Genomic DNA, 56,136 nt, shown 5'->3' on the forward strand with positions numbered 1-56,136 from the left:
AGGCAGGTCGCCACCCATGACGGATGACCGGACCGCCCGGCGATGCGCCCGGCCACGCCCGAGGCGCGGCAGGCCCTGGAGACGGCGGCGCGGCAGCCGCAGTCCGGAACCGCTGCCGGCCGCACGACGGTCGCCATCACCACCCGCGACCGGCGGGCGTAGCTGCCGCACACCCTGAACCGGTCGGCCGAACGCCCGAGTCGCCGCCCGTGCTCGTCACCTGACAGCGGACCGGACCGGGGACGCACGGGCGGCCGACCATCGGCACACCGGCAGCGATGCCGCCTACCTGGTGGCCCCGCGCCGCACGCCGTAGGCCGCGGCGCCCAGGGCCAGCACCGCCGCGCCGGAGACCACCGAGGAGACGGGCAGGGCGAAGGCCGGCAGCAGTCAGCCGGCCAGGCCGAGCCCCGGCACGATCCGCGGTGGGCGGCCCTCGGCCGGGGTGAGGGTCCATGCGGAGGCGTTGGCGACGGCGTATAGGCCAGCACCCCGAACGAGGAGAACCCGATCGCACCGCGCGGATCCGCCGTCACCGCCACGACCGCCACCACCGCGCCCACGGCCAGTTCGGCGCGGTGCGGCACCGCGAACCGGGGGTGCACGGCGGCCAGCGCGGGCGGAAGGTGCCGGTCACAGGCCATGGCCAGGGTGATCCGGGAAACGCCCAGGACCAGCGCGAGCAGCGACCCGAGCGCGGCCACCGCCGCGCCCGCCCGCACCACCGGCGCCAGCCACGCGAGCCCGGCGGCACGTACGGCCTCGGCCGGCGGGGCGCCCGCGGCGGCCAACCCGCCGCTGCCCAGCACGGTCAGTACTCGCGGAGGTGGAGGACAGCGGAGCCACCGCCGTCGCCGTCCTCGCCATCGCCGCCCCGTCGCCGTCCTCGCCATCGCCGCTCCGCTGCGCGCCGGGGCCGCCGAAGCCGTCGCCGCGCTGGGCCGGCTCACCGGCACGCCACCGGTGTTGCTGACCGGCGACAACAAGCGTGCCGCCGCCCGGCTGGGCGAGGAGGTCGGCATCGCCGACGTACGGGCCGGGCTGCTGCCGCAGGACAAGGTGGTCACCGTACGGGGGTGGGAGGACGCCGGGGAGCGGGTGCTGATGGTCGGCGACGGGGTCAACGACGCCCCGGCGCTGGCGGCCGCGCACACCGGTGTCGCCATGGGGCGGGCGGGTTCCGCGCTGACGCTGGAGACCACCGACGCCGTCGTCGTCCGCGACGAACTGGCCGCCGTGCCCTCGCTCGTGACCCTGTCGCGGCGCGCCCGCCGCCTGGTGGCGCAGAACCTGGTCATCGCGTGTGTGTGCATCGGCGCGCTGGTGGTGTGGGATCTGTTCGGCCATCTGCCGCTGCCGCTCGGCGTGGCGGGCCATGAGGGCTCCACCGTCCTGGTGGGCCTCAACGGTCTGCGGCTGCTGCGCGCCTCCGCCTGGCCGGGGGCGGCGCGGGCCCACCGCCGGGCCGCCGGGAGCTGAGGGCCGTGCGGGCCGAGCGGGGTCTCCTCTCGGCCCGCCGCTCTACGATGGGGACATGCCGGTCAGCGAACCCTCCTCAACTGCGACCCGTTCGCATGCGCATCACAGCGGCGCGGCGCAGTTCTCCACGGCCGCCAATGTCTTCTCGCTGCTCTCCGACCCGACCCGGCTGCATCTGGTGTGGTCCCTCGCCCGGGGCGAGGCCGATGTCAACACCCTCACCGAGGCCAGCGGGGCGGCCCGCCCGGCGGTGAGCCAGCATCTGGCCAAGCTCCGGCTGGCCGGACTGGTCCAGGTGCGCAAGGAGGGCCGCCGCTCGGTGTACTCCCTCCACGACGGCCATCTGCGCCGACTGGTCACCGAGGCCGTCAATCACGCGGACCACATGGTCACCGGGGCCCCGCCGCACGACTGAGCGCCGGGGTCGCGGTGGAGGCCGATCGCACCGGCTCCCCGGCGCCGCCGGATCTCCTCACACGCTGTGATGGGCCAGCAGGTGATGCGGGTCCTGCGCGCCCGGTCCAGGGGCCGGATCGGTGTGCACCAGGGCGGCAGTCAGCCGGGGCACCGTATGGAGGAGGGCGTGTTCGGCCTCGACCGCCACCTGGTGCGCCGCGCGCAGATCCAGGCCGCCGTCCACCTCGACCGTGACCTCGGCGCGCAGCCGGTGGCCGATCCAGCGCATCCGGAGTTCGGTCACGCTCAGCACTCCGGGGACCGCGCGCAGGGCGGCCTCGCCCGCGTCGACCACCGCCGGGTCGACGGAGTCCATCAGCCGCCGGAACACCTCGCGGGCCGCGTCCTTGAGGACGAGCAGGATCGCGGCGGTGATGGCCAGGCCGACGAGCGGGTCGGCCTGCTGCCAGCCGAGCGCCACACCGCCCGCGCCCACCAGCACGGCCAGCGAGGTGAAGCCGTCGGTGCGGGCGTGCAGTCCGTCGGCGACCAGGGCCGCCGAGCCGATCCGCCGCCCGACCCGGATCCGGTGGCGGGCCACCCATTCGTTGCCGAGGAAGCCGAGGACCGCCGCGACCGCGACGACGCCCGGATGGGAGATGTCGCGCGGGTGCAGCAGCCGGTCCACGGCCTCGTAGGCGGCCAGGGCCGCCGAGGCGGCGATGGTCAGGACGATGACGATCCCGGCCAGGTCCTCGGCCCGGCCGTAGCCGTAGGTGAACCGGCGATTCGCCGCGCGGCGCCCCAGGATGAACGCCACGCCGAGCGGCACCGCGGTCAGCGCGTCGGCGGCGTTGTGGACGGTATCGCCCAGCAGCGCCACCGAGCCGGACAGCAGGACGACCCCGGCCTGGAGCACCGCCGTGGCGCCCAGGACGGCGAGGGAGAGCCACAGGGCTCGCATGCCCTCGGCCGATGACTCCAGCGCGGAGTCGACCTTCTGCGCCGACTCGTGGGAGTGCGGTTTCAGCAGATGCGCGAGCTGGTGCCGACGATGGGACCAGCGTCCGTGATGACGGGACTCCATGACGCCATTATGTGCATACACGCGCACGCATGCACCCGTCGGGTCACGGAAGGCCCTCGATCACAGCAGGCTTCCGTGCCGAGCGGCCTTGCCAATGTTTTGGCAAGCATTGACAAGTTTGCGCAACGGTGATGACCATGCAACATGCCGTTCATCCACCCCACTTCGTCGCACCGGTAGCGGGCTGCCATGGCCCCCACCCTGACCGACGTCGCCAAGGGCGCCAATGTCGCGCTGTCCACGGCGTCCCGGGCGTTCAGCGACCCCGGCCGGCTCGGCCCCCAAACCTTGCGCAAGGTGCTGACCGTCGCGCAAGAGCTGGGGTACGAACCACCCGTGGCGCGTGCCACCGAGACCGCCACCGGCACCGGAGCCGAGACCGCCACCGTCGCGCTCGTCGTCCCCGATATCGCCAACCCCGTCTTCGGGGCCTTCGTCAAGGCCGCCCAGGGCGAGTGCCGGCACCGCAAGCAGACCGTCGTCCTCGCCGACACCGACCTCGACCCGGACCGTGAGCGCGAGGTCATCGCACAGATGAAGGAGCGGGCGGACGGCCTGGTCGTGTGCTCTCCCCGGCTCGACGCGGACGATGTGCTCGCCATCTGCGGCCGCACCCCCACCGTCCTGGTAAACCGCGAAACGGCCGGCACCGACTGTGTGATCGCCGACGCCGCCCACGGGATGCGCCAGGCCGTGGAATACCTGGCCGCCCTCGGGCACCGGCGGATCGCCTACGTCCAGGGCATGCGGCGCTCCTGGTCCAACGCCCACCGCGTCGACCTCATCCGTACCGAGGCGGAACGAGCCGGGCTGGACCTGGAGTTGCTGGGATGGCAGTCCGAGACGGTGGCGGGCGGCACCGCCGCCGCCGCGAGCGTCATGGCCTCGGGCGCCTCCGCCGTCATCACCCACAACGACCTGATGGCGTTCGGCGTGCTGACCGGCGCCCGGGCGCTGGGGCTGAGCGTGCCCGAGGACCTCAGCGTCATCGGAGTCGACGACATCCCCTTCACCGAGGTATCGCAGCCGTCCCTGACGAGCATCTCCGTGCCGATGGCCCGCGCCGGGGCGCTCAGCCTGCAGATGCTGGGACAGGTCCTCGCGGGCGAACGGCAGATCCCCCGTACCCACCGGCTGCCCACCCAGCTCATCGTGCGCGACTCCACCGGCCCCGCGACCACCCGCATCCCCCGGCACCAGCCCGCCACACCCGCCACACCCGTCATGCCTGCCACGCCCGCCACGCCCGCCACACCCGCCACGCCCGCCACGCCCGCCACGCCCGCCACGAAGGACGCCTCATGACCACCGCCCCCCTGACCGTGGTGGTCGCCGACCCCAATCTCACCCCGCTGCGCGCCGAGTTCGAGGCCGCCCTCCCCCACGGCACGGTCGTCCACTGGCCCGACCCCCGGCATACCGAGGCGGTCGAAGCCGCCATGAAAAGCGCCGACGTCCTGGTGTCGGGCCAGTGCACCGCCACCATGGCCGCGGCCGCCACCCGGCTCCGGCTGGTCCACGCCGCCGGAGCCGGGACGGACAACATCGGTATCGCCGCGCTGCCGCCGGGCACCCAAGTGGCCAACACCTTCCACCACGAGAACGCCATCGCCGAATACGCGGTGTCCGCCACGATCCTGATGCGCCGCGGCTTCCTGCGCCAGCACACCGCACTACGCCGCGAGGCGCACTGGGACACCCCCGCCCATGACCCACGGGCCCCCTGGGCCGAGGACCTGACCACCGCCACCGTCGGGTTCATCGGCTTCGGGCACATCGGAGCCCGCTGCTGGCGGCTGTTCCAGACGTTCGGCGCGCGGGGCATCGCCGTCACCCGCGGCGGGGACGTGGACGCGGCCGCCCACGGACTGCTGTGGTCCGGGGCCGTTGAGAACCTCGGCAGCCTGCTGGAAAGCTCCGACGCCGTGGTGGTGTCCGTGCCGCTCACCGACGACACCACCGGGCTGATCGGAGCGGCCGAACTGTCCCGGATGCGCCCGGGCGCCGTCCTCGTCAACGTCGGCCGTGGCCCCGTCGTGGACGAGGACGCGCTCTACCAGGCGCTGAGCGACCGCGCCATCGGCGGCGCCGCGATCGACGTCTGGTATCGGTACCCGGCCGACGGGCACACCGGCGCCCCCAGCAAGCACCCCTTCGACACGCTGGACAACGTCTTGATGACCCCTCACTCCTCGGGCCTCACCCGCCAGACCTTCGCCCACCGCACCGCCGACATCACCGCCAACATCCGCCGGCTCGCCGCGGGCGAACCGCTCCACAACGTGGTGGCGGTGGCCCCGTGAAGACCGACACCATCACCGCCGTCGATGTGCTGATCACCAGCCCCGGCCGCAACTTCGTCCTCCTCAAGATCACCACCGCCGACGGGGTCACCGGCTGGGGCGACGCCACCCTCAACGGGCGCGAACTCGCCGTCGCCTCCTATCTGCGCGACCACCTCGCCCCCCTCCTCATCGGCCGCGACCCCGCCCGGATCGAGGACACCTGGCAGTACCTCTACCGAGGCGCCTACTGGCGGCGCGGACCGGTGACCATGACCGCCATCGGCGCGGTGGACATCGCGCTGTGGGACATCAAGGGCCGGACCACCGGACAGCCCGTCTACCAGCTGCTCGGCGGCGCGGTCCGCGACCGGATCCTCACCTACACCCACGCCACCGGCTGGGACCTCCCCCAGCTGCTGGACTCCATCGAGGAGCGCCGGGACCGCGGCTTTTGCGCCGTACGGGCCCAAAGCGGCGTCCCCGGACTGGAGATGGTCTACGGGGTCAGCCGAAGCGGCACCGGATACGAACCGGCCGGCCGGGGCGCCGCCCCCGTCGAAGAGACCTGGGACACCGACGCCTACCTCCGCCACGCCCCCCGCGTCCTCACGGCGGTCCGCGAACACGTGGGCCCCGAGCTGAAGCTGCTCCACGACGCGCACCACCGGCTCACCCCCGGCCAGGCCGCCCGGCTCGGCCGCGCCCTGGAACCGGCGGACCTCTTCTGGCTGGAGGACGTCACCCCCGCCGAGAACCAGGAGGTGCTGCGGCACGTCCGGCACCACACCACCATCCCGCTGGCGATCGGCGAGGTGTTCAACACCGTCTGGGAGTGCCAGACGCTGATCACCGAGCAGCTGATCGACTTCATCCGGACCTGTGTGAGCCACGCGGGCGGCATCAGCCATCTGCGGCGCATCGCCACCCTCGCCGACCTCTGGCAGGTGCGGCTCGGACCGCACGGCCCCTCGGACATCTCCCCCGTCGCCCTGGGCGCCTCACTCCACCTGGGCCTGGCCACCCCCAACTTCGCCATCCAGGAGTACATGGGCTACGAACCCCTGGTCCACGAGGTGTTCCGGCACGCCTGGTCCTACGCCGACGGACACCTCCACCCCGGCGACGCACCCGGAATCGGCGTCGAGATCGACGAGGAGCTCGCCGCCCGCCACCCCTACGAACCCGCCTATCTGCCGGTCGCGCGACGACTCGACGGCTCGATGACGGACTGGTGACACCGATGCCGCACAGCCTCCCCCGCCTCCGCCGCGCCACCGCCACCGCGGCCGCCCTCACCCTCCCGCACCCGCCCGCCGAGACCGGCATCGTGCACCTGGGCCTCGGCAACTTCCACCGCGCCCACCAGGCCGTCCACACCGCGGCGGCATTGCGCCACACCGACGGCCCCTGGGGCATCCTCGGAGTCGCCAGCCGCTCCGCCACCGTGGTGCGGGCGATGCGCGACCAGGAGATGGCCTACGCGGTCGTGGAGATCTCCCCCGACGACACCCGCGTCACCGTCCCCGCCGTGCACACCGGCGCCCTGCTGGCCGCCGAACAGCCCGACGATGTCCTCGACGCCCTCGCGGCACCCGCCACGGCCGTCATCACCCTGACCGTCACCGAACACGGCTACACCTTCTCCCCGCGCACCGGGGGCCTCGACCTCGATGCCCCCGCCGTCCGGGCCGACCTGCGGGGCGACGCGCCACCACGGACCACCATCGGACAGATCGTCCGCGGCCTCCAGCGCCGCATGCTGGCCCACGCCCGGCCCGTCACCGTGCTCAGCTGCGACAACCTCGTGGGCAACGGAGCACAGACCAGGCGGCTGGTCCACGAGTTCACCCAGGCCCTCCCGGCGGCCGAACGCGACGACCTCGCGCCCTGGCTGGAGTCCGCGGTGACCTTCCCCAACTCCATGGTCGACCGGATCGTCCCCGCCACCACCGACACCTACCGCGAGGCCGTCGCCGCCCACCTCGGCGTACAGGACACCGTCCCAGTACCGGCCGAACCCTTCAGCATGTGGGTGATGGAGGACCGCTTCGCCGCCGGGCGCCCGCGCTGGGAGACGGGCGGGGCACTCTTCACCGACGACGTCGAACCCTACGAACTGCTGAAGCTGCGCCTGCTCAACGGCACCCACTCCCTCATCGCCTACCTCGGCGCGCTGGACGGACAGGAGACCATCCCGGACGCGACCGCACAGCCATTCATCGCCGAAGCCGCCCGCGCGGTGCTCCACGACGAGTATCTGCCGACCCTCACCGTGCCCGCCGACATCGGCCTCGACCACTACACAGGGCAGCTCTTCGAGCGCTGGGCCAACACCGCCCTGGGCCACCGCACCCGGCAGGTCGGCTCGGACGGCTCGGTCAAACTGCGCCAACGGGTCCCCGAACCCGCCCTGTTCCACCTGCGAGCCGGCCGCATGCCCCACCAACTGGCGCTCACCGTCGCCGCCTATCTGTGCTGCGTTGCACCGCGCCCCGGCTTCTCCCCCGGTCCCCACGCCACCGCGATGGCGGACCCCGCCCGTGAGACCCTCGCCACGATCGCCGGCCGCGGCGCCACCTCATCCGGGCCGTCCTTCGTCGAAGCCGTCCTGGACAGCGGGCTGCTCGGCGACGGGCTGACGGACCACCCGGACTTCGCCGCCCGGGTCTCCGAGCTGATCGACCTCATCGTCCGCCACGGGCCGGCCGCCGCGGCCGCCGACGCCGCCGGGACCCGCCGGGCCCCCGCACACCGCTGACCCTCCCCGGACACCGGCCCCGTACGCCCCTGCCCCCGTCCCCCTTCTCCCCCTTCTCCCCCTTCTCCCCGTTCCCCCGTCCCCTTCGCTCCCCTCCACCGCTCCGCTGCATCGATCCGTTCAAGGAGGCATGGATCATGGACAGCAGTCCCACCCCCGCCACAACGCGTCCCCCGTCGCCCGCCACCTCCCCCTCCGAACCACCCGCCGACCCCCGCGCGGTGCGCCGCGCCGCCTGGGCCGGTCTCATCGGCACCGCGCTCGAGCAGTACGACTTCGTCATCTACGGCACTGCCTCGGCACTGATCTTCAGCGATCTGTTCTTTCCCAACGCCTCACCGTCCGTGGGCATCCTGGCCAGCTTCAGCACCTACGCGGTGGGCTTCGCCGCCCGCCCGCTCGGCGGGCTCTTCTTCTCCCGTTACGGCGACCGCCTGGGCCGCAAGTGGGTGCTGGTCGCGACCCTGCTGCTGATGGGCGGCTCCACCCTCGCCATCGGACTGCTGCCGACCTACAACGAGGTGGGGCTGCTCGCCCCGATCCTGCTGCTGATCTGCCGTATGGGGCAGGGCTTCGGGGCCGGGGCCGAGCAGTCCGGCGGCGCCACCCTGCTCACCGAGACGGCCGCCACCGGACGCCGCGGCAGACTGTCCTCCCTCGTCATGGCGGGCGCGGCGCTGGGCACCGCCCTGGGCGCGGTGGCCTGGATCCTCGCCCAACGCCTGCCCGAGGATGCCCTGATGAGCTGGGGCTGGCGACTGATCTTCGGCAGCAGCCTCTTCGTGACCGTGATCGCCATGGTCCTGCGCCGCAAGCTGCACGAGAGCCCGGTCTTCACCGAGCTCAAGGAACAGCGGGAGCGGCCCACATCACCGGTCAAGGAGGTCTTCCAGCACGGCCGGAGGCCCATGCTCCTGGTGCTGTTCATGAACTTCGGCATCAGCACCCAGTCCTACACCTACCAGGTCTTCATGGCCTCCTATCTCGTGTCCAGCGTCGGCGTCGACAAGGACTTCGTCCCCCAGGTGCTGCTGATCGGAGCCCTTTGCGGCGGTCTCGCGGCCATCTGCTTCGGCACGCTCTCCGACCGCCTCGGGCGGCGCCCGGTGTACTCCACGATCGCCGCCGCGCTGGTGCTACTGCCGGCCCCGACCTTCATCGCGCTGAACACCGGATCCCATGTGGCGATCACCGTGGCCATCGTCGTCGGCTTCATCCTGGCCTGCCATGGCTCGGTCGGCGTCCAGATGAGCTACTTCCCCGAGCTGTTCGGCAAGCGCTACCGCTACGCGGGCGTCACGCTGGGCCGGGAGTTCTCCTCGGTGATCGGAGGCGGGGTCGCGCCACTGATCTGCAGCGCGCTCGTCACCGCGTTCTCCGGCTCCTGGATACCGGTCGCCATCTACATGACCGTGGTCACGGCGGTCAGCCTCGTCGCCACCCGGATGGCCCCGGAGACCCTCGACCGCGATCTGAACACCGCGGCCGACAGCACCGCGCCGGTGAACCGGTGAGGTCCTAACGCGACCCGTAAGGCAGCAGCGCCATCTCCCGCGCGTTCTTGATGGCACGGGCCAGTCGGCGCTGCTGCTGCGCGCTCACCCGGGTCACCCGGCGGCTGCGTATCTTGCCGCGGTCGGAGATGAACTTCCGCAGCAGCTCGGTGTCCTTGTAGTCGATATAGGTGATCTCCGCCTTGTCCAGCGGGTTCACGCGGTTGCGCCGGGCGTCCCGGCGGGTGGGGTCGAGGCGTCGGGCCATCATCGGGTCCTTGTCTGTGTGGTACGTGCGGTGTCCGTGCTCCGGTCAGGACACCTGGTCGAGCAGTTCATCGAAGGCGTGCGGCAGCCGGCGCCAGGCGTCCGGCCCGGCCGCGTACTCGGAGTCGGTCAGCAGACACGAGTCGAGCAGGGCCAGCAGCCCGTCACGGTCGAGACCGGGCGAGGTGAAGGTGAGGTGCTGACAGCGGTCGCCGTGGTCGGGATGCCAGTCGAGCGCGGCGGCCACCCGCCGTTCGGCCGGGACCATCTCCCAGGCGGCGTCCGGCAGCGCGGCCAGCCACGGCCCGGCCGACTCCACACACAGCGCCCCGCCCGCAGCGTCCCACGACAGCAGGGTGTCGCCCCGGTCCGCCAGCCAGAAACGGCCCCGGCTGCGGGCCGCGGCGCAGGTCAGGTCCTCCAGCGCGGCGTAGAGCCGCCCCGGGTGGAAGGGCCGGTCGCGCCGCCAGACGAGGGTGGCCACCCCGTGGTCGTCGCCCTCCTGCGGCAGCAGCGCGCACGCCGGATGCTGCCGGGCGGCCGCCGCCGCGAAGTCGAAGCCCTGGAGAAGGGCGGGCCCCAGAGCCCCCTCGCCGAGCCGCTTCTGCCGTGCGCCCGGGGTGAGGTGGGTGAGCAGGGCCAGGTCACCGTCGTCCGCGGACTCCTCGGACGTCTCGTCCTCGGCGACGGCGATCACGGTGGGGTACTCCAACTGCCGGGCGAAGGTGTCCGCGATGGTGCGCTGGTCGGTCGGGGCGGCGGCGAGACCGGCCTCGGCGAGGTCGTCGCCATTGGCGAGGTACGGCACCATCAGGGCCGGGTCGACAGCGGTGGCCACCCCGGTCAGCTCCAGCGGCGCGCCCTCGGCCGCGATGACGGCGGCCATGGCCTGGGGCTCGACCGACTCCCACAGTTCGACGACGGCGAGCCGGTGCCCGCCGCCCGTGGCCAGGCGCAGCAGTTCGGGGACCATGTCCTCGCGCAGCGCACAGCACGCGCAGTCGTTCACCAGCGGCGCCTCGCCACTGCCCAGTAGGCCCGAGGCATCGCGCACGGTGCGGCGCACGGCGCGGTCGGTGGCGGCGGACAGGTCGTGGTGCAGCGCCACCGAGCCGGGCACCGTGCGCAGGATCTCCTCGACGGCGGCGCGGCGGGCGTCGGCGTGCAGTCCGCCCACGACCGCGACGGCCAGCCGGTTCTCATCCGCGATCACCGGCCCCTCCGCCCGCGTCCGTAGCGCCGCTCGAACCGCTCGACGCGGCCCGCGGTGTCCACGACGCGCTGGTTGCCGGTGTAGAAGGGGTGGCTCGCCGAGGAGATCTCGACATCGATGACCGGGTAGGTGTTGCCGTCCTGCCACTCCACGGTCTTGTCGCTGGTGGCGGTGGAGCGGGTGAGGAAGGCGAAGTCGGCGGACCGGTCGCGGAAGACGACGGGCCGGTACGCGGGGTGGATGCCGGGCTTCATGGCGGTCAGCGCTCCTCACGGAAGTCGACGTGGCGGCCGGCGACCGGGTCGTACTTGCGGAGGGTCATCCGGTCGGGGTCGTTCCGCCGGTTCTTGCGGGTCACATACGTGTAGCCGGTGCCCGCGGTGGACCTCAGCTTGATGATCGGGCGTAGTTCATTGCGTGCCATGAGCCACAGCATACACGGTAGTGGTTTTCATTTTCATCTAGCTGCTACGCTGTCGCGACATCCACACCACACCACCGAACGGAGGAACCATGTCCGCCCACTGCCAACTCACCGGCCGGCAGCCCGGCTTCGGCCACCACATCTCCCACTCCCACCGCCGCACCAAGCGCCGGTTCGACCCCAACATCCAGCACAAGCGCTACTGGCTGCCCAGCGAGGGCCGCCACATCCGGCTCACCCTCAGCGCCAAGGCCATCCGGACCGTCGACGTGATCGGCATCGAAGCGGCCGTGGCCCGTATCCGCGCCCGGGGAGGGAAGGTCTGATGGCGAAGAAGAGCAAGATCGCAAAGAATGAGCGGCGGCGCGTGATCGTGGCGCGTTACGCCAAGCGCCGCGCCGAGCTGAAGGCGCTCATCGCCGACCCCCGCGCCTCGGCGGAGGAACGGCTCGACGCCCAGCGGGAACTGCGCCGCCAGCCCCGCGATGCCAGCGCCACCCGCGTACGGAACCGCGACTCCATCGACGGCCGCCCCCGCGGTCACCTGCGCGCCTTCGGCCTCTCCCGCATCCGACTGCGCGAAATGGCACACGCGGGTGAACTCCCGGGGGTGACCAAGAGCAGCTGGTGATCCCTACCGCCCCGGGCCACTTCGCCGAGGTGTGCCGCTTGGCACACTATTTATCCTGTGCCGACGCCGACGGTCCGCCCATCGGCGCCGACGGCTCTCGCCCATCGACGCCGACAGGGCGTCCGGCTACGGGGCGTCGGCGAGGCGGAGGTCGCCGTCGGCGGGCGGTGCGAAGAAGCCGGCCACCTCCGCGTCGGTGACCTCGGCCAGAGCGGCCGGGGTCCAGCGGGGGCGGCGGTCCTTGTCGATCACCTGGGCACGGACGCCCTCGACGAAGTCCGGGCGGGACAGGGCCGCACACGAGACGCGGTACTCCTGCTCCAGGACGCGCTCCAGCGAATCGAGCGCGCGGGCCCCGCGCACGGCGGCCAGCGTGACCTTCAGCGCCGTGGGGGACTTGGCGAGAAGGGTCTCGGCGGTCTCCTTGGCGGCCGGTTCCCCGACGGCCATCAGCCGGTCCACGATCTCCTCGACGGTGGCCGCCGCGTAGCAGTGGTCGATCCACTCCCGCTGGCCGTCCAGGGTCCCGGCCGGGGCCTCCACCGCGTACCGGGGAAGGACGTCCGGCACCGGGTCCGCGGCCAGATCCCGGGTCAGCGCGGGCAGCAGCTCGGAGGGGACGACATGGTCGGCCAGCCCGCACCGCAGCGCGTCGGCGGCGCCCACCGACCCTCCCGTGAGCGCCAGATGCGTCCCCAGTTCGCCCGGTGCGCGGGACAGCAGATAGGTACCGCCGACGTCCGGTACGAAGCCGATCGTGGTCTCGGGCATGGCCACCCGGGAGCGCTCGGTGACGATCCGCACGCTGCCATGGGCCGAGACCCCGACGCCTCCGCCCATCACGATGCCGTCCATCAGGGCCACATACGGCTTGGGGTAGCGGGCGATCCGGGCGTTGAGCGTGTACTCGTCGCGCCAGAACGCCCTCGAGGCCGCGCCGCCGCCCGAGGTCACATCCCGATGGATCATGCGGATGTCGCCGCCCGCGCACAGCCCGCGCTCCCCCGCCCCGCCGATCACCACGGCCTGGACGGCCGGATCCCGCTCCCAGGCGGTGAGGGCCTCGGCGATCCGGGCCACCATCGGAGGGATGAGGGCGTTGAGGGCGCGGGGGCGGTTGAGGGTGAGATGTCCGGCGCGGCCCTCGGTGCGCGTCAGCACGGCGTCGTCGTCGATCACGGAGTCGGTCACGCGGTCGGTCACGGAGTCGGTCACGGGGTGTTCGGTCCTTCCAGCGTCTGGTGCGTTCGCGGATCACCACCGATCCGTCACCGCCGATCCTCTCAACGGGCCATCGGCCCCGGACAGCCGCGCCTCTGCTTGACTGGGCACATGCTGTCGATCGGTTCCGTGGTGCTGGGGGTCTCGGACGTCCGGCGCGCGGCGGCGTTCTGGACGCGAGCCCTGGGATACGTCCCGCGCGGGGAGATCGAGGACGACTGGGTGGTGCTGGTCCCCGCGGACGGGCGCACCGGGGCCCACCTGTCGCTCGGCCGCAGCGAGACCCCGGTCCAGGGGCGCCCACGCGTCCATCTGGATCTCTACGCGGGGGACGCGGCCGATCAGGCCGCCGAGGTCGAGCGACTGGTGTCGCTCGGCGCCCGGCGGGTCCGCTGGGAGCTGTATCCGCCGGACGCCGATTTCATCGTCCTGGCCGACCCGGACGGAAACCGCTTCTGCGTCATCGACACCGGCCGCGGCTGAGCCCCGTTCCCGCACCGCGGGTGCCGCGGCACAAAACGCTCTGGACACGCGCCGCCCCGCCGGGGAGGGTGGGCGCGGCCCATCACTGACCCCCGAGGACCCGCCTGATGACTGCTCATCCGCTGCCCACCAGCATCCCCGCCGCCGAGGGCGTGGACGCGCGGGGCGTCCACGCCTTCCTCGACGCCGTCGAGGGCGCGCCGGACATCGAGCCGCACAGTCTGATGATCCTGCGCCACGGCCGGCTCATCGCCTCCGGCTGGTGGGCGCCGTACACCGCCGAGCGGCCGCATCTGCTCTACTCCCTCAGCAAGAGCTTCACCTCCACGGCGGCGGGGCTGGCCGCCGCCGAGGGGCTGCTGAACCTCGACGATCCCGTGATCTCGTACTTCCCCGAGTTCGAGGCGGAGATCACCGACCCGGGCAGCCGGGCCATGCTCGTCCGCCATGTCGCGTCCATGGCCAGCGGACATGCCGAGGAGACCGTGGAGCGGGCGTTCGGCGGGGACCCGGAGGAACCCGTGCGCGGCTTCCTGCGGATTGGGCCGGATCACGCGCCGGGCACCGCCTTCGCCTACAACCAGCCCGCCACGTACACGCTCGCCGCGATCGTCCAGCGGGTGACCGGGCAGTCGCTGACGGAGTATCTGCGGCCGCGCCTCTTCGATCCGCTGGGCATCGGCGAGACGGCCTGGCTGCAGGTGCCGGCCGGGCGTGACCTCGGCTTCAGCGGGCTGTTCGCCGCCACCGACGCCATCGCCCGGCTGGGGCTGCTGTATCTGCGGGGCGGCGAGTGGGAGGGCCGGCGGCTGCTTCCGGAGTCCTGGGTCGCAGAGGCGACGCGGGAGCACATCGCGACCGAGGAGGCCATGGTCAATGGCTCGGGGCCGGACTGGCGGCGGGGGTACGGATTCCAGTTCTGGATGTCCCGGCACGGGTACCGGGGCGACGGGGCGTTCGGGCAGTTCTGCCTGGTGCTGCCCGAGCATGACGTGGTGATCGCCACGACGGCGGAGACCGAGCGGATGCAGGCCGTTCTGGACGCGGTGTGGGAGCATCTGCTGCCCGCGTTCGGCGAGGCGCCGCTGACCGGCCGCGAGGACGAGGACGCCGCGCTGGAGCGGCGGCTGTCCCGGCTCGCGCTGCCGCCCCTCGCGGCGAAGCCCGCGCCGCTCACGGACCCCGGCGCCTGGTCGGACGCGGAGTTCGGCCCCGCAGGCGGCGCCTGCGCGGATCAGCCGACCCTGACGGGCGTCACCGTCACCGAGGACGGCTCCGGCGGGTGGACCGTCTCGCTGGCCGAGGAGGCATCCCGGCTGGACCTGGGGTTCGACGGCGCGGGGTGGCGGGTTGACGACGGGCCGCGGGCGCCCGTCCCCACGGCGGTGAGCGGGGGCTGGACGGACCCGGACACCCTGACCGTGGACGTGGCGTTCCTGGAGACCCCGCATCACCTCGTCGTCACCTGCTCCCTCGCGGACCGTGTCTTCACCGCACGGTGGAGCACGGTGCCGCTGCACCGGGCCCCGCTGCACGCCATGCGCGCGCCCAGGCCGCGTTGACGCGTTCCGCCGTTCTGAAAGGGTGCGGCGCGCTGGTCCGGGGCAGCCCCCGGGATGGACCAAGGCCCCCTTGCGGGCGGACTGCGGAACGAGGCTGAGATGCGCGAAATCGATGCGACGGGCAGGGCCGAGGGCCAGGGCGTACGGAAGGATGCGCCGGGCGTGCGGGCGCACCCGGCGGCGTGAGGGATCCTCGGGCGCGGTGTGGGTGCTGCGCCCCGACGGGGCCTCGACCGGCCGGACCATCCCCTGTTCACCGGCGCGTGGCAGGTCGGCCGGGACAGACCCACCGCCGCCGTGATCGTGGATCTCTCACAGGTCCGGGAGATCACGGCGGACGGGGTGCGGGGGCTGCTGCACTGCGCGCGGGCCCTGGCCGAAGCCGGTGCCGCACTGCTCCTCGCCGGGGCCGACGAACCCGTGGCGCGGCTGCTGCGCGTGGCGCTGGTGGACGGCACGATCCGGATCCACGACACCGTCGAGGCGGCCGTCGCCGCCTGCGGCGCGGCGGCGTCGAGGGCGGACGCCGCCGCGCGGGACGGCGGCCGAACGGCGGTGCCGGAGGTGATACGGCTGCGCCGGGAGACCGTCGATCCGCGCGCCAGACTGCGCTCGCACCCGCTGATCGCACAGGCGCAGGGCGTACTGCGGGAGCGCTACCGGCTGCCCGATCCGCAGACGGCGTTCACCCTGCTCCAGCGCAGTTCACAGGCGCACAACGTCAAACTGCGGACCCTGGCTGCCGCGCTGCTGCGCATGGACCGGCCCGATCCGGACAGCCCGCTGTGGTTTCCGGAGCGCGCCCCCGAGGAGGCCCCCGCGCTGCCGTTTCTGCCGGGTGTGCGGACCGGCGAGGTCAACCGCGGCACAGTCGTGAAGAGGGTGCTGAGCCAAGCCCTGGAGGTGCTGGGCTCCGACATGGGCGATGTGCAGCTGGCGGACCCGGTGAGCGGGCTGCGGATGGAACAGCACCACGGGTTCGGCAGGGAGTTCCTCGACTTCTTCGCCCATGTCGGCGAGGGCGAGACCTCGTGTGCGACGGCGGCGGCCCGCGCCCGGCCGGTGATGTCGGACATCGCCACCGACCGCGTCTTCTCCGACACCGCCCGCGAGGTCATCCTGGCGACCGGCTCCCGCACCGCGCACAGCATCCCCATGACCGGCGCCTCCCGGCGGGTCGTCGGGGTGTTCTCGGTCCACGTCTCCCAGGCGGGGCGCAGCCTGACCAACGCCGAGGCCGGAATACTCCACCAGCTCGCCACCCGGGCGGGGCTGTGGCTGGAGTGGCATGAGCGCACTGTCGTGCTCGACGCGCTCGAAGATCTGCATCAGCGCGCCCAGGGCGCGGACCCCGAAGCGGCGCCCCGGGCGTCGGACCCCGAAGCGGCCCCTCGGCGACCGGGCGCGGGGCCCTGGTCCGTGTGAACGGACGGCACCGCGCCGTCTACCGGGACGAGGACGGCACGGCTCACGCGGTCTCGGCCGGCTGCACCCACTGGGCTGCCTCGTCGCGTTCAACGCCGCCGAGCGGACCTGGGAGTGCCCCTGCCACGGCTCCGCTCCGGAACCGACGGCCGGGTGCTCCAGGGCCCGGCCAACCGGCCCCTGGAGCAGCGCGACCTCTGATCCCCGCGACGCCTGACCCTCGCGACACCGAAACACATGGCCTCGGGCCATGGGGGTATACGCGCTGGAGTCACCTCTCCGGCTGAGAAAGGACCACTGCCGTGCTGATGGCCCACCCGGTCGTACTTCAGAACCTCATCGAGCAGTACGAGACGCTGCGGATGCTGCACGCCGAATCGGGCGGCACCGAGGTACGACAGCGGATGGACGACCTCGCCTACACCCTGTGCGTCTCCACCGGGACGCGGGATGTGGACGCCGCCCTCATCGCCGCCCGGCACCGGCTGCCCGGCGCCCGCGTGGAGGACGACTCGGCCCTCACGGCCGGGGCGGGCACATCGGGCGGCTGAGTCCCCCGCGCCACCCACGGTGGAGGCGCCGCCGGATCAGCCCTCGATCCCCTGAGCCAGCTCGGCGAGGTCCATGGTCTGGTTCGCGGGCGGCGCCTTCACCGTGACCGGCTCATTGAGGCCGGAGAAGGTGATGGTCATGTCGAGCGGGCCCTTGTCCCCCTCGCCGCGCATGCGGAACCGCTTGGTGTGGCCGTCCGGGTCGATCCACATGTCCATGGACAGCCGGTCGACCCCCATCTCCTCGTACGCCTTGAGGTTCTTCTCGCGGCGCTTGCGGGTCGCCGCGTCCTCGTCCTTGAGGCTTTCGCGCATCTGGGGGACGGTGATGGTGCCCCGGTAGTGCGTCGTGCGCACCCCGTCGATGGTCTCCTCGCCGACCCGCTTCACATCGTCGGCGCCGGAGAGGAAGGCCGAGTCGTCGGCCGGATTCTTGTCGGCCTGGCGGGAGAGCGAACCGCCGCCCAGCGCGCCGGTCGCCTTCTCGCCCAGGGCCGAGAGGTCCAGCTTGAGCCACGTCTTGCCGTTCAGCTCGCCGGCGGCCTCCTTGCCTCCGTCGAGGTACATCGCCCCGTCGACCATCCGGATCTCCACCGCCGCGTCGGTGCCCTGGCCGACCGCGCGCATCGTCATCCGGACCGCGACGGGCTTGGTGCTCATCGCCGCCTCGCCCTCGATCCGCCCGTCCTCGGGGGTGCGCCCGGTCATCCGGTAGCGGAACGAGGTGAGCTTCTCGCTCTTCTTCGCGGCCGCCCGCACGGCCGCGGCCGGGGCCATCCGCACCTGCTCCGAGGACTTCTCCCCCGCCTTGCCCTCCGGCTTCCCGTCCGCCCCGGACGAACCGCAGCCGACCGCACCGCCACAGAGCAGCACGGCGGCGAGCACGGCACCGGCCGCGCGAGTGCCTCTGCCATGTCCCCCATATACGACCATGGCCATATACCCCACCCCTTGCAGAACTTCTGTTCGTTTCTCTGTGATCCGGGACAGTACCAGCAGTGGGCGACAGCTACCCGTGGGCGTGGACCGGGGGCAAGGGGCCGTCGTGGCGTTCGAGGGCGACGCGGGTGAGCTGGCCGGTGCACCCCTGGGTGAGCCGCGAGGTTCTGATGTCATGGGTGACGGCGTTGGGGTTGCCGTGGACGCAGGTGGCCACCTCGGGGGCGGAGGGGTCCCACCAGGCGCCCGTGGCGAGCTGGACCACTCCGGGCCGTACCGCGTCGCTGATCACCACTCCGGCCAGGCAACTGCCGACGGCGCTGCGGATCCGCGCCACGTCGCCGTCCCGCAGCCCCAGCGTCGCGGCGTCCCGCGGGTGCAGCCGGACCGGCTCGCGGCCCGCGACCTTCGACGACGCGCTCAGCTCACCGTGGTCGAGCTGGCTGTGCAGCCGGGTGGCGGGGTTGTTGGCGACGAGGTGAAAGGGGTAGCGGTGGGGGTGCTCGGCGTCCGGCCCCGGCCCCGGGTCCGGGTCCGGGGGCAGCCAGGCCGGGTGGCCCGGGCAGTCGTCGTAGCGGAACGAGGCGATGGTGGCCGAGGCCAGCTCGATGCGGCCGCTCGGGGTGGCCAGCGGACGGGCGTCGGGGTCGGCGCGGAAACCGGCGTAGAGGGTGTGGTGTTCACGCAGGCCGCGCAGGGGGATGCGGCCAGCCCGCCAGAAGGTGCCGAAGTCCTCCTCGGGGGCGTACCGCGGGTCGAGCCCCGCGCGCCAGCTCTCGTAGAGGTGTTCCAGCCAGCCGCGTTCGTCGCGGCCGCGTGTGAAGTCATGGCCGATGCCGAGCCCGTCGGCGAGGTCGGAGAGGGCGTGGAAGTCGTCGTGGGCCTCGCCGACCGGGTCGGCGACGCGGTGCATGGCGATGAGCGCCGCGTCCTGGCTCGCGCCGCCGATGTCGTTGCGTTCCAGGGTGGTGGTGGCGGGCAGGACCACATCGGCGTGACGGGCGGTGGCCGTCCAGTGGGGCTCATGGACGACGACCGTGTCCGGGTGGCCGAAGGCGCGGCGCAGCCGGGCCAGGTCCTGGTGGTGGTGGAAGGGGTTGCCACCGGCCCAGTGGACGAGGCGGATGTCGGGGTAGGTGTACCGGCCGCCGTCGTAGTCGAAGGTTTCCCCCGGGTGCAGCAGCAGATCGGCGATCCTGGCGCAGGGGATGAAGTCGGGGACGGGGTTGAGGCCCTGGTCGAGGGTGGGCAGCCGGTACGGGAGGGTGCCGGCGCCGATACCGGCGGTGGCCCCGTACCCGTGGCCGAAGCCGCCGCCGGGCAGTCCGATCTGGCCGAGCAGGCAGGCCAGGGCGATCCCGGCCCACAGGGGCTGCTCACCGCGGTGGGCGCGCTGCAGGGACCAGCTCAGGGAGATCATGGTCCGGTGCCGGGTCAGCTCACGGGCGAGTTCGGCGATGCGGGCGGCGGGGATGCCGCAGATCCCCTCGGCCCACCGCGGGGTCTTGGGGGCGGAGCCGTCCTGGCCGAGGACATGGCGGGCGAAGGTGTCGAAGCCCGCGCAGTGGCTGCGGCAGAAGTCCGCGTCGTAGCGGCCTTCCTCGATGAGGACATGGCTGAGCGCCAGCATCAGGGCGGTGTCGGTACCGGGGACGATGGCCAGCCACTCGGCGTCGAGCTCGGCCGCGAGGTCATCGCGCACCGGGCTGACCAGCATGAACCGGGCACCGCGGGCGCGGGCCACGGCGAGCTGCGCCGCGGTGCGATGACGGCTGAGGCCGCCCGCGTTGACCTGGAAGTTCTTGGCCGGCATACCGCCGAAGCAGAGAAAGAGGCCGGTGTGCTCGGCCAGCACCGACAGGGTGGTGGGGGCGCTGATCGGTGAGTCGTCACCGACGACATGGCGCAGCAGGGTGCGGGAGGCGCCCAGGCTGTAGGTGTTCACCGAACGGGTGTATCCGCCGAAGCAGTTGAGGAAGCGGTGTATCTGGCTCTGCGCGTGGTGGAAGCGGCCCGCGCTGCCCCAGCCGTACGAGCCGCCGAAGACGGCGCGGTTGCCGTGGGCGGCGCGGACCCGGTCGAACTCCCGGACCAGGAGGGAGATCGCCTCGTCCCAGGACACTCGTACATAGGTGTCCGTACCGCGCTTCGGGTCGGGCCCGGGGCCGCGCTCCAGCCAGCCGCGGCGGACATGCGGGGCGAGGACCCGGCCGCGTGGGCCGAGCGCGGCGGGGATGTTGCGCAGCAGCGGCGACGGGGCGGGGTCGCCGGGGTCGGGGATCACCTCGAGGCCGCCACCGGGGAGGGGGGCGGCGCTGAAGGTGCCCCAGTGCGAGCTGTGGGGGCGGGGGGTGGTGGGCGGCGTTTCCGGGGTCATCCGGCGGCCTTCCTCCCCGCGTTCTCCTGAGCCTCCCCCTCGACCGAACCGAGGCTCAGCATCAGGCGGTTGGCCCAGCCGAAGAACGCCGCACAGTGTACGAGGTCGACCAGCGCGAGCTCGGTCAGGCCCAGCGCGCGCAGCGCCTCCACATCGGCTTCGGCGGCGGTGGCCGGGACGGGGGCGAGCCCCGCGGCGAACCGGGCGATCAGCTTCCAGCGGCGGCCGAGGACGGCCGTGGAGCCGTACGCCAGGAAGCGGCGCACCGGTGCGGGGTCGCCGTGCAGCCGTGCGGTGAGCCGGGCGTGCACCGAGGCGCAGTAGACGCACCCGTTGTACAGGGATACGGCGGTGGCGGCCAACTCCCTTTCGGCGCGCGGCAGTCCGCCTTCGGCGGTGAAGGCGGCCAGGTCGATGGCGGTTCGTACGGCGAGGATGCCGAGGTCATGGCCGAGGGTGCGGAAGTACGGCGTGTCGACGCGGGCCTTGCCGGCGAGCGCGGTGCGGTGTTCCTCGCTCAGCTCCTCGGCGGCGAGCGGGCGGACGGCGGGGCGCCAGGTGAGGACGTCGGTGGTGTACCGCGGCCCCCCGGCCACGGTGGTCGAGGGCGCGCCGGGGTCGGTGCCGGTACCGGAGTCACCGGTGGCCAGCAGCGCCAGCCCGGCGGCCAGTTGCATCTGGTGGTTGGCGAAGGCGATGGTCTGGGCGAGCGTCACGATCTGCGGATCGGTGAATCCGGCGGCGCGCAGCGCGTCCGGTCCGCCTTCGGCCGGGGTGCGGGTGAGCAGCCGGGCGTGGGCGACGGCGGCGGTGATACGGCGTGGTGTCGCCGTCGCCGTCGCCGTATCGCCGTCGAGCGCGGCGTGGGCGATGATCCGGTCCGCGGTGGTGGTGTCCCCCACGGCGGTGTCGAGCAGGGTGCGGTAGTGGTCGACGGCCGGGCCACGGCGGTGCTCTACGGCCACGGCGAGGGCGGCCGCGGCGCGTTCGGCGGCGCTGACGCCTGTGCCGGTGGCCGTCGCGGGGGCGGTGCGGGGGCTGGTGACGGGGCCGGTGGCGGTCTGGAACAGCACGTCGTACGCGCGCTGCTCCAACTCGATCAGCTCCGGGCGCAGCGCGCGCAGCCGGGCCAGCTCCGGCGTGGCACCCGCGAAGTGGTCCAGGACGTCGAGGGGGTGGTCGGTCTTCGGCACGGCTTCGTGCACGGCGGGGCCTTTCATGCCGGGCGGCGCAGGGACGGGGTGGCCTCGATCAGCGCACGGGTGTAGTCGCTGTCCGGACGCTCCATGATCTGCTCGCGGTCCCCGGTCTCGATGATCCGGCCGTGGCGCAGTACGGCGATCCGCGAGCACATGTGCCGTACGACGGTGAGGTCATGGGAGATGAAGAGCATCGCCAGACCTCGGTCCCGGCGCAGCTGGGTGAGGAGGTTGAGCACCTGCGCCTGGACGGAGACGTCGAGCGCGGACACCGGTTCGTCGGCTACCAGCAGCCGGGGTTCCGGCGCGAGGGCGCGGGCGATGCCGACGCGCTGGCGCATCCCGCCGGAGAGCCGGTCCGGGTAGGCGCCGGCCAGCTCCGGGTCCAGGCCGACCTCGGTGAGCAGCGCGGCGACACGTTCGCGGCGGGCCGCTCCCCGGGGGAGCGCGGCGCCGATGGTGTCGCCGATGCGGCGGTCGGGGTTGAGCGAACCGTACGGGTCCTGGAACACCATCTGGATCCCGGCGGCCAGCTCACGGCGGCGGCGCCGGGTGGCGTGGGTGATGTCCTCCGCGTCGAAGAGCACGCTTCCGGAGCCCGCCCGCTGGAGGCCGAGCAGCACACGGGAGATGGTGCTCTTGCCGGAGCCGGACTCGCCGACGAGGCCGAAGGATTCGCCGGGTGCGATGGCGAAGTCGACGCCGTCGACGGCCCGGAGCGGGGGGCGAGCGAGGGCACCGGGGTAGGTGACGGTGAGCCCACGGACCTGGAGCAGGGGCGTTTCTCCCCCTCCCCGCCCCTTCCCGAGCCGGGGCTCCGCCCCCACACCCCGACCGGGGCTCCGCCCCGAACCCCGGTCCTCAATCGCCGGACGGGCTCCATCGACCGCCGCCACGCCGGACGGCGGCCCGTCGGCCTCCGGATCGCCTGAGTCAGCCGTGGCGGCGGCCGCCGAAGCCGCCATGGTGGCGGGCACCGGCTCCTGGTCGGAGCGCGGGCCAGGGACGGATGCCGCGTCCGAGGGCGTCCCCTCGCCCGGGACCGATCGCGAGTCGGGAGACGGAGCCCCCTCGGCAGCCGGAACGGGATCGCCGTCCAGGCCCGAAGCGCATACCGCACCGGAGGGCGCCCCCTCGCCCGGGACCGGGACGGGCAGTCCGTCGGCCTCCGAGTCGCCGGAGTCGCCCGTGGCGGCAGCCGCCGGATCCGGCACGGTGGCGGGCACCGGCTCCTGGCCGCTGCCCGAGCCCGCGTTGGGCGCGGCGCCCGAGGGTGGCCCCGCGGGCGGGCCGTCCGTTGTTCCGGCGGCCGACGAGGCCGACGCCGACGCTGGGGTCGGCCCGTTGGGCGAGGTCGGGTCCGGCTCCGAGGCGGGCCTCGGGCTCCCCTCAACTCCTGGGAGGGCGCCCTCGGGCGAGGGCGAGGTGTCGGGCGCCGGGCCGCCGGAGGCGATGCGCAGGGAGGGGTCCGCGAGGGACTCCTCGTCCATGGGGCCCACCAGGGCGGCGACGGTTTCGGGGACTGTGGCGAGGCGGGTGCCCGGGACATCGTCCATATGGGGGACGGATGTCACCAGGGCACGGGTGTAGGGGTGTTGGGCGGCGGTCAGGATGCGCTCGGTCGGGCCCTGTTCGACGACCCGGCCGCGGTACATGACGACCACGCGCGAGCACATCTGCCCGACCACCCCGAAGTCATGGGTGATCAGCACCACCGCCATGCCCATCTCTCGCCGCAGCTCCGCGAGGAGTTCCAGGACCTGGGCCTGGACGGTGGCGTCCAGCGCCGTGGTGGGCTCGTCGGCGATCACCAGTTCCGGTTCGTTGACCAGTGCGGCGGCGATCATCACACGCTGTCGCATCCCGCCGGAGAACTGGTGCGGATATTCCCTGGCGCGCCGCTCCGGCCGGTCGATGCCGACGCGTTCCAGCAGTTCCACAGCGCGGGTGCGGGCCTGGGACCGCTTCACGTCGTGGTGCAGCCGGTACGCCTCGGCTATCTGCGCGCCGACCGTGCGGTACGGGTTGAGCGCGTCGAGGGCGTCCTGGAAGACCATCGAGACGCGGCGGCCGCGCAGCTCGCGCAGGGTGCGTTCCCCGGCGCCGACCAGCTCCTGGCCGTCGAGCCGGATGGATCCGGTGATCCGCGTCCGCGGCCCGTGAAGGCCGAGGACCGCGAGTCCGGTGGCGCTCTTGCCCGAGCCCGACTCCCCCACCAGGCCGACCGTCTCGCCCGGCCGGACCTGCCAGGACACCTCGCGTACGGCCTCGACGCCGGCGTCCGGGAAGGCGACGCTCAGGCCGGACACCTCCAGCAGCGGGCTCTTCGCCCGTTCCGTCACCGGATCCGTCACCGGTTTCATCCTCTCAGCGCGCTCAGACCTGGATCAGGTCGCGTCGGGTGTGGGTCAGCAGCTCATGACCGGCTTCGGTGATCACCAGGCTGTCGGAGTGCTGGAGGCCGCCGAAGCTGGGGATGCGCAGGTTCGGCTCGAAGGTGAGCGTCATCCCGGGCTCCAGCACCAGGTCGTCGTGCGGGCCCAGGCTCGGCTGCTCATGCGGGCCGAGGCCAAGGCCGTGGCCGATGCGGCCAGGTAGGTAGTCGCCGTATCCGTGGCGCACATAGCTTGTCCGGGCCGCCTCGTAGACCTCGGCGCAGGTCAGTCCGGGCCTCAGATACGGCTGGACCTCCTCGCGGATGGCCAGCAGCGCCTCGAAGGCGCGCTGCCGCTCGGCGGGCAGCGGGCCGACGGCGACGCTGCGCTCGTTCTCGGCGTGCATGCCGTCGATGGCGGTCCAGATGACGGTCCACTGGATCTCGCCGCTGACCGGGCGGCGGGAGGTGGGTGGTGCGGAGTTCATCGGCACCCGGTCGCCGACCAGGGAATAGGCCCACAGGGCGTTGAAGACGCCGCCCTCGAGGTTGCCGAAGTCCATGGCGAGCCGGTCGGGGTGGAGGCTGGACCACACCTCCTGCATGGTGCGCATGGCGACCGAGGAGACCTCGACCTCGCTGCGCCGCCCGGCGACCGCCTCCAGCGCCGCGTCCATGCCCGCGTCCGCGATCTCGCAGGCGACGCGGAGCGATTCGAGCTCGGCGGCGTCCTTGACGTAGCGGGCGCGCATCAGGGCCTGGCCGGTGTCGGTGAAGGCCGCCTCGGGCAGGGTGAGTTCGAGCCTGCGCTGGTAGTTGGCGGGCAGGAACTCGCCCTCGATGCCGATCCTGGCGTCGCTCAGCCCCCGTTCGGCCATCACCTCGGCGAGCACCTGCCACCAGTGGTCGGGGCCGATCTCCTTGGCCCAGCGCCCGTAGGGGCGGATGTCGGAGATCCGGGAGACCGTGCGGGAGCTGTGGGCGCGCAGCGCGTGCAGGATGAACACCGGCTCGCCCTCGGCGGGCAGCACCACCAGTACCGGGTGGGAGTAGATCATCGGCGTGTAGCCGGAGAGGTAGAAGGTGTTCTGCGGCTTGACGACGACCATGGCGTCCACGCCGTCGGCCCGCAGGTTGTGCTGGACGCGGGCCCAGCGGGCGCGGACGGTATCGGTGTCGGGGATCATACGGTGGTGCTCCTCGCGGTGACGGTCTTCTTCACGGTGCTGCGGGCCGCGCGGCGTCCCTCGCCGCGCTCGGCGAGCCGCTCCCCCAGCAGATTGGCGCCGATCACCAGCGCCACCAGGCCGAGGCCCGGCAGTACGGCGATCCACCAGGCGCCGAGTAGCTGTCCCTGCCCCTCGGCCACCATCAGCCCCCAGTCGGGGGCGGGCGCCTGGGCGCCGAGGCCCAGATAGGTGAGCCCGGCCTCCATCAGCACGGCGCGGGACAGATCGAGGGTGGCGGTGACGGCGACCAGACCGCGCACCCCGGGCAGCAGGTCGTACACCAGCACCCGCCAGGTGGCGACGCCCTGGGTCAGCGACGCCTCGACATACGCCATGGTGCGCAGGGCGAACACCCGTGAGCGGACGAGGCGGAAGTACGCGGGCCAGCCGGTCAGCGCGATCACCAGCACCAGGACGGCGGTGGACTGTCCGCCGAAGGTCAGCACCAGCAGCGCCAGCAGGATGGACGGCAGGGCCAGTTGCACATCGGCGAGCCGGGAGAGCACCTGGTCCAGCCAGCCGCGGGCGAACCCGGACAGCAGCCCGAGCAGCGTCCCCGCGAGGCCGCCGCAGACCATGGCGAGTGCTCCCACCAGCAGTGGGGTGCGGGCGCCGTACAGCAGCCGGCTGAGCAGATCGCGGCCGAGCTGGTCGGTGCCGAGCGGATGGCCTGGGACGCCGGGCGCCGCGTCGGTGTGGACGAGGTCCTGGGCGAGCGGATCGTGCGGGGCGAGCACGGGCGCGAGCAGCGCGAGCAGCACCACGAGGGCGAGCAGCACGGCACCGGTGGCGCCGGCCGCGCCCGGCCGGAACCGCCGGCCCTGCTTCATGGGGTGGCTCATCGGCTCTCTCCTCCCTGGTGGCGGACGCGCGGGTCGAGCACGCCATAGAGCAGGTCGACGACCAGGTTGACCACGACGAAGGCGGTGATGAGGAAGGTCAGGTCGGCGAGGACCAGCGGATAGTCCTGGTTCTGCAGGGCGGTGATGGCGAGCTGGCCGACGCCGGGCCAGGAGAACACCGACTCCACGATCACGGTGCCGCCGAGCAGCGTGCCCGCCTCCAGCCCGAGGACGGTGACGGTGGGCAGCATCGATCCGTACGCGGCGTGCCGCACCACCCGGGCGCGGCTCATGCCGAGCGCCGTCCCGGTGCGGGAGTACGGGCGGGCCAGCTCACCGCGGAGGTTGTTGCGGAACACCCGGGCCAGCGGCGGCAGCACCCCGCAGGCGAGGGTGACCGCGGGCAGCAGGATGGAGGTGGCGGTGGTGGCGCCGGAGGTGGGCAGCCAGGCCAGCTCGACACCGAAGACCCACACCAGCAGGACACCGATGTAGAAGCCGGGCACCGACTGGGTGAGGAACACCAGCCACATGGGCCATTCGCGGCCCGCCCCGCCGCCCTCGCGCGACCCGGTCCACAGCCCGACCACGAGCGCCGCGGCGGCGGCCCCGGCGAGGGCGACGGCGGCCAGCAGCACGGTGGCGCCGAGCCGTTGCAGCACCACGTCGATGGCGGGCTGCTGGAAGGTGAGCGAGTCGGGGAAGTGGCCGCGCAGGGCGTCGCCGAAGAACGACGCGTACTGCTCGGCCAGCGGACGGTCGTAGCCGAGGGCGTGGCTGAGCTGGGCCACCTTCTCGGGCGGGGAGCCGATGGGGGCCATCAGCACGGCGGGGTTGCCGGAGGAGTGCAGCACGCAGAAGACCGCCGAAAGGGCGCCCCAGACGGTCAGCGCGGTCAGCACGAGGCGGCGGATCAGGAAGCGGATCATCCCGCGGCCCCCTTCCAGGACATCTCGGCGGGGCGGACCCAGTCGTCGGGCCTGGCCCGCCAGTTCAGGTCCTCGGCCGTGGCGTGAAGACCGGGCTGCGGGAAGAGGAAGAGCACCGGGGCCTGGTCGCGGGCGCGCCGCGCCGCCCGGCCGTAGAGCGTGTCGCGTTCGGTGCGGTCGTCGGTGCCGCGCGCCCGGGTGACGGCGTCGGTGAACTCCTCGTCGTCCCAGTAGGCGTAGGGGCTGTCGGCGACGAAGAGCCCGTAGAGCCCGCCGGCGGCGAGGGTGGGCCACGCCTGGGTGATGTACTGCATATCGGGCATCGCCTTCTGCTGCAGATACTTCTGCATGTAGATGGCGAACGGCAGGCTGTTGATCCTCACGTTCACGCCGATCTCGCGGAGCTGCTGGGCGACGGCCTGCACGACGAGTTCGCCCGCCACGTACTGGCCGCTGGGCACGGTCAGCTCCAGGCTCAGCGGCCGGCCCGTGCCGTAACCGGCTTGGCGCAGCAGCGCCCTGGCCCGGTCCGGGTCGTGCGGGTAGCCCGTGAGGCCCCGGGTGTAGCCGGAGTAGTGGTCGGTCATCAGCTGGCCGGGGCTGGGGTCGACGGTGTTCTTCAGCAGGCTGGAGGTGATGGCCCGCTTGTCGACCGCGTAGTTGACCGCGCGCCGCACCCGTACGTCGCGCATCGGACCCTTGAGGGTGTTGAGCTTGATGAACGCCATCCGGGTGGTGTCCAGCCGCTGGATCCGCAGCGCCCGGTCGGCGCGCAGCCGGTTCAGGTCCTGCGGGTCGAGCCCGGCGACGGCGTCGAGTTCACCGGAGAGCAGCCCGGAGACGCGGGCGGCCTCGGAGGGGGTGATCCGGAAGGTGACCCGGCGGATAGCGGGCGCGGGGCCCCAGTAGTCGTCGCGGGCACGCAGCTCGACGTTGCCACCGGGGCTGTAGCTCGTGATCGTGTACGGGCCCGATCCCATCGCCTCGGTGGCGGGCTTGTGGCGCGCCGCCCAGTGGGGCTCCAGCAGATACAGGAAGGACAGCGCGCCGAGCAGATCGGCGTCGGGGCGGGAGGTGATGAGGTCGACGGTACGCCGGTCCACCTTCTCCGCCCGGGTGAGATCGGGGAAGTTGGGGGTCATGCGCAGCGCGTTGTCCGCGTCGAGCAGCCGCCGGACGTTCCAGACGACGACGTCGGCGTCCAGCGGGGTGCCGTCGGCGAACGCCGCCCCGGGATGGAGGTGAAACCGCCAGCGGGTGGGCTCCACACGCCGCCAGGAGGTGGCGGCGTCCGGGCCGATGCTCAGGTCGGGCCCGCGAGTGACCAGCGAGGAGTAGGCCGAGGACAGCACGGACAGATCGGTGCCGACCGAGGTGGTGTTCATCGGGTCGAGGGTGGTGACGGCCGCGGACAGCCCGATCACCACATGCGAGGCGTCCGCCCGGTCCCGCGGGGTGTCTCCGGGCAGGCAGCCGGCCAGCGCCGGGGTGAGCGCGAGCCCGGCGCCGAGGCCGAGGAGGCCGCGCCGGGTCAGCCGTGGTGTGCCGTTCATCCGGCCGCTCCCCCTGTTTCCGCCGCTGCCTGTGGATCGGTGAAGACCGTCCGGTCGGAGGCGCAGGGGTTGCCGAGGGTCACATAGAAGGCGCCCTCGGGGAGCACGGCGATGGAGGCGTAGGTCGTCTCGGAGCCGGCCCCCTCGACCTGGTGGCGGCAGAGCGAGTCCTGCGGATAGCCGGTGTGGTCGGCGAGCAGTTCGGCGAGCGCCCCCGGGGTGAGCCCGTGCGAGGTGCCCAGGGCGCGGCCCGCGGTGGCGGCGCGGTGGTACGAGGAGGCGTTCTGGTCCGGGCCGGGCGCGAGCGGGGCGGTGGCCGGGCACTCGTAGTGGTTGGTGAGCACATGGTGGTCGGCCCGGTCGCGGACGGTCACCTCGGAGGCGGTGGCCTCCACGGCGAGCCGGTCGCCCGGGTCGGCGAGCGCGATGTTCAGACCGCTCAGCCTGGGCTGCCCGCGCAACAGGTCGGCGAACTCCCCCGCGGTGCGGGCGCGACGCAGCAGATCGTGCGAGTTGATGAGGATCCATCCGGTGCCGGAGGCCCGCCAGTCCACTCCGGTGCGCTCGCTCCAGACGCCGGAGGTGGACATCGCCAGCCCGGAGTCGTTGATACCGCTGCCCGGCCACAGCACACTGCCCGCGACGGTGACCTCGGTCATCCGCCGCCCGTCGGGGTAGCGGCGGCGCAGCACGACATGCTCGGCGAAGTGCCCGGCCATGTCACGGGTCTTGGCGAGCAGGGTGTGCCCGGCGGCGGCGCGGTCACCGGAGGCCAGGAGCTGGCTGCACTCCTGCGGAACCCAGCGCAGCACCATATGGGCGGGCAGGTTGAGCGCGAGGATGTCCTCCAGGGGCGCGTCCGCGCCCTCGGCGATACCGCACAGCTCGGCCCACTGCCCGGGGTCCGCACGGCGCACGAAGTCGGCGTTGGCGGCGAGGCACTGGCGGTAGCGGCTCACCGACGCCTCGTCGGTGCACAGTTCGCCGATGTCGCGGCGCACGGCGGCGATATTGGCGGCGATCGCCGCACGGGCGGCGCGGCCGTGTTGCCGGCCCTGTTCGGCGGGGTCGCCGCAGAGGTCGAGATAGGCGGGGTCGGCCGACTCCCCGGCCGACCCCGGGGCCAGGCCCCACTCCTGCCAGCGGCTGGGATGGGCGGCCCGGACGGGTTCTGCGACGGTCACTGCTGACGCTCCTCGGTCAGGGGACGGCGGGGGACGGGGACATGGCGGCACTCCGGTGGGCCGACGGCGCGGAGCAGTTCGGCGGCGACGCGGTCGGTCTCGTGGAAGAAGTCCGCGTTCGTACCGGGCCGGGCCCCGATGGCGGTGGTCCAGCGGACGCCTTCCAGGGGGACGCCCACGGCGAAGAGCGCCCGGTGCGCCGTGCCGTCGGGGCGGCGGACCCGGCCGTCGGCGGGGCGGACGTCGAGCGCGCCGGTGGGCAGCGGTTCGGCGTCCGTCCCGGCCGAGGCCAGCCGGTGGGGGCGGGCCACGCCGTCGGCGAGAAGCCCGCGGACGACGCCGGGGCCGTCGGTGGTGACATCTGTTCCGGGCAGCCAGGCGTCGATCACCGCGTCGGGCCGTACCGAAAGCCCCGGCACGACCGCGGACTCCGCCCGCGTCCCCGGGCGGACCGGCCCCAGCAGGCGCACCACGCCCGCGTCCAGCAGCGCCCGTAGCTGGCGGACCCGCAGCGCGGGCGGGCCGCCGGAGACGAAGTTGGCGAAGCCGTTGAACCAGCCGAGGATGTCCCGCCGGTACGACTCGCCGCTGAGGCCGCCCGCCGTGATGAGCGTGCGCAGCGCGGGGCGGGCCTGGCGTACGGCGACGGCGAGCGCGGCGGGCGGGGGCACCCGGGGATCGGTGGCCGCGGCCGCGTCGGCGTCGAGGTGCCCGGCCCACCAGGCGTCCAGCTCCGCGTGGTGGGCGAAGCTCCGCCCCCGCAACGGTTCGGCGATCGCGTCCAGGTCCAGCCGGAGGGCGGCGGGGGCGGCGGCGCGCAGGGCGGTGTCGCGGCCGGGGCCGGGCGGCTCGGCGAGGGCGCGGCGCAGCGCGCCGGGGTCGGGCAGTTGGCCGGCGTGGAGCTTCAGCACCCGGTCGTACCAGGCGAGTTCGAGGTCGGCGACCAGCCACGGCAGCACATCGGCGCGGAAGTCGAGCCGTTCGCGGGCGGCGAGCGCGGCGACCCGCCCGGGGGTGAGGAAGGCGACGGGCGCCCTGACCCCGGGGGTGTCCACCCGGGCGTGGAACGGGACACCGCGCCGACTGGTGATCCAGATGCGCGGCTCCCGGCCGCTGGGCGTGTAGCCGTGCTCGCCGAAGCGGCCGCCCCGGCCGAGGGTGAGCAGGGCGAGTACGTCGAAGGCGTTGAGCCCGCCGCCCCGCAGCAGCACCCGGGCGCGGGGGGCGATGGCGTCGAGGGCGTAGTCGGTGGGGTGGCCGCCGGGGAGGTGGAGCGGCGCACGCCGCGGCGGGGCGGCGGGCGCGTCGAGGTGGCCGGTGGCGATGACGACGGCCCGGGCCTCCAGCCGGTCCCCGTCGTCCAGGACGACCTGGTATCCGGCGGGTGTGCCGGAGGAGCCCGCCGGGGCCGTCAGGGGCATCACCCGCACCACGGCCGCCGTGCGGACCGCTATCCGTATCCGGTCCCCCGCGGCCGCCCGTATCCGGTCCAGCGCGTCGGTGAGATACGCCCCGTAGACGCGGCGCGGGGCGTAGTCGCGGTCATCGGCGTGGGCGGCGAATTCCCAGGCGGTGGAATCGGGATGGCCCTTCCCGGCGATACCCCGCAGCCATTCCGAGAACGTGGGACCGGTGTCCACGGGCGCGTCCAGGCGCACCGATCCGTCGGGGAAAACGGTGTTGTCGGCCACCATCGTGTTCATCAGCAACTGCGGCGGCTGATCACGCCGCCACACCCGTCCGGCGCCCGGCGGATACGGGTCGACCAGCACCGTACGGAGCGGACGGTCGCCCGGGACCGTCCTCGCCACCAGCCGTTCCAGCACCGACACCCCGCGCGGACCGGCCCCCACGACCACGGCGTCGACCGGTCGGCGGTCGGGCCCCGGCACGGGCACGGCGGAATCGTTCATAAAGATGTCACATTTCTTACGCGGCACGGGAAAGCGGCGGAAAGAAATCTTGCGGGCGACGTCCTCGCACGTCAAACGGTTCTTTGGGGGATCTCAAATGCTGACTTTGATTCCGGGCGGGAAGAACGGGAGGAGCTGGGGCGGATCTGTTGCATCAGGTTTCCCGGCCGACGGGAATAGGGTGTTGCCCCTGCCGGTCGGCCCGCCGCGAACCCGGCACGATGCGCACCTGGTGCATCAGGCCGGCGCTGTGGCATCCGTCACAGTTACCCACCCGGGAGCCGCCGGAGCCCCGCGCGACCACCGGAAGCACGAGAGACGAAGAAGCGTGGAAGCACGAGAGACGAAGAAGCGGACGACAGGACCATGACCGCATCCGAACCACCCGAGCCACCCGAGCCACCCGCCTATCTGAGCCTGGCCCGGGACCTGCGCCGCCGGATCGAGGACGGCCGGCTCCCGGCGGGCGCCCAGCTGCCCTCCCGCGCCCAACTGGCCCGGAGCTACGGCGTCGGCCCGAATGTGGCGAACTCCGCGGTGCGGGTGCTGATGGCCGAGGGGCTGGTGCACGGCCGGGCGGGCAGCGGGGTGTACGTGCGCGAGCCCCGGGCGCTGCGCCGGATGCTGCGCTCATGGCACGACGGACGGCTCAGCGGCACGCCGTATGTGCTGGATCTGCCGGGGCACGGCGGCGACGGCCGGCGCGTGGGGAGTTCGACCACGGTGGCCGCGCCGCCGGGGATCGCCGAGCGCCTGGGGCTGGCGCCCGGAGCGCAGGTGGTGCGCAGTGCGTATGTGTTCCGGAGCGGCGGCGGGAGCGCTGCGGGGGCCGCGGGTGAGCCCACCATGATCTCGACGAGCTGGGAGCCGCTGGAGCTGACGGGCGGCACGCCGGTCGCGCTCCCGGAGGCGGGCCCGCTGGCGGGGCGCGGAGTGGTGGCGCGGATGGCGCACATCGGGCTGCCGGTGGACCGGGCGGTGGAGGCGGTCGTGGCGCGCACGGCGTCGGCGGAGGAGGCGTCGCTGCTGGAGATCACGACGGGTTCGGTGGTCGAGGCGCTGGAGCGCACGTACTACAGCGGCGATCGGGCCGTGGAGACGGCGGACATCGTCGTCCCGGCCGGGCGGTATCAGCTGGTGTACGAGTTCCCGGTCGACTCCTGACCGGCGGCTCCCGGCCGGGATCCGCACACCGCGCAGCGTGTGCCGACCCCTCTCACCGTGGGCATACTTGAAGGCGTGACCATTGGTTCACCCTCCGCCAAGGGCGCCACGGTGGATCCGTCACCCCGCCCATGTGCCCATGGCGGAAGACCCGGGCAAGGGTTGAGATGACACCATGACGCGACCGGACACCCCGCGGGACGAGCGGTCCGTCCGGTCGGGCGATCTCCCCGGCAAGGGGGCCACCGCCAAGGCCACGGTCGACGGGCACGGCATCGTCACCCAGTGGAACGAGGCGGCCCGCGGGCTGCTCGGTTACCGCCCCGCCGAGATCGTGGGCAGGCCCGCGGCCGATCTGCTCCACGACGCCTCGCCCGCCCGCGCCGAGGTGCCGGCCGCGCTGCGCTCCCCCTCCCCGCCCGCCCGGCTCAACGGGCGGGCCACCCTGCTGCGCCGCGATGGCTCCGCCGTGGAGCTGGGGCTGCTGGCGCACCGCCGCACCTCGGCCGCCGGCTCACGACATGACCGGCCCGCGGACCGCCCGGCAGCGGCTGACGCTGCTCAACGAGGCCAGCGTCCGGATCGGCAGCACGCTGGACATCGACCGGACCGCGCAGGAGCTGGCCGAAGTGGCCGTCCCGGCGCTCGCCGACTTCGTGACGGTCGATCTGCTGCCCACCGTGCACGACGGGGGCGAACCGCGCCCCGGCTCGCCGGGCGGCCATGTGCTGCTGCGCCGGGTCGCCGCCCAGTCGGTCTTCGCGGGCTGCCCGGAGGCCGTGCTGCGGCCGGGGCAGGTGGCCGCCTACCCCGACTTCTCCCCCGCGGCCGAGTGCCTGAAGGCCGAGCGGGCGATGCTGCACCGGGAGACCGACCCCGCCGTCGCCCGGTGGGCCGACGAGGACCCGGACCGGGCCGCCATGGTCCGCCGGTTCGGGTTCCATTCGACGATGGCCGTTCCCCTGCGGGCGCGCGGCATCACCCTCGGCGTGGCCGCCTTCTCCCGGCACCGCCGCCCCGAGCCGTTCGAGCACGACGATCTGCTGCTCGCCGAGGAGATGACGGCCAGGGCCGCCGTCTGCGTCGACAACGCCCGGCGGTACACCCATGAGCGGCACACCGCGCTGGCCCTGCAGCGCAGTCTGCTGCCGCGCACCCTGCCCCCGAGCGCCGCGGTGGAGCTCGCGTCCGGCTATCGGCCGGCCGACTCCCGGTCGGGGGTGGGCGGCGACTGGTTCGACGTCATCCGGCTGGCGGGCGCGCGCGTCGCCCTGGTCGTCGGCGATGTGGTGGGCCATGGCGTCCGGGCGTCGGCGGCCATGGGGCGGCTGCGGACGGCGGTGCGCACCCTCGCCGACGTCGATCTGCCCCCCGATGAGCTGCTCACCCATCTGGACGATCTGATCAACCATCTCACCGCCGAGACGGAGAGCGGCGCCGGCGATCCGGACGCGGCGGAGGCGGCCTACGCACAGCTCGGCGCCACCTGTCTGTACGCGGTCTACGACCCGGTCTCCCGCCGCTGCTCCCTGGCCCGAGCCGGGCATCCGCCGCCTGTGCTGGTCACGCCCGACGGCACCGCCACCCTCCTCGACCTGCCCAGCGGACCGCCGCTGGGGCTGGGGAGCCTGCCGTTCGAGGCGGTCGACCTCGAACTGCCGGAGGGCAGCCTGCTGGCCCTCTACACCGACGGTCTGATCGAGGCCCGCGGCCAGGACGTCGACAAGGCGATCGACACCCTGCGCCGCACGCTCGCCCGGCCCGCCGACTCGCTGGACGGCCTGTGCCGGACGGTGCTGGCCAAGCTGCTTCCGGGCCACCCCACCGACGACGTCGCCCTGCTCCTGGCCCGCACCCGGGGGCTGGGCGCGGACCACGTGGCCACCTGGGAGCTGCCGAACGACCCGGCCGTGGTGGCCCGGGCCCGCCGGGAGGCCGCCAAGCGGCTGGCCGCATGGGGTTTCGAAGAGGCCGCGTTCACCATGGAGTTGGTGGTCAGCGAGCTGGTCACCAACGCCATCCGGCATGCCACGCCGCCCATCAGGCTGCGCCTGATCCACGACCGGGCGCTGATCTGCGAGGTCTCCGACGGCAGCGGCACCTCACCGCATCTGCGCCGGGCCCGCGCCTTCGACGAGGGCGGCCGCGGACTGCTGCTGGTGGCCCAGCTCACCGAGAGCTGGGGCACCCGGCAGACCGCCACGGGCAAGACCATCTGGGCCGAGCTGGCCGTGCCCACGCTGTAGGGGCGTCGTGTACGGACGGTCCTGTACGGGGGTCCCCTAGAAGCCCATGGCCTGAGGCTTCACGACAGCGGCCGCCACTGAACGGTTTCCCGGCAGCAGCTCCCGCCGCACGGCTTCACTACAATCGCGGAGCAACGAAGCCCCGCTCAGCAGAGGCTGAAGGCTGCCATCCATGCGTTCCCAGCACCCACGCGACACCGGCCCCCTGGCCGCGCTGAGCCCCGCCGAATCGGCCCGTCTCATGGCGGTGATCCGCGAGGCGGCGCTGAGCCGGGGACGGCTTCCGCTGCCCGCCCGCCCCGTGATCGGCGCCTCCTGGGACCGGATGCTGCGCCTGGGGCTCGACCCGGATCGCGGCCGCGCCCCGCGGCCGCTGGGCCTGGACGAACTGGAGCTGCGGAGGCGGCAGACCCGGCTCGCCGAGGTGCTGCCCACCCTGCACAACGGGCTGCTGGAGGCGGCGGAGGCGGCCGGCCACATCATGATCATCGCCGATGCGGAGGGCCGGATCCTGTGGCTCGACGGCCATCGGGGCGTCCGCCGGCAGGCCGACGGCATCGCGCTCGTGGAGGGTTCGCACTGGGCCGAGGACGTCGCCGGGACCAGCGGAATCGGCACCGCGCTGGCCGTGAAGTCCCCCGTACGGGTGCATTCCGCGGAGCATTTCGTGAGCGCCTTCCACACCTGGAGCTGTGCCGCCGCCCCCGTCCACGACCCGCGGGACGGACGGCTGCTGGGCGTCATCGACGTCAGCGGCCCCGCCGGGACCGCCCATCCGACGGTGCTCTCCCTGGTCACCGCGACCGCCCGGTGGGCCGAGGGCGAACTGCGCCTCGCCCACAGCCGTGATCTGGAGGGCCTGCGCGCCGTCGCCGCCCCGCTCCTGGCGCGGATCCGCGGCAAGGCCGTCGTGGTCGATCACCACGGCTGGATCGCCGGGGTCACCGGGGTGACCCCGCGCGAGCGCCGGCTGTTGCTGCCGAAGGCGCCGTACGAGGGGCCGGTCTGGCTGCCGGCGCTCGGCGCGTGCGCGGTGGAGCCGCTGCCCGGCGGCCATCTGCTGCGGGTGCTGGACGGCGAGCCCGCCGAGGGGGGCGGTCCGGCCGGCTGGGGCGATCTGCTGCTGGACGTACGCCATCCGCACCGCTGGACCCTGACCTTCTCGGGCCCGTCGGGCGCCTGGACGCATGAACTCAGCGCCCGCCAGGCCGAGGTGCTGCTGCTGCTCGCCGCGCACCCCGAGGGGCGTACGGCCGCGCAACTGGCCGAGGACCTGTTCGGGGACCCGACGCGGACGGTGACGGTACGGGCCGCGCTGTCCCGGCTGCGCGGGCGCATCGGGGCGGTGCTGGCACACCGCCCCTACCGGATCGCCGACAGCGTCCGCATCGAGGTGGCGAGCCCGGACCACCCCGCCGAACTGCTCCCCTTCAGCTCGGCCCCGGCCATCGCCCAGTTGCGCGGCAACCCCCTGATGTAGAGGTTTCATCAACCTCCAAGTGATTCAGCGACTGCCGGCGATCTCTTCAGGGCGCAGCACCTGGGCCAGCCGGTCGGGCGGCAGCAGGCCCTTCTCCAGGACGAGTTCGGCCACGCCGCGCCCCGTGGCGAGCGCCTCCTTGGCGATGCTGGTGGCCGCGCTGTAGCCGATGTACGGGTTGAGCGCGGTGACCAGGCCGATGGAGTTCTCCACGGAGGTGCGCAGCCGCTCGGTGTTGGCGGTGATGCCCGCGACGCACCGCTCGGCCAGCACCAGGCAGGCGGCGCGCAGATGGGTGACGCTCTCGGAGAGGGAGTGCAGAATGATCGGCTCGAAGGCGTTGAGCTGGAGCTGTCCGGCCTCGGCGGCCATCGTGATGGCGACGTCGTTGCCGATCACCTCGAAGGCGACCTGGTTGACCACCTCGGGGATCACCGGGTTGACCTTGCCGGGCATGATGCTGGAACCGGCCTGTACCGGGGGCAGGTTGATCTCGTTGAGCCCGGCCCGCGGGCCCGAGGAGAGCAGCCGCAGGTCGTTGCAGCTCTTGGAGAGCTTGACGGCGATGCGCTTGAGGACGCCCGACAGATGGACGAAGGCGCCGCAGTCCTGCGTGGCCTCGACCAGGTTGGCGGCGGTGACCAGCGGCAGTCCGGTGATGGCCTCGAGGTGGCGGCGGGCGGCCTCGGCGTAGCCCTTGGGGGCGTTGAGGCCGGTGCCGATGGCGGTCGCGCCGAGGTTGATCTCATGCACCAAAGTGGCGGCTTCCAGCAGCCGGCTCTGGTCCTCCTCCAGCATCACGGCATACGCCGAGAACTCCTGGCCCAGCGTCATGGGCACCGCGTCCTGCAGTTGGGTGCGCCCCATCTTGAGGACGTCGCGGAACTCCTCGGCCTTGGCGGCGAACGCCTGGCGCAGCGTCTCCATGGCTGTATGGAGCTCACGGACGGCGATGATCGTGGAGACGTTGACGGCGGTCGGGTAGACGTCGTTGGTGGACTGGCTGAGGTTGACGTCCTCGTTGGGGTGGAGGTGGGCGTAGTCGCCCTTCTCCTGGCCGAGGAGTTCCAGCGCCCGGTTGGCGATCACCTCGTTGGCGTTCATGTTGGTCGAGGTCCCGGCGCCGCCCTGGATCACATCGACGGTGAACTGGTCGTGCAGGGCGCCCCGGCGTATCTCCTGGCAGGCGGCGGCGATGGCGTCGGCCTTGGCGGAGGTGAGCAGCCCGAGGTCCTCATTGGCGCGGGCAGCGGCCTCCTTGACCGCGGCCAGGGCGCTGATCAGGTGCGGATAGGCGGAGATGGAGGTGCCGGTGATGGGGAAGTTCTCGCCGGCGCGCAGGGTGTGGATGCCCCAGTAGGCGTCGGCGGGGACGTCGCGGTCGCCGAGCAGATCGTGTTCGCGGCGATAGCCGGTGGCAGTCATGGCGTGCGGTCTTCCTTGGTTCCTCGGGGAAGGTGGGAGGGTCAGGCGGCGGGCGGGGCGAGGGCGTCGGTGGGGTGCACACCGCCGACGGCGGCCCCTCCGCCGTACACCGGCGTGGTGGCGAATTCGGCGAGGACACCGGGGTCGATCCCGCAGTGGGCGAGGGCCGCGGCGGTCACCGGCATCCGGGCGCGGTCCGCGCCGTCGGCGATCTTCACGGCGACGGCGCGGCCGTCGGGCAGCGCCGCGATCTGTACGCCTTCGAAGCCGTCCTTGGCGATCAGGCCCGGTACCGCGCGCATCAGCCGGGCCACGTCACGGTCGGGGCCGGACGCCATGTCCGGGTGGGCGCGCAGGGCGGCCGCGACCCGGCCCTCGGGGGTGTCCATGTCGCCCGAGGCGATCCGGGCGGCGGCCATCGCGAGCCCGCGCAGGGAGACGGAGAACAGCGGCGCGCCGCAGCCGTCGACCGAGACCTGGGCGACGCGCTGTCCGGTGAGGTCCTCCACGGTCTCGGCGATCAGCCGCTGCAGCGGCTGGGCCGGGTCGAGGTAGTCCTCAAGTGGCCAACCGCGAAGCTGGGCCGTGAGCAGCATCGCTGCGTGCTTGCCGGAGCAGTTCTGGGCGAGCCGGGTGGGCTCGCCGCCGTCCCGCAGCCAGGCGTCGCGCTCGGCGGCGCCGTACGGCAGGTCGGGGACGTTGCGCAGATCGGCCTCGGTGAGCCCGGCCTGGTCGAGGATGCGGCGCGCTCCGTCCAGATGGCGCCGCAGGCCGGAGTGGCTGGCGGCGGTGAGCGACAGCAGCTCCCCGTCCAGCGGCAGCCCGGCCCGCAGCAGGGCGACGGCCTGGACGGGCTTGAGCGCCGAGCGCGGATAGAAGGCCACGTCGATGTCGCCGGCCTGGAACTCGACCCGGCCGTCGGCGGCCAGGACGACGACCGAACCGTGGTGGACGCCCTCGATGACCCCGCCGCGTACGACATGGGCGAGCGGCACATGGCGGGGTTCACGGAGGGCGGGGGGCTCGGCCGGGGTGCGGCGGGTCGCGTCGAGGGTCCGTCCGAGGGGGGTGTTCATGGTGGTGCTCTCGTGGTCGGGGGTGTTCACGGGGTGGGATTCCTCCAGGAGGTGGTGGAGGGGCAGGGCGGCCGAGGGGTGGCCACGGCCGCCCGGAGAAACGATTCCTCAGTGTGAGTTCACCGGCATAGGTTCACCGGCGGGCGCTCACCGGGGGTCCTTCACCCGGCCGCGGGACGCGAACCAGCCGATGACCAGCGCCGCCAGGATCGCCGGAAGCGCCATCACGGTGAGTCGGCTCGGTCCGCCGTCCGCCCACATCAGGACCAGGACGGAGGCCAGGAAGCCCAGGGTGACGATCTCGGTGTACGGGGAGCCGGGAAGCCGGTAGCCGGGGCGGGTGAGCTGGCCTGCCTGGGCGCGCCGCCAGAACAGCAGATGACAGAGCATGATCACGGCCCAGGTCGAGAGAATGCCGATCGCGGCGAAGTTGAGGACGATCTCGAACGCCTTGTCCGGCACCACATAGTTCAGGCCCACGCCCAGCACACAGAAGAAGGCGGTGAGGAGGATGCCACCGTAGGGCACCTGGGTACGGCTCATGACGCCGGTGAACTTGGGCGCGGAGCCGGACATCGACATCGAGCGCAGGATCCGGCCGGTGGAGTAGAGACCGGAGTTGAGGCTGGACATCGCGGCGGTGAGCACGACGAGGTTCATCACGCCGCCGGCCGCCGGAACACCGATCTTGGACAGCACGGTGACGAAGGGGCTCTGGTCACCCGAGTAGGAGTCGGAGGGCAGCAGCATCGAGAGCAGCACCACGGAGCCGACGTAGAACAGGCCCACGCGCCACATGATGGAGTTGATCGCCTTGGGCATGATCTTCTCGGGGTTCTCGGTCTCACCGGCGGCCACGCCGACCAGCTCCACGGAGGCGTAGGCGAAGACGACGCCCTGGATGACCAGCAGCATCGGCAGCACACCGTGCGGGAAGACGCCGCCGTGGTCGGTGATCAGGCTGGGGCCGGTGCTGGTGCCGGCCACCTGCTCGCGGGTGACCAGCAGGAAGATGCCGATCGCCATGAAGACGACGAGCGCGCCGACCTTGATGATCGCGAACCAGAACTCCAGCTCACCGAAGATCTTCACCGAGATCAGGTTGACCGTGAGCACCACGGCGAGCGCGATCAGGGCGATCACCCACTGGGGGATCTCGGTGAACATCCCCCAGTAGTGGGTGTAGGTCGCAACGGCGGTGATGTCGGCGACCCCGGTGGTGGCCCAGTTCAGGAAGTACATCCAGCCGGCGACGAAGGCACCCTTCTCGCCGAGGAACTCACGGGCGTAGGAGACGAACGCCCCGGAGGACGGCCGGTGCAGCACCAGCTCACCCAGGGCGCGCACCACCAGGAAGGCGAAGATGCCGCAGACCGCGTACGCCACGGCCAGTGACGGCCCGGCGTCCTTGAGCCGCCCGCCGGCGCCGAGGAAGAGGCCGGTGCCGATCGCGCCGCCGATGGCGATCATGTTGACATGCCGGGCCTTGAGGGACTTGCTGTAACCGGCGTCGCCCGCGTCCACATGCGCGGGGTGCCCGGCCTGTTGCTGTTGGCGATCTTCTTGCCGGAGGGACTGCTCGCTCACGCCTGCTGTCCGCCTTCCGTCGGTACTGTCGTCCGGTCGTCCGCCGTGGCGGGCCGAACGATGGAGGTCAGGGTGGTCTCCACGCGTTCGAGGTGGTGGGTCATCGCTTCCACCGCGTCGTGCTCGGACCCGTCGGCGAGCGCCTCGACGATCGCCCGGTGCTCTCGGTTCGACTGCTCTCGGCGGCCGCCGAGCTCATTGAGAAATGCCGACTGCCGGGCCAGGGCATCGCGGATCTCCTCGATGACCCGACGGAAGACCGGATTCCGGGCCGCCTGGGCGACGGCGAGGTGGAACAGCGTGTCCATCGCCACCCATGCGGTGGTGTCGGTCTCCCGCTCCATCCGCTCCAGCAGATGGGACAGGTGGTCGAGGTCCTCGGCGGAGCGGCGCAGGGCCGCGTAGCCCGCCACCGGGATCTCGACGTGCCGGCGCACCTCCAGGAGGTCACTTGCGGCGTAGTCGCCGAAGGTGGGATCCTCCACCGGCCCGCTGGAGATGACGAAGGTGCCCTTGCCGGTGCGTGAGGCGGTCAGCCCCATGGTCTGCAGGGCCCGCAGGGCCTCGCGGAGCACCGGCCGGCTGACCTCCAGGCGACGGCACAGCTCCGCCTCGGAGGGGAGTTTGTCCCCCACCGCGTAGTCGCCGCGCTCGATCGCCTCGCGGAGATGGGTGAGAACCGCTTCCATCGCGCTGATGCGGCGAGGGAAGTCGAATCCTGAACCACCTGTCTGGCTGTCTGACAAGTTCACGCGGTGATCCTCAGGCGTACACCGGAGGGTTGTCAAGGGTCGACTTTCCCCTCCTCGCCGACCGTTCTGTGTTGATATGGGGTATTCATCCCGACCGCCGAAGACCGTTGAGCCCGCGGCCGACGACCAAGGCGCGGCGTCCGGGACCGTTCCACCGAGCCGGATTCAGGAGCCGAGAGCACCATGCGCCACCGCCTCACCAGCGCCACCGCGGCCCTTCTCCTGCTGTGCGGCCCGGCCGCCGCGGGCTGCGGCGGCGAGGCGGACCCGGACCGGGTCGGCGTGGTGCTGCCGCTGCTGACCTCGCCCTTCTGGGAGGCGTACAACGACGACATCCCGAAGCAGGCCGCCAAGGCGGGCGTGCGGATCCTGCCGACGGTCAACTCCAATAACGATCCGAGCAAACAGATCACCGATATCGACAATCTGCTGGCCCAGGAGGTCAAGGGCCTGGTCGTCTCCCCGATCGACTCCGCCGCCATCGGCCCCGGCCTCAACGCCGCCCAGCGCGCCCATGTGCCGGTCGTCGCCGTCGATATGGCCCCCGACCGGGGCAAGGTCGCCATCGTGGTGCGGGCCGACAACCGCGCGTACGGCGTCAAGGCGTGCCGGAGCCTCGGCGGCGCCGTGCGGCGGGGCACGGTGGTGCAGATCCAGGGCGATCTGGCCTCGGCCAACGGCCGGGACCGCACGGCCGCCTTCGACCGCTGCATGGCGCGGCACTACCCGGACATCAAGGTCCTGGACATCCCCGCGGCCTGGCAGGCGGAACGGGCGGCGGCCGGGCTGGAGGCCCTCTACAGCGCCCACCCCGGCATCAAGGGCATCTACCTCCAGGCCGGCGGCGTCTATCTGGCGCCCACCCTGCGCACCCTCCAGAGCCACCATGCCCTGGTCCCGGTGGGCCGCCGCGGCCACATCACCATCGTGTCCAACGACGGGATCCCGCAGGAGCTGGCCGCGATCCGCAAGGGTCTCATCGACGCCACCGTCTCCCAGCCGGCGAACCTCTACGCCGTCTACGCCATGCGCTACATCAAGCAGGCCATGGCCAGGAAGCCCTTCAAGGTGGGGCCGACCCGCCACGACAGCACCATCGTCCGGCTGCCCGGCGGCAATTTGGAGGATCAGCCGCCCGCCCCGCTGGTGACCCGGGCCAATGTCGACAACCGCTCCCTGTGGGGCAACCAGGTATGACCAGAGGAGCCGCCCCCGCCGGCCGAGGCACGCGGGATCAGCGCACTCGTCGTCGCACGGCTCACCACCGGGGAGGCACAGAAGTCATAGTATTAAGGGAAATGTATCCGCAGATGGGACGGGTGCGATGGCCATCCCCGAGGGAATCGCGCCGACCGAGACACATGTCCCGTTCGACATGGCGGATGCGGCCTCGGCGCTGATCGACGCCACGGGGATCATCATCGGCTGGACCCCGGCGGCGGAGAGACTTCTCGGCTATCCGGCGGCCGACGCGATGAAGCAGCCGGCCAGGATGCTGCTGGTGGCGCCCGAGGACGCGGCGCAGGCCGAGACGATCGGCTCCTGGTGTGAGGCGCACGACGGCTGGGGCGGCCTGGGGCGGCTCCGGCACCGGGACGGCCGCCGGATCGAGGTGGGGCTGCGGGTGGGCGCGATGCGCAATCCGGGCGGCGATGTCTCCTGGCTGGTCTCCGGGATCGATGTGGGCTCCGTCCCGGCCTGGGCGCTCAGCGGCTCGCTGCTCCAGGCGTTCCTCACCCGGTCGCCGATCGGGATGGCCGTGCTCAGCCCGGATCTGCGGTACGTGTGGATGAACGACACGCTGGAGCGCTACGGCGGGCTGCCGCGCGAGCAGCGGATGGGGCGCCGGATGGCGGAGTGCCTGCCGGGGCTGGACACCGAGGCGCTCGAAGCGCAGATGCGGCAGGTGCTGAAGACCGGCAGGCCGGTGATCGACTACGAGTACCGGGGCTGGACGATGGCCCATCCGCACCGCGAGCACGCGTACTCGACCTCCTTCTTCCGCCTGGACAACGCCGAGGGCCGTCCAGTGGGCGTGTGCTACATGGGCATCGACGTCACCGACCGCTGGCGGGCCCGGGAGCGGCTGGCGCTGCTCAACGAGGCCAGCGCGAACATCGGCAGCACCCTGGACGTCATGCGCACCGCCCAGGAGCTGGCCGACTTCGCGGTGCCGCGGCTCGCCGACTTCGTCACCGTCGATCTGCTGAACTCCGTACTGCGCGGCGAGGAGCCCATGGAGCCCACCGGCGACACCCTGCCCGCCTTCCGCCGCGCCGGTCAGGCATCGATCCGGGAGGGCTGCCCGGAGTCCATCGCGAGGCCCGGGGACGCGGTCGCCATCTCCGCCACATCCCCCTTCGCCTGCTGCTTCTTCTCCGGGGAGGCCCTGCTCGACCCCGTGATGGACAGCGCCATCAGCGCCTGGTCCGGGGACGATCCGGCGCGGACGGCGAAGGTGCGCGAGTTCGGGATGCGGTCGCTGATGGTGGCGCCGATCGGGGCGCGCGGCGCCCTCCTGGGCGTGGCCTCGTTCGTCCGCTCCCGCCATCCGGACCCGTTCGAGGAGGACGATCTGCTGCTCGCCGAGGAGCTGGTCGCCCGGGCCGCGCTGAACATCGACAACGCCCGCCGCTACAGCCGTGAGCACGCCGCCGCGCTGGCCCTCCAGCGCAGTCTGCTGCCGCACGCCCTGAGCGGCGGCCAGGCCGTCGAGGTGGCCTCGCGCTACCTCCCCACGGACGCGCGCAACGGAGTCGGCGGCGACTGGTTCGATGTGATCCCGCTGTCCGGTGCCCGGGTGGCGCTGGTGGTCGGCGATGTGGTCGGGCACGGCATCAACGCCGCCGCCACCATGGGGCGTCTGCGCACCGCCGTGCACACGCTCGCCGATATGGACCTGCCGCCCGAGGAGTTGCTGGCCCACCTCGACGACCTGGTCATCCGGCTCACCGAGGAGGAGACCGGACAGGAGGGCGTGGCGGCCGCGGTGCTGGGCGCCACGTGTCTGTACGCGATCTACGACCCGGTCACCCAGCGGTGCACGATGGCGCGGGCCGGACACCCGACCCCCGCGATCGTGGACCCCTCGGGCGAGGTCTCCTTCCCCGCACTGCCCGCCGGTCCCCCGCTGGGCCTCGGGTCGCTGCCGTTCGAGTCGGCGGAGCTGGCGCTGCCCGCCGGAAGCCTGATCGCCCTCTACACCGACGGGCTCATCGTGACCTGCAACCAGGACATCGACGTCGGTCTCGGCCGGCTGAGCAACGCCCTCGGCCAGACCACGCTGCCGCTGGAGGAGCTCTGCTCCATGGTGATCGACACCCTGCTGACCTCCCCGCAGACCGACGATGTGGCCCTGCTGCTGGCCCGTACGCGCGCTCTGGGCGCCGGACATGTCGTCTCCTGGGACCTGCCCTGCGATCCGGCCGTCGTCGCCAGCGCCCGCTCCCTGGCGATGCGCCAGCTCGCCGAGTGGGGTCTGGAGGAGGTGATGACGACCACGGAACTGATCGTCAGCGAGCTGGTCACCAACGCCATCCGCCATGGCATCGGCCCCATCCGGCTGCGGCTGATCCGGCACGACGTGCTGATCTGCGAGGTCGCCGACACCAGCAGCACCTCACCGCGGCTGCGCCACGCCCGCACCACCGACGAGGGCGGCCGCGGGCTGTTCCTCGTCGCCCAGCTGACCCGCCGCTGGGGGACCCGCTACACCGAGGGCGGCAAGCTCATCTGGGCCGAACAAGACCTCCCGGAACCGGCATGAAGCACGCTCCGGCGCACCCCCGCCCTATTCATGATCGGCTGACTCCCGCACACTGGCCCTGTGCCAACAGGAGGGGGGCGCCCGAGGTGCGGAGGCCGGTCGGCGGCGGGGATCTGTGGGGGCGGCGGCTCGCCTCCCCGTGGTGGCGCGGCGCGATGGCGCTGCTGGCGGGCGCGCTGCCCGCGCCGGCCTTTCCCGAGCCCTCGCTGTGGTGGTGGGCGTATGTCGCCCTGGTGCCCTGGCTGCTGCTGGTGCGCGCGGCGCCCACCGCACGCCGCGCGATGCTGGACGGCTGGCTCGGCGGCGCCGGGTTCCTGCTCGCGGTGCACCACTGGCTGATGCCGAGCCTGCATGTGTTCATCGTGATACTGGCGCTGCTGCTGGGGCTGTTGTGGGTGCCCTGGGGGTGGCTGACACACCGGCTGCTGCACGGCCGCCCGGGTCCCGGGCGGGTGGCGGCGGCGCTGGTGCTGCTGCCGTCCGTATGGCTGATGGCCGAGCTGGTCCGGTCCTGGCAGTACCTCGGCGGGCCCTGGGGGCTGCTGGGCGCGAGCCAATGGCAGGTGGCGCCCGCGCTGCGACTGGCCTCGGTGGGCGGGGTATGGCTGCTCGGCCTTCTGCTGGTCGTGGTGAATGTCGCGGTGACCGTGCTGATCGCGGTGGCCCGGGCCCGTACGGTGGCGCTGGCCGGGCTCACCGCGTGCGGCGCGGCGGCGGCCGGGGCGTGGGCCTGGGTGCCACAGGCCAAGGAACCCGGGACGGTACGGATCGCGGTGGTGCAGCCGGGGGTCATCCAGGGGCCGGGGCCGCGCTTCGAGCGCAGCGCGGAGCTGACCCGGCAGCTGGCCGACCGCCATGTCGATCTGGTGGTGTGGGGCGAGAGCAGCGTGGCCCAGGATCTGACCACCCATCCGGAGTTGGGCCGGCGGCTGGCCGGGCTGTCCCGGACGGTCGGCGCGGATCTGCTGGTCAACGTGGACGCGCGGCGCGGCGATATGCCCGGGATCTACAAGAGCTCGGTGCTGATCGGGCCGAACGGCCCGACGGGGCAGCGCTACGACAAGATGCGGCTGGTCCCCTTCGGGGAGTACATCCCGGCCCGGCCGCTGCTGGGCTGGGCCACCTCGGTGGGCAAGGCGGCCGGTGAGGACCGCCACCGGGGTACCGAGCCGGTGGTGATGAAGCTCCCGGACGCCCTGCGGATCGGGCCGCTGGTGTGCTTCGAGTCGGCGTTCCCGGACATGAGCCGGAACCTGGCGCGGGACGGGGCGCAGATGCTCGTCGTCCAGTCCTCGACCTCGACCTTCCAGGGGAGCTGGGCTCCCGAGCAGCACGCCTCGCTCGCCGCGCTGCGCGCCGCCGAGACCTGGCGGCCGATGGTGCATGCCACGCTGACCGGGGAGAGTGCGGTATTCGGGCCGCGCGGCGAGCCGGTGGGGCCGCGGATGTCCACCGACGCCAGCGCGGCCACCGTCTACACGGTGCCGCTGGGGCAGGGCACGAGCCCGTATGTGCGGATCGGGCCCTGGCCGGTGTACGGGGCGATGGCGGCGCTCGCCGTCTTCTGCGCGGCCGAGGGAGGCCGGGCGCTCAGACGGCGGACGGACCGGCCGTCGGACCAGCGGACAGACCAGCCGACTCCAGGGCGTCCCTGACGACCCGTTCGCACAGCTCATGGGTGCGCAGCGGGTCCTCGGCGCCGATCCGCCGCCCGGAGCGCACCGCGTCCAGGAAGGCGTCGGTGATCTGCTCGATTCCGCGCTGCCGCGCCACCGGCACCCAGTCGCCCCGGCGGCGCACGCTCGGCTGGCCCTTGTGGTCGATGACCTCGGCGAGGTTGAGCACCTGCCGCTTGGTGTCCTGGCCGGAGACCTCCAGGACCTCCTCGGTGGAGCCGCTCATCCGGTTCATCACGCCGAGCGCGGTGAATCCGTCCCCGGACAGCTGCAGCAGCACATGGTGTATCAGCCCGTCGCGGATCCTGGCGCGCACATCGATGTGGTCCACCGGCCCGGGCGCGAGGAAGCGCAGCGTGTCGACGACGTGGATGAAGTCGTCCAGCACCAGGGTGCGCGGGTCCTCGGCGAGGCCGACGCGGTTCTTCTGCAGCAGGATCAGATCGCGCGGGTGGTCCAGGCACTGTGCGTAGCCGGGCGCGTAACGCCGGTTGAAGCCGACCATCAGGCTCACCCCGCGCTCCTCGGCGAGCCGCACGATCCGCTCGCTGTCGGCGAGGTGGTACGCGAGCGGCTTGTCGACGTAGGTGGGCACCCCGGCCTCGATCAGCCGGGTGACGAGGTCGGCGTGGGCGTCGGTCGGGGCGTGCACGAAGGCGGCGTCGAGCCCGGCCGCGAGCAGCGAGTCGAGGTCGGCGTGGCGCTGGGCGTCCGGGACGCGATAGGTGTCGGCGACCCGCTGGAGGGTGGCGGGGGTGCGGGTGTGCAGATGCGGCTCCAGGCCGGGGCGGGCCATGAGCACGGGCAGATACGCCTTCTGCGCGATGTCGCCGAGCCCGACGCAGCCGACCCTCATATGTGCTCCCCGCAATCCTCGGTCATGCCTTCGGCCGTGCCCCCGAAGGAGCTGTGCCCCCCGAAGGATACGTGCGGGTGGGCGGATGCCAGTCGGCGATGCCGTCGAAGGAGCGGAGGGCAAGACCGGGGACGAGGCGGCCGACGGCGGCGATGGCGGCGTCGCGGAGGGCGACGGCCGGGGCGCTGGTGAGGGTGACCATGCGGGCGGTGCGCGCCGAGCGGCGCACCACGTCCATCGTGCGGGGCAGCCGGTCGTGGGTGTAGGCGGCCAGGGCGGCGGAGGGGTCGGCGGTGTGGGGGGCCAGATGGTGGGCGAGGACGACGGCGTCCTCGATGGCCTGGTTGCCGCCCTGCCCCATCGTGGGGGCCATCGCATGGGCGGCGTCGCCGAGGAGGGCGACCCGGCCCCGGTGGTAGGCGGGCAGGGGCTCGGCCATGTACCGGATGTCATGGCGCAGCACGTCCTGGGGCGCGGCGGCGGCCAGGACGTCGGGGACGGGCCGGTGCCAGTCGCCGTAGAGCCGCAGCAGTTCGGACCTCTCGTCGTCGGGGGCGTGGCCGCCGGGCGGGGCGACGGCCGCCGCGTAGGCGTAGACCCGGCCGTCTTTGAGGGGCTGGGTGCCCCAGATCCGGCCCCTCCCCCAGGTCTCATGGGGCTCGAACGGCCGGCCGGGGTCGGGGATGACGACACGCCAGGTGGTGAATCCGGCGTAGCGGGGCCCGGGGTGGTCGGGGAAGAGCGTGCGGCGGACGGCCGAGTCGATGCCGTCGGCTCCGATGACGAGGTCCGCCTCGTACGTGCCGTCCTCGGTGGTGACCCGGGCCGGGCGGCCGGCGCCGCCGGGGTCGGCCAGCCGGGCGGCGGCCCCGGTGCGGACCACGCCCTCGGGCAGCCGGGAGACGAGCAGGTCGACGAGGGTGGCCCGGTGGAGGAGGACCAGCGGACCGCCGAAGCGCTCGGCCGTCGCCGCGCTGTCCATCCGGGAGAGCCAGCGCCCGCCGGGGGTGCGCAGTCCGCCGCCGCCCTGCCAGGCGGCGAGCGCGCGGACGTCGTCGCCGAGGTCGATGGCGTCCAGGGCGCGCTGGGAGTTGGGGGCGAGCGAGATACCGGCGCCGACGGGCTCGAGGCGGGCGGCCCGCTCCAGGACGGTGAGGGACCAGCCGCGGCGGTGCAGGGCCGCGGCGGCGGTGAGCCCGCCGACTCCGGCACCGATGACGACGGCACGGGGCTGCTGCATGACTCCTCCAAGGCAACTACAGGTGTAGTACTCATTACGTTACTACATTTGTAGTGCGGGCGGCGGATGGGCTTAGGTTGGCCCCATGACCGCTGATCGAACCGCCGCCTCCGCATCGGCCGCGTCCGTCTCCGCACCGGCCGCGTCCGCCGCCTCCCGTGCCGAGCTGATCGCCGACACCGCCCTGGGGCTGCTGGCCGAGCGCGGGATGCGGGGACTGACACACCGTGCGGTGGACGAGGCGGCCGGGCTGCCGCTCGGCTCGACCTCGAACCACGCCCGGACCCGCGCCGCCCTCCTCAAGGCGGCGGTCCGGCGGCTGGCCCAGCGGGAGGCGGAGGTGCTGACGCCGGATGAGATGCCGCGCTCGGCCGAGGCGGCGCCGGACGGGGCCGATCCGATCGCCGAGCCGGCCGACGCGCTCTCGCTCGCCCTGCACCGCTCGCTCACCGCCCAGCGCGAGCTGCTGATCGCCCGCTACGAGCTCGCACTGGAGGCGACCCGCCGCCCCGAGCTGCGGGAGTTCTACGACGCGACGGGGCGTGGCTTCCGGGAGCCGCTCGAGGCGATGATGACGGCACTGGGCTCCACCGAGCCCCGGCGGCACGCGCGGTCGCTGGTCGCCTGGTGCGAGGGGCTGATGTTCAGCTGCGCCGCGGGAGCCGACCACGACGCCGTACCCGACCGCGCGACGCTGCGCACCGGCATCGCGGAGCTGCTGCGCGGGATGCTGAACGAATAACGCGTGGCGGGCCGGGCGACCGGACCGCCATCATGACCGCCATGACGACCACAGAACGCCATGAAGCGCCCCGGACCGCAGATGAACGCACCAGCCTGGAGGGGTGGCTGGACTTCCACCGCGCGACCCTCGCCCTCAAATGCGAGGGGCTGGACGACAAGCAACTGCGCGAGGCGTCGGCGCCGCCGTCCGAGCTGACCCTGCTCGGCCTCGTACGGCATATGGCCGAGGTCGAGCGGAGCTGGTTCCGGCGAGTGTTGGCCCACGAGGACACGCCGCCGATCTGGTACAGCGAGGAGGACCCGGACGGGGAGTTCCACGTCACCGAGGGGGACACGGCGGAGAGTGCCTTCGCCATCTGGCGGGACGAGATCGCCAAGGCGAAGGAGGCCGCCGCGGGCCGCTCCCTGGACGATGTCGTCACCCGTCCCGGCCGCGGGGACTACAACCTGCGCTGGATCTACCTGCACATGATCGAGGAGTACGCCCGCCACAACGGCCACGCCGACCTCATACGCGAACGGATCGACGGCGTCACCGGCGAATAGGCACGCTTCGAGGGCGCCCCGGGGTCAGTGGGCGTGGTGGTGCGCGTGATCGTGGCCGTGGTCGTGTCCGTCGCGGTGGTCGTGGCCCGGGGGGCGTTGCGCCAGGGCGAGGGTGCGCGCGGTGACTTCGTCCACGGTCACAGCGCACCGGCCGGCGAGCGTGTCCTCCAGGGCGGCCAGCCAGAGCCGGTAGTAGTGATACGGCTCGTCGGGTGCCGCCGCGGCCTCCCAGGCCGCGATCCGGGCGATCAGCGCGGCCTGGAACTCCGGCCAGGTGAACGCGCCCGCCTCGTACAGGCTGACGGCCATGCCGAAGGCGCGGCTCTCCCAGGGCTCGGCGAACACCAACTCGCCGTTGGAGCGCGGTGGTGCGGCCGGGCCCTCGATGTCCAGCGGCGCGGTCATGGCGCCGCCACCTTGGCCACGCCGACCATCGCCTCCCGGGTCACCAGCGGCACGAGCTGTTCCTCGGAGAGGTGCTCGGTACCGGCCGGCCGCTCGGGCAGCACCAGCCAGCGCACCTCGCTGGTGGAGTCGTGGACGGTGATCCGTACGTCGTCGCCGAGTTCGAGGCCCATCTCGGACAGCACCGTACGGGGTTCCTTGACCACGCGTGCGCGGTAGGCGGGGTCCTTGTACCAGCTCGGTGGCAGGCCGAGGACCGGCCACGGGTAGCAGGAGCACAGCGTGCACACCACCACGTGGTGGGTGGTCGCGGTGTTCTCCACGACGACGATGTGCTCGCCCTGCCGCCCCGAGAAGCCGAGCTCCTCGATGGCCGCGGTGCCGTCCTGGAGCAGCCGCCGCCGGTACTCCGGGTCGGTCCACGCCCTGGCGACGACCTTGGCGCCGTTGAGCGGGCCCACGTTGGTCTCGTAGGTGGTGATGATCTCGTTCATCACCTTCGGGTCGATCAGGCCCCGCTCGGTGAGCAGTTGCTCGAGCGCCTCGGTGCGCAGGGCCACGGGAGGGGCCCCGCCCGGTCCGCCGTCGGTGGTGGTCATGAGGTGGCCTCCAGGTAGTTCTCGAACAGCTCGGCGGTGACCGCGAAGGGCTCGGCGTCGGCGCCCCACAGCTCGCGTGAGTCGAAGCGCACCGAGTAGACGTACTGCGGGTTCTCGCCCTGGAAGTGGGCGTTGGTGTCCGGCAGTACGAAGGCGGGCTGGACGGCCTCGACGACTCCGGTGTGTCCCCGCGCATAGCCCGGCAGCCGGGTGTGCCCGGGCACCGACATCGACTTGGTCCGCACCCGCTCGCCGACAGCGAAGGCGGGAGCGGTGTCCACCGGGCGCAGCGAGCCCTCGGCCGTGGGCGCGTAGTCGGGCACGGCGGGCTCGGGGATCGGCGGCTCCTCCACGTGCTCGCCCCGCAGGTTGCGAGCGCGGGCGTGGATCGCGCCCGGCGCGAGGACGGCACTGTCGGTGAGCATCAGCTCCGCGCCGTTCAGCCAGCGCCCGTAGTAGCCGTCGTCCAGGTAGGCGGCGCGGTCCAGGCGCTCGAGCGCGTGCCGGAAGGCGTCCAGGTTGACGCCGCCGAAGGCGATACGGCCGGAGAGACTGGTCAGCGCGAAGGCCCGGCCCTGCCAGGGCTCCTCGAAGACCGGTTCATCGCGCCTCGGCGGATGAACGGGACCCCATCCCGGGGTGCCGCCCAGATCAGCGATGCCATCCATGGCACGCCTCCCCACATGGCCACATAACAGAACTATGCACCTAAATCGTATGCGACGAGTGTCATCCGGGCCGCGCCGACGGCGCCGCGAAGGCCCCGGGACCGCATCCGAACGCCGCGATCCCGGCACCCGGGAGGGTCAGACCAGGACGCGGCCGAGGAAATCGCGGATGTAGTCGGTGATGGGCTGCAGATGGCTTTCGAGGGCGAAGTGCCCGGAGTCGAGCAGGTGGATCTCGGCGTCGGGCAGGTCCTGGCCGAACGCCTCCGCGCCCGCCGGGCCGAAGATCTCGTCATTGGCGCCCCAGACCGCCAGCAGCGGGACCCGGGAGTCGCGGAAGTACTGCTGGACCCGCGGGTAGAGGTCCACGTTGGTGGGGTACTCGCGGAAGAGCTTGAGCTGGATCTCGTCGTTGCCGGGCCGATCCAGGAGCGCCTGGTCGTGCACCCAGTTGTCGGGGCTGACCAGGGTGGGGTCGGCGACTCCGTTCAGATACTGCCAGCGCGTGATTTCGGCGGTCAGGGCGCCGCGCATGGGGGCCTCGGTCTCCGGTCCGGGGGCCTCGGCGTAGGCGAACACACCGTCCCAGAACGGCTTGACGAAGCCGTCGACGTAGGCGTTGCCGTTCTGGGTGATGATCGCGGTGATGCGGTCCGGGTCGCGCAGCGCGAGCCGCCAGCCGATGGGGGCGCCGTAGTCCTGTACGTACATCGCGAACCGGTCGACACCCAGGCTCCGCAGCAGACCCGAGGTGACCTGGGTGAGGGCGTCGAAGGTGTAGGGGAAGTCCTTCAGGGAGGGCATCGCCGACTGGCCGAACCCGATGTGGTCGGGGGCGATGACGCGATACCGGTCGGCGAGCGCCGGGATCAGGTGGCGGAACATATGCGAGCTGGTCGGAAAGCCGTGCAGCAGCACCACGACGGGCGCCTGGGGGTCGCCGGCCTCCCGGTAGAAGACCTCCAGGCCGTCGACGGTGGCGGTGCGGTGGTGGACTACGGCAGTCATCACTCTAACCTTTCTACGCGGCTTCAGTGGTTACATAACTCAGTGGAGCACGCCGAGGATAACCAGTCAAGGAGACTTAGAGGGTTAGGTTGAATCCCGGGTCGCCGCCTCCGTACAGCGGCGCCCTGATTCCAGCCTCCGCCCGTCCGCGGCCGTCGGCCAGTGCGGTCGACACCGAGGCGCCGCTACCGCATAGCGGCCCGGCACCCGGCACCCGGTACCCGGCACCCGGCACAACCGCTCGCACGCTGCGCTAACCTGTCACGCGAGGCAAAACGGTTAGGACGTGTCATGGTGACCACGAAGGAGCAGCAGGACACGCTGCTGGAACTCCTCAACAGCACACCGGTGGTCCGCGGGGTCGTCCAGGACCAGCTTGCGGATCCGGAAACGGCGGGGCCCTGGCAGCAGGCGCACGGCGGCAGCGGCACCGCGGAGGAGCACGCCTGGCTCCTGCGGGCCCGGGACGCGCTGCAGGACGTGGTGCGCGGCGGCCGATCGGCCGCTTCACTGGCTCCGCTGCTCGACGGGGTCACCTCCCGCCCCGGGGTCTCCTCCGAGGGGGTGTCCTGGGAGCTCGACGCCCCGGAGGAGCGCCGGATGGCGGTGGAGGCGGTGATGGCCTGGAGCGCGCTACGGGAGACGATGTCCGGGCGGCTGCGCCCGTGCGCCAACCCGGAGTGCCGGCGCTTCCTCCTCGACCGCAGCAAGACCAACAAGGCCCGCTGGTGCTCGATGGCGGTCTGCGGCAACAGGATGAAGGCCAGGCGCCACTACCAGCGCACCCGCGACGGAGCGGCCGAGTAGCCGTCGCCACGGCAGCGGCAGCGACAGCGGCCGGAGCCTCCGGCCTGTGGTCAGCCTCTGGTCGGCCTCTAGTCCTCGACGGCGCCTTCCAGAGCCAGCGTCAGCCGCAGAATGGCGGCCCGTACCCCGTCGCCGTACGGGTCCTCGCCGAGCGCACCGGCGGCCGCACGCGCAAGCGCCAACTGGCCCCGGGCCGCCTCCTCCTGGCCCAGCTTCAGGTAGCCGGTGGCCACATTGAGGTGGAGGGAGGGGAAGAACGCACGCGGCGCCAGGGCACCGGTGAGCCCGTCGGCAGCGGCGAGCGCCCGCAGGTTCCAGATCAGCTCGTCGAGCGGATCGTCCTGGGTGTCCGCCAGATAGTGGGCGAGGGCGCAGCGGTGGAAGGGGGCGCCGTCCCGTTCGATCTCCTGCCACAGCGCGGCGAGGCGATTGCGGGCCTCCTCCCGGTCACCGCCCCGGTGCAGCATGACCGCCTGCCCGATCCGGGTCAGTACGGCATCGCCCTTGGGCGCCTCCCGCTGCGCTTCCGTCATCGCGGCCTCCCGTCCTTCGAGCGAAGCTAGGGGGTGTCCTGCGGATCATGCACCGTTCGCCCGGCCCCGTTCGGCGTGTCGTGGTTCGGCGGGGCCTCGGGGGTGTCGTCCTTCGGTGCGCCGTAGCGGCGGGCCAGTTCGGCGACGGCGCGGGCGAGGGCCGACCGCAGCTCGGGCGGCCCCAGCACCTCGGCGTCGGTGCCCAGCCGCAGCATGTCGTGGACCGCGACCGGCAGCGACTCCACGGGGAGGACGACACGCCGGCGCCCCCGGTCGTCGGGCGGGCCCGCCGCGGCCACCGCCTCCGTGCCCACCGCCCCGAACTGCATCGGGAGCAGCTTCACCCCGCGTTCGGAGAGCAGGAGTTCGGCCTCGCCCTGGAAGCGCGAGGACTCCAGGCGGCGGGACGACTCCTCCCAGTAGGCGGCGAGGTCGAACCCGGCGGGCCGTTCGAAGACCTCCTCCAGCACCTCGGCGGCGAGGATCCGGGAGACCCGGTAGCTGCGCACGGTGTCCTCGACCCTCGCCACCAGGTACCAGATGCCGCCCTTGAGGACGAGGCCCAGCGGGCACAGCTCCCGCCGCACCTCGCCGCGCCAGCGGCGGTAGTGCACCCGCAGGACCCGCAGCTCCCATACGGCCTCGGCGGCCGCCGCCAGATGGGGCACCGGCTCGGCGTCCCGGAACCAGCCCGGCGCGTCGAGGTGGAAGCGCTCCTGGATGCGGCGGGAGCGCTCCCCCAGCTCGGCCGGGAGCGCGGCCCGCAGCTTGAGCTGGGCGGTGGTGAGGTCGGCGCCCAGGCCCAGCTCGGCGGCCGGGCCCGGCATCCCGGCGAGGAAGAGCGAGTCGGCCTCGTCGCCGGTGAGCCCGGTCAGCCGGGTGCGGTAGCCGTCGAGCAGCCGGTAGCCCCCGGCCGGGCCGCGGTCTGCGTACACCGGCACACCGGACGCGCTCAGCGCCTCCACATCGCGGTAGACGGTGCGCACCGAGACCTCCAGCTCGGCGGCGAGCTCGGGCGCGGTCATCCGGCCCCGGTTCTGCAGCAGCAGAAGCAGCGAGAGAAGGCGGTCGGCGCGCATGCGGTCCATTGTGGCCGCCGTACCTGACAAAAGATGTCAGGTACGGCGGCCAGAGTGGCTTCCACAGCCGATCGACAGCCGATCCGGCCCCTGATCAGCCCCTGACCGGCCCCTGAAAGGACCCGCCATGACCACGCACACCACCGGCCACTTCACCTACGCCGACTGGAAGGAGACCGCCCTCGAAGAGGCCCAGGACGGCGGCGCGAAGCTGGCTCAGGCCGTGGTGACGAACGCCTTCTCGGGCGGCATCGAGGCACCGCGGACGAGCTGCGATTACGCGATCACCTATCTGTCCGAGAAGACCGGCGTCTGCTGCGGCTACGAGCTGCTGACCGGCACCCTCGACGGGCGCGCGGGCAGCTTCGTCGTACTGCAGCACGGCAGCTGGGGCGAGGACGCCACCGTCCACTGCACCTTCGAGGTGGTGCCCGGATCCGGCACCGGCGAGCTGACCGGGCTCACCGGATCGGGCACCTTCGCCGCCGTACGCGGGGAGACCGAGATCCCCTACAGCTTCGACTACACGCTCTAGCCGTGTGGTCCGGTCAGGCGCCGAGGTCCGGGATCCGCCAGTCGATCGGGGTGTGTCCCTGGGCCTTGACCGCCTCGTCGATATGGGTGAAGGGGCGCGAGCCGAAGAACTTCTTCGCCGACAGCGGGGA

The 56,136-nt window shown here is 72.8% G+C and carries 51 protein-coding genes and 4 pseudogenes (2 of these 55 running past the window's edge); 25 read left to right on the forward strand and 30 right to left on the reverse strand.

Annotation, left to right across the window (positions count from 1 at the left end):
• Window positions 1-27 carry the 3' portion of a glycosyltransferase family 2 protein gene (locus J5X86_RS26380; protein WP_208519303.1) on the forward strand. Its footprint begins 894 nt before the window's first position, so only the last 27 of its 921 coding nucleotides appear in the window; its start codon lies off the left edge, out of view; it ends in the stop codon at window positions 25-27.
• A gap of 258 nt (window positions 28-285) precedes the next feature.
• Here J5X86_RS26380 and J5X86_RS26385 read toward each other — a convergent pair.
• Window positions 286-818, reverse strand: a pseudogene (locus tag J5X86_RS26385) (amino acid permease); the annotation flags it as partial.
• A 2-nt stretch (window positions 819-820) separates the two neighbouring features.
• On the opposite strand from J5X86_RS26385, the pseudogene J5X86_RS26390 reads away from it, so the two are divergent.
• Window positions 821-1,479 (forward strand): annotated as a pseudogene (locus tag J5X86_RS26390) (HAD-IC family P-type ATPase); the annotation flags it as partial.
• A gap of 55 nt (window positions 1,480-1,534) precedes the next feature.
• Window positions 1,535-1,894, forward strand: coding sequence for a metalloregulator ArsR/SmtB family transcription factor (locus J5X86_RS26395; protein ID WP_014058546.1), 360 nt, complete (start codon window positions 1,535-1,537; stop codon window positions 1,892-1,894).
• A 57-nt stretch (window positions 1,895-1,951) separates the two neighbouring features.
• On the opposite strand, the gene J5X86_RS26400 is transcribed toward J5X86_RS26395, so the two are convergent.
• Window positions 1,952-2,962: a cation diffusion facilitator family transporter gene (locus J5X86_RS26400; protein WP_208519209.1), complete on the reverse strand. Its 1,011-nt coding sequence runs from the start codon at window positions 2,960-2,962 to the stop codon at window positions 1,952-1,954.
• 189 nt (window positions 2,963-3,151) lie between these two features.
• Here J5X86_RS26400 and J5X86_RS26405 point away from each other — a divergent pair, with 189 nt between their 5' ends.
• The 5 genes from J5X86_RS26405 to J5X86_RS26425 all read left to right on the forward strand — a co-directional run bounded on the left by J5X86_RS26405 (window position 3,152) and on the right by J5X86_RS26425 (window position 9,519).
• Window positions 3,152-4,267, forward strand: coding sequence for a LacI family DNA-binding transcriptional regulator (locus tag J5X86_RS26405; protein ID WP_208519210.1), 1,116 nt, complete (start codon window positions 3,152-3,154; stop codon window positions 4,265-4,267).
• On the forward strand, window positions 4,264-5,265 hold the full coding sequence (locus J5X86_RS26410; protein WP_208519211.1) for a 2-hydroxyacid dehydrogenase: 1,002 nt from the start codon (window positions 4,264-4,266) through the stop codon (window positions 5,263-5,265). The genes J5X86_RS26405 and J5X86_RS26410 overlap by 4 nt, the downstream gene beginning before the upstream one ends.
• Entirely contained in the window at window positions 5,262-6,482 is a 1,221-nt protein-coding gene (gene manD, locus J5X86_RS26415) for a D-mannonate dehydratase ManD (RefSeq protein WP_308124726.1), read from the forward strand. The genes J5X86_RS26410 and manD overlap by 4 nt, the downstream gene beginning before the upstream one ends.
• A gap of 5 nt (window positions 6,483-6,487) precedes the next feature.
• Entirely contained in the window at window positions 6,488-8,005 is a 1,518-nt protein-coding gene (locus J5X86_RS26420) for a mannitol dehydrogenase family protein (protein WP_208519212.1), read from the forward strand.
• Window positions 8,006-8,142: 137 nt separating this feature from the next.
• Window positions 8,143-9,519 (forward strand): MFS transporter, encoded by a 1,377-nt coding sequence (locus tag J5X86_RS26425; protein ID WP_208519213.1) that lies wholly within the window; start codon window positions 8,143-8,145, stop codon window positions 9,517-9,519.
• Between the two features lie 4 nt (window positions 9,520-9,523).
• Here J5X86_RS26425 and rpsR read toward each other — a convergent pair whose 3' ends face one another.
• The 4 genes from rpsR to rpmG are packed head-to-tail and all read right to left on the reverse strand — an operon-like array spanning window position 9,524 to window position 11,402.
• Complete coding sequence (gene rpsR, locus J5X86_RS26430; protein WP_208519305.1) at window positions 9,524-9,766, reverse strand: 30S ribosomal protein S18; 243 nt, start codon at window positions 9,764-9,766, stop codon at window positions 9,524-9,526.
• 45 nt (window positions 9,767-9,811) lie between these two features.
• Complete coding sequence (locus tag J5X86_RS26435) at window positions 9,812-10,978, reverse strand: GTP-binding protein (RefSeq protein WP_208519214.1); 1,167 nt, start codon at window positions 10,976-10,978, stop codon at window positions 9,812-9,814.
• Complete coding sequence (locus J5X86_RS26440) at window positions 10,975-11,232, reverse strand: type B 50S ribosomal protein L31 (RefSeq protein WP_078638848.1); 258 nt, start codon at window positions 11,230-11,232, stop codon at window positions 10,975-10,977. The genes J5X86_RS26435 and J5X86_RS26440 overlap by 4 nt, the downstream gene beginning before the upstream one ends.
• A 5-nt stretch (window positions 11,233-11,237) precedes the next feature.
• A complete protein-coding gene (rpmG, locus tag J5X86_RS26445; RefSeq protein ID WP_043238828.1) occupies window positions 11,238-11,402 on the reverse strand; it encodes a 50S ribosomal protein L33 in 165 nt (54 codons plus the stop codon).
• 89 nt (window positions 11,403-11,491) lie between these two features.
• Here rpmG and rpmB point away from each other — a divergent pair, with 89 nt between their 5' ends.
• Window positions 11,492-11,728, forward strand: coding sequence for a 50S ribosomal protein L28 (rpmB, locus tag J5X86_RS26450; protein ID WP_078638849.1), 237 nt, complete (start codon window positions 11,492-11,494; stop codon window positions 11,726-11,728).
• Window positions 11,728-12,033, forward strand: coding sequence for a 30S ribosomal protein S14 (gene rpsN / locus J5X86_RS26455; RefSeq protein ID WP_208519215.1), 306 nt, complete (start codon window positions 11,728-11,730; stop codon window positions 12,031-12,033). The genes rpmB and rpsN overlap by 1 nt, the downstream gene beginning before the upstream one ends.
• A 126-nt stretch (window positions 12,034-12,159) precedes the next feature.
• Here the strand turns inward: rpsN and J5X86_RS26460 are convergent, their stop codons facing one another.
• Window positions 12,160-13,248: an enoyl-CoA hydratase/isomerase family protein gene (locus J5X86_RS26460; RefSeq protein ID WP_308124727.1), complete on the reverse strand. Its 1,089-nt coding sequence runs from the start codon at window positions 13,246-13,248 to the stop codon at window positions 12,160-12,162.
• A 117-nt stretch (window positions 13,249-13,365) separates the two neighbouring features.
• On the opposite strand from J5X86_RS26460, the gene J5X86_RS26465 reads away from it, so the two are divergent.
• The 5 genes and pseudogenes from J5X86_RS26465 (at window position 13,366) to J5X86_RS26480 (ending at window position 17,275) form a co-directional block, all read left to right on the forward strand.
• Window positions 13,366-13,737 (forward strand): VOC family protein, encoded by a 372-nt coding sequence (locus J5X86_RS26465; RefSeq protein ID WP_208519216.1) that lies wholly within the window; start codon window positions 13,366-13,368, stop codon window positions 13,735-13,737.
• Window positions 13,738-13,844: 107 nt separating this feature from the next.
• Window positions 13,845-15,299: a serine hydrolase gene (locus J5X86_RS26470; RefSeq protein ID WP_208519217.1), complete on the forward strand. Its 1,455-nt coding sequence runs from the start codon at window positions 13,845-13,847 to the stop codon at window positions 15,297-15,299.
• 303 nt (window positions 15,300-15,602) lie between these two features.
• A complete protein-coding gene (locus tag J5X86_RS50945; protein WP_374229295.1) occupies window positions 15,603-16,724 on the forward strand; it encodes an ANTAR domain-containing protein in 1,122 nt (373 codons plus the stop codon).
• A pseudogene (locus tag J5X86_RS50950) lies at window positions 16,694-16,925 on the forward strand (Rieske 2Fe-2S domain-containing protein); the annotation flags it as partial. The gene J5X86_RS50945 and the pseudogene J5X86_RS50950, both read left to right, overlap by 31 nt.
• Before the next feature lie 101 nt (window positions 16,926-17,026).
• Window positions 17,027-17,275, forward strand: coding sequence for a DUF5133 domain-containing protein (locus J5X86_RS26480; protein WP_014058561.1), 249 nt, complete (start codon window positions 17,027-17,029; stop codon window positions 17,273-17,275).
• A 36-nt stretch (window positions 17,276-17,311) separates the two neighbouring features.
• Here the strand turns inward: J5X86_RS26480 and J5X86_RS26485 are convergent, their stop codons facing one another.
• The 10 genes from J5X86_RS26485 to J5X86_RS26530 all read right to left on the reverse strand — a co-directional run bounded on the left by J5X86_RS26485 (window position 17,312) and on the right by J5X86_RS26530 (window position 31,814).
• Window positions 17,312-18,214, reverse strand: coding sequence for a DUF1396 domain-containing protein (locus J5X86_RS26485; RefSeq protein WP_208519219.1), 903 nt, complete (start codon window positions 18,212-18,214; stop codon window positions 17,312-17,314).
• 70 nt (window positions 18,215-18,284) lie between these two features.
• On the reverse strand, window positions 18,285-20,591 hold the full coding sequence (locus J5X86_RS26490) for a molybdopterin-dependent oxidoreductase (protein ID WP_208519220.1): 2,307 nt from the start codon (window positions 20,589-20,591) through the stop codon (window positions 18,285-18,287).
• Complete coding sequence (locus J5X86_RS52520) at window positions 20,588-21,796, reverse strand: peroxidase-related enzyme (RefSeq protein WP_208519221.1); 1,209 nt, start codon at window positions 21,794-21,796, stop codon at window positions 20,588-20,590. Before J5X86_RS52520 ends, J5X86_RS26490 begins: the two co-directional genes overlap by 4 nt.
• A gap of 11 nt (window positions 21,797-21,807) precedes the next feature.
• A complete protein-coding gene (locus tag J5X86_RS52525; protein WP_308124728.1) occupies window positions 21,808-24,144 on the reverse strand; it encodes a dipeptide ABC transporter ATP-binding protein in 2,337 nt (778 codons plus the stop codon).
• Between the two features lie 22 nt (window positions 24,145-24,166).
• Window positions 24,167-25,351: a Xaa-Pro peptidase family protein gene (locus J5X86_RS26505; RefSeq protein WP_208519223.1), complete on the reverse strand. Its 1,185-nt coding sequence runs from the start codon at window positions 25,349-25,351 to the stop codon at window positions 24,167-24,169.
• Entirely contained in the window at window positions 25,348-26,235 is an 888-nt protein-coding gene (locus J5X86_RS26510) for an ABC transporter permease (protein WP_208519224.1), read from the reverse strand. The genes J5X86_RS26505 and J5X86_RS26510 overlap by 4 nt, the downstream gene beginning before the upstream one ends.
• Window positions 26,232-27,164 carry an ABC transporter permease gene (locus tag J5X86_RS26515; protein WP_078638861.1) on the reverse strand — a complete coding sequence of 311 codons (933 nt, stop codon included), beginning with the start codon at window positions 27,162-27,164 and terminating at the stop codon, window positions 26,232-26,234. The genes J5X86_RS26510 and J5X86_RS26515 overlap by 4 nt, the downstream gene beginning before the upstream one ends.
• Window positions 27,161-28,717 carry an ABC transporter substrate-binding protein gene (locus tag J5X86_RS26520; protein ID WP_208519225.1) on the reverse strand — a complete coding sequence of 519 codons (1,557 nt, stop codon included), beginning with the start codon at window positions 28,715-28,717 and terminating at the stop codon, window positions 27,161-27,163. The genes J5X86_RS26515 and J5X86_RS26520 overlap by 4 nt, the downstream gene beginning before the upstream one ends.
• Complete coding sequence (locus J5X86_RS26525) at window positions 28,714-29,901, reverse strand: C45 family peptidase (RefSeq protein WP_208519226.1); 1,188 nt, start codon at window positions 29,899-29,901, stop codon at window positions 28,714-28,716. The genes J5X86_RS26520 and J5X86_RS26525 overlap by 4 nt, the downstream gene beginning before the upstream one ends.
• Window positions 29,898-31,814, reverse strand: a complete 1,917-nt coding sequence (locus J5X86_RS26530; protein WP_208519227.1) for an FAD/NAD(P)-binding protein — start codon at window positions 31,812-31,814, stop codon at window positions 29,898-29,900. Before J5X86_RS26530 ends, J5X86_RS26525 begins: the two co-directional genes overlap by 4 nt.
• 366 nt (window positions 31,815-32,180) lie before the next feature.
• Here J5X86_RS26530 and J5X86_RS26535 point away from each other — a divergent pair, with 366 nt between their 5' ends.
• The 3 genes and pseudogenes from J5X86_RS26535 to J5X86_RS26545 all read left to right on the forward strand — a co-directional run bounded on the left by J5X86_RS26535 (window position 32,181) and on the right by J5X86_RS26545 (window position 36,704).
• The gene (locus J5X86_RS26535) at window positions 32,181-32,978 is read left to right on the forward strand and encodes a GntR family transcriptional regulator (RefSeq protein WP_208519228.1); all 798 of its coding nucleotides are present in this window, start codon (window positions 32,181-32,183) and stop codon (window positions 32,976-32,978) included.
• A gap of 175 nt (window positions 32,979-33,153) precedes the next feature.
• Window positions 33,154-35,224 (forward strand): annotated as a pseudogene (locus J5X86_RS26540) (SpoIIE family protein phosphatase).
• 172 nt (window positions 35,225-35,396) lie between these two features.
• Window positions 35,397-36,704: a GAF domain-containing protein gene (locus J5X86_RS26545; RefSeq protein WP_208519229.1), complete on the forward strand. Its 1,308-nt coding sequence runs from the start codon at window positions 35,397-35,399 to the stop codon at window positions 36,702-36,704.
• A gap of 24 nt (window positions 36,705-36,728) precedes the next feature.
• Here J5X86_RS26545 and aspA read toward each other — a convergent pair whose 3' ends face one another.
• The 4 genes from aspA to J5X86_RS26565 all read right to left on the reverse strand — a co-directional run bounded on the left by aspA (window position 36,729) and on the right by J5X86_RS26565 (window position 41,544).
• Window positions 36,729-38,129, reverse strand: a complete 1,401-nt coding sequence (gene aspA, locus J5X86_RS26550) for an aspartate ammonia-lyase (RefSeq protein WP_078638868.1) — start codon at window positions 38,127-38,129, stop codon at window positions 36,729-36,731.
• A gap of 41 nt (window positions 38,130-38,170) precedes the next feature.
• Complete coding sequence (locus tag J5X86_RS26555) at window positions 38,171-39,205, reverse strand: asparaginase (protein ID WP_208519307.1); 1,035 nt, start codon at window positions 39,203-39,205, stop codon at window positions 38,171-38,173.
• Window positions 39,206-39,352: 147 nt separating this feature from the next.
• Entirely contained in the window at window positions 39,353-40,792 is a 1,440-nt protein-coding gene (locus tag J5X86_RS26560) for an amino acid permease (RefSeq protein ID WP_208519230.1), read from the reverse strand.
• Complete coding sequence (locus J5X86_RS26565) at window positions 40,789-41,544, reverse strand: FadR/GntR family transcriptional regulator (protein ID WP_208519231.1); 756 nt, start codon at window positions 41,542-41,544, stop codon at window positions 40,789-40,791. Before J5X86_RS26565 ends, J5X86_RS26560 begins: the two co-directional genes overlap by 4 nt.
• Window positions 41,545-41,727: 183 nt before the next feature.
• Here J5X86_RS26565 and J5X86_RS26570 point away from each other — a divergent pair, with 183 nt between their 5' ends.
• The 3 genes from J5X86_RS26570 to lnt all read left to right on the forward strand — a co-directional run bounded on the left by J5X86_RS26570 (window position 41,728) and on the right by lnt (window position 46,965).
• Window positions 41,728-42,741 (forward strand): sugar ABC transporter substrate-binding protein, encoded by a 1,014-nt coding sequence (locus J5X86_RS26570; RefSeq protein ID WP_208519232.1) that lies wholly within the window; start codon window positions 41,728-41,730, stop codon window positions 42,739-42,741.
• A 127-nt stretch (window positions 42,742-42,868) separates the two neighbouring features.
• Entirely contained in the window at window positions 42,869-45,310 is a 2,442-nt protein-coding gene (locus J5X86_RS26575; protein ID WP_208519233.1) for a SpoIIE family protein phosphatase, read from the forward strand.
• Between the two features lie 86 nt (window positions 45,311-45,396).
• Complete coding sequence (gene lnt / locus J5X86_RS26580) at window positions 45,397-46,965, forward strand: apolipoprotein N-acyltransferase (protein ID WP_208519234.1); 1,569 nt, start codon at window positions 45,397-45,399, stop codon at window positions 46,963-46,965.
• On the opposite strand, the gene J5X86_RS26585 is transcribed toward lnt, so the two are convergent.
• Window positions 46,901-47,842, reverse strand: a complete 942-nt coding sequence (locus J5X86_RS26585; protein WP_208519235.1) for a Gfo/Idh/MocA family protein — start codon at window positions 47,840-47,842, stop codon at window positions 46,901-46,903. The two genes, lnt and J5X86_RS26585, sit on opposite strands and share 65 nt — an antisense overlap.
• 22 nt (window positions 47,843-47,864) lie before the next feature.
• Entirely contained in the window at window positions 47,865-49,082 is a 1,218-nt protein-coding gene (locus J5X86_RS26590) for an FAD-dependent monooxygenase (protein WP_208519236.1), read from the reverse strand.
• 85 nt (window positions 49,083-49,167) lie between these two features.
• On the opposite strand from J5X86_RS26590, the gene J5X86_RS26595 reads away from it, so the two are divergent.
• Together J5X86_RS26595 and J5X86_RS26600 are read left to right on the forward strand one after the other, a co-directional pair.
• Window positions 49,168-49,824, forward strand: a complete 657-nt coding sequence (locus tag J5X86_RS26595; protein WP_208519237.1) for a TetR/AcrR family transcriptional regulator — start codon at window positions 49,168-49,170, stop codon at window positions 49,822-49,824.
• Window positions 49,825-49,865: 41 nt separating this feature from the next.
• A complete protein-coding gene (locus tag J5X86_RS26600; protein WP_208519238.1) occupies window positions 49,866-50,372 on the forward strand; it encodes a DinB family protein in 507 nt (168 codons plus the stop codon).
• A gap of 24 nt (window positions 50,373-50,396) precedes the next feature.
• Here J5X86_RS26600 and J5X86_RS26605 read toward each other — a convergent pair whose 3' ends face one another.
• From J5X86_RS26605 to J5X86_RS26620, 4 genes are all read right to left on the reverse strand, one after another.
• A complete protein-coding gene (locus J5X86_RS26605; RefSeq protein ID WP_208519239.1) occupies window positions 50,397-50,777 on the reverse strand; it encodes a nitrile hydratase accessory protein in 381 nt (126 codons plus the stop codon).
• Window positions 50,774-51,376, reverse strand: coding sequence for a nitrile hydratase subunit alpha (gene nthA / locus J5X86_RS26610; protein WP_208519240.1), 603 nt, complete (start codon window positions 51,374-51,376; stop codon window positions 50,774-50,776). The genes J5X86_RS26605 and nthA overlap by 4 nt, the downstream gene beginning before the upstream one ends.
• Window positions 51,373-52,044: a nitrile hydratase subunit beta gene (gene nthB / locus J5X86_RS26615; RefSeq protein WP_208519241.1), complete on the reverse strand. Its 672-nt coding sequence runs from the start codon at window positions 52,042-52,044 to the stop codon at window positions 51,373-51,375. The genes nthA and nthB overlap by 4 nt, the downstream gene beginning before the upstream one ends.
• A gap of 138 nt (window positions 52,045-52,182) precedes the next feature.
• Window positions 52,183-53,052, reverse strand: coding sequence for an alpha/beta fold hydrolase (locus tag J5X86_RS26620; RefSeq protein ID WP_208519242.1), 870 nt, complete (start codon window positions 53,050-53,052; stop codon window positions 52,183-52,185).
• Window positions 53,053-53,343: 291 nt separating this feature from the next.
• Here J5X86_RS26620 and J5X86_RS26625 point away from each other — a divergent pair, with 291 nt between their 5' ends.
• On the forward strand, window positions 53,344-53,859 hold the full coding sequence (locus tag J5X86_RS26625) for a CGNR zinc finger domain-containing protein (RefSeq protein ID WP_208519243.1): 516 nt from the start codon (window positions 53,344-53,346) through the stop codon (window positions 53,857-53,859).
• Window positions 53,860-53,927: 68 nt separating this feature from the next.
• On the opposite strand, the gene J5X86_RS26630 is transcribed toward J5X86_RS26625, so the two are convergent.
• Both J5X86_RS26630 and J5X86_RS26635 read right to left on the reverse strand, forming a co-directional pair.
• Window positions 53,928-54,392 (reverse strand): hypothetical protein, encoded by a 465-nt coding sequence (locus J5X86_RS26630; protein WP_208519244.1) that lies wholly within the window; start codon window positions 54,390-54,392, stop codon window positions 53,928-53,930.
• A 26-nt stretch (window positions 54,393-54,418) separates the two neighbouring features.
• Window positions 54,419-55,480, reverse strand: coding sequence for a YafY family protein (locus J5X86_RS26635; RefSeq protein ID WP_208519245.1), 1,062 nt, complete (start codon window positions 55,478-55,480; stop codon window positions 54,419-54,421).
• Window positions 55,481-55,598: 118 nt separating this feature from the next.
• Between J5X86_RS26635 and J5X86_RS26640 the strand changes: the two genes are divergently transcribed.
• Window positions 55,599-56,006: a DUF3224 domain-containing protein gene (locus tag J5X86_RS26640; RefSeq protein ID WP_208519246.1), complete on the forward strand. Its 408-nt coding sequence runs from the start codon at window positions 55,599-55,601 to the stop codon at window positions 56,004-56,006.
• 13 nt (window positions 56,007-56,019) lie between these two features.
• Here the strand turns inward: J5X86_RS26640 and J5X86_RS26645 are convergent, their stop codons facing one another.
• Window positions 56,020-56,136: the end of a uracil-DNA glycosylase gene (locus tag J5X86_RS26645; RefSeq protein WP_208519247.1), read on the reverse strand. It continues 564 nt past the right edge of the window; 117 of the gene's 681 nt are visible here — the last part of the coding sequence; its start codon lies off the right edge, out of view; it ends in the stop codon at window positions 56,020-56,022.

The sequence above is a fragment of the Streptomyces sp. NEAU-YJ-81 genome (assembly GCF_017592595.1).
Classification (GTDB): Bacteria; Actinomycetota; Actinomycetes; order Streptomycetales; family Streptomycetaceae; genus Streptomyces; species Streptomyces hygroscopicus_B.

Coding starts and splice junctions, on each gene's coding strand:
- J5X86_RS26395 (WP_014058546.1), top strand. CDS start 1,535: ATGCCGGTCAGCGAACCCTCCTCAACTGCGACCCGTTCGCATGCGCAT.
- J5X86_RS26400 (WP_208519209.1), bottom strand. CDS start 2,962: ATGGAGTCCCGTCATCACGGACGCTGGTCCCATCGTCGGCACCAGCTC.
- J5X86_RS26405 (WP_208519210.1), top strand. CDS start 3,152: ATGGCCCCCACCCTGACCGACGTCGCCAAGGGCGCCAATGTCGCGCTG.
- J5X86_RS26410 (WP_208519211.1), top strand. CDS start 4,264: ATGACCACCGCCCCCCTGACCGTGGTGGTCGCCGACCCCAATCTCACC.
- J5X86_RS26420 (WP_208519212.1), top strand. CDS start 6,488: ATGCCGCACAGCCTCCCCCGCCTCCGCCGCGCCACCGCCACCGCGGCC.
- J5X86_RS26425 (WP_208519213.1), top strand. CDS start 8,143: ATGGACAGCAGTCCCACCCCCGCCACAACGCGTCCCCCGTCGCCCGCC.
- rpsR (WP_208519305.1), bottom strand. CDS start 9,766: ATGGCCCGACGCCTCGACCCCACCCGCCGGGACGCCCGGCGCAACCGC.
- J5X86_RS26440 (WP_078638848.1), bottom strand. CDS start 11,232: ATGAAGCCCGGCATCCACCCCGCGTACCGGCCCGTCGTCTTCCGCGAC.
- rpmG (WP_043238828.1), bottom strand. CDS start 11,402: ATGGCACGCAATGAACTACGCCCGATCATCAAGCTGAGGTCCACCGCG.
- rpmB (WP_078638849.1), top strand. CDS start 11,492: ATGTCCGCCCACTGCCAACTCACCGGCCGGCAGCCCGGCTTCGGCCAC.
- rpsN (WP_208519215.1), top strand. CDS start 11,728: ATGGCGAAGAAGAGCAAGATCGCAAAGAATGAGCGGCGGCGCGTGATC.
- J5X86_RS26465 (WP_208519216.1), top strand. CDS start 13,366: ATGCTGTCGATCGGTTCCGTGGTGCTGGGGGTCTCGGACGTCCGGCGC.
- J5X86_RS26470 (WP_208519217.1), top strand. CDS start 13,845: ATGACTGCTCATCCGCTGCCCACCAGCATCCCCGCCGCCGAGGGCGTG.
- J5X86_RS26485 (WP_208519219.1), bottom strand. CDS start 18,214: ATGGCCATGGTCGTATATGGGGGACATGGCAGAGGCACTCGCGCGGCC.
- J5X86_RS26490 (WP_208519220.1), bottom strand. CDS start 20,591: ATGACCCCGGAAACGCCGCCCACCACCCCCCGCCCCCACAGCTCGCAC.
- J5X86_RS26505 (WP_208519223.1), bottom strand. CDS start 25,351: ATGATCCCCGACACCGATACCGTCCGCGCCCGCTGGGCCCGCGTCCAG.
- J5X86_RS26510 (WP_208519224.1), bottom strand. CDS start 26,235: ATGAGCCACCCCATGAAGCAGGGCCGGCGGTTCCGGCCGGGCGCGGCC.
- J5X86_RS26515 (WP_078638861.1), bottom strand. CDS start 27,164: ATGATCCGCTTCCTGATCCGCCGCCTCGTGCTGACCGCGCTGACCGTC.
- J5X86_RS26520 (WP_208519225.1), bottom strand. CDS start 28,717: ATGAACGGCACACCACGGCTGACCCGGCGCGGCCTCCTCGGCCTCGGC.
- J5X86_RS26530 (WP_208519227.1), bottom strand. CDS start 31,814: ATGAACGATTCCGCCGTGCCCGTGCCGGGGCCCGACCGCCGACCGGTC.
- J5X86_RS26535 (WP_208519228.1), top strand. CDS start 32,181: ATGACCGCATCCGAACCACCCGAGCCACCCGAGCCACCCGCCTATCTG.
- J5X86_RS26545 (WP_208519229.1), top strand. CDS start 35,397: ATGCGTTCCCAGCACCCACGCGACACCGGCCCCCTGGCCGCGCTGAGC.
- aspA (WP_078638868.1), bottom strand. CDS start 38,129: ATGACTGCCACCGGCTATCGCCGCGAACACGATCTGCTCGGCGACCGC.
- J5X86_RS26555 (WP_208519307.1), bottom strand. CDS start 39,205: ATGAACACCCCCCTCGGACGGACCCTCGACGCGACCCGCCGCACCCCG.
- J5X86_RS26570 (WP_208519232.1), top strand. CDS start 41,728: ATGCGCCACCGCCTCACCAGCGCCACCGCGGCCCTTCTCCTGCTGTGC.
- J5X86_RS26575 (WP_208519233.1), top strand. CDS start 42,869: ATGGCCATCCCCGAGGGAATCGCGCCGACCGAGACACATGTCCCGTTC.
- J5X86_RS26585 (WP_208519235.1), bottom strand. CDS start 47,842: ATGAGGGTCGGCTGCGTCGGGCTCGGCGACATCGCGCAGAAGGCGTAT.
- J5X86_RS26590 (WP_208519236.1), bottom strand. CDS start 49,082: ATGCAGCAGCCCCGTGCCGTCGTCATCGGTGCCGGAGTCGGCGGGCTC.
- J5X86_RS26595 (WP_208519237.1), top strand. CDS start 49,168: ATGACCGCTGATCGAACCGCCGCCTCCGCATCGGCCGCGTCCGTCTCC.
- J5X86_RS26600 (WP_208519238.1), top strand. CDS start 49,866: ATGACGACCACAGAACGCCATGAAGCGCCCCGGACCGCAGATGAACGC.
- J5X86_RS26605 (WP_208519239.1), bottom strand. CDS start 50,777: ATGACCGCGCCGCTGGACATCGAGGGCCCGGCCGCACCACCGCGCTCC.
- nthA (WP_208519240.1), bottom strand. CDS start 51,376: ATGACCACCACCGACGGCGGACCGGGCGGGGCCCCTCCCGTGGCCCTG.
- nthB (WP_208519241.1), bottom strand. CDS start 52,044: ATGGATGGCATCGCTGATCTGGGCGGCACCCCGGGATGGGGTCCCGTT.
- J5X86_RS26620 (WP_208519242.1), bottom strand. CDS start 53,052: ATGACTGCCGTAGTCCACCACCGCACCGCCACCGTCGACGGCCTGGAG.
- J5X86_RS26625 (WP_208519243.1), top strand. CDS start 53,344: ATGGTGACCACGAAGGAGCAGCAGGACACGCTGCTGGAACTCCTCAAC.
- J5X86_RS26630 (WP_208519244.1), bottom strand. CDS start 54,392: ATGACGGAAGCGCAGCGGGAGGCGCCCAAGGGCGATGCCGTACTGACC.
- J5X86_RS26635 (WP_208519245.1), bottom strand. CDS start 55,480: ATGGACCGCATGCGCGCCGACCGCCTTCTCTCGCTGCTTCTGCTGCTG.
- J5X86_RS26640 (WP_208519246.1), top strand. CDS start 55,599: ATGACCACGCACACCACCGGCCACTTCACCTACGCCGACTGGAAGGAG.